This window comes from Streptomyces sp. NPDC059142 (genome assembly GCF_042755665.1).
Classification (GTDB): Bacteria; Actinomycetota; Actinomycetes; order Streptomycetales; family Streptomycetaceae; genus Streptomyces.
The window spans coordinates 22,984-66,525 of the sequence record NZ_JBHZDA010000006.1 but is presented as its reverse complement, the minus strand read 5'-3'; the positions used below and the strand labels follow the sequence as shown (position 1 = coordinate 66,525).

Annotated in this window: 39 protein-coding genes, 1 tRNA gene, 2 pseudogenes and 3 riboswitches; of the genes and pseudogenes, 19 read left to right on the top strand and 23 right to left on the bottom strand. The window is 71.5% G+C overall.

Features of this window, described 5'->3' with window-relative positions; genetic code table 11:
- Nucleotides 1-107: 107 nt before the first annotated feature.
- The 4 genes from ACFXPK_RS04480 to ACFXPK_RS04465 all read right to left on the bottom strand — a co-directional run bounded on the left by ACFXPK_RS04480 (nt 108) and on the right by ACFXPK_RS04465 (nt 4,054).
- Nucleotides 108-1,028, bottom strand: a complete 921-nt coding sequence (locus ACFXPK_RS04480; protein WP_385006969.1) for an AEC family transporter — start codon at nt 1,026-1,028, stop codon at nt 108-110.
- A gap of 145 nt (nt 1,029-1,173) precedes the next feature.
- Nucleotides 1,174-1,668: an STAS domain-containing protein gene (locus tag ACFXPK_RS04475; protein WP_385071528.1), complete on the bottom strand. Its 495-nt coding sequence runs from the start codon at nt 1,666-1,668 to the stop codon at nt 1,174-1,176.
- A gap of 64 nt (nt 1,669-1,732) precedes the next feature.
- Entirely contained in the window at nt 1,733-3,424 is a 1,692-nt protein-coding gene (locus tag ACFXPK_RS04470; RefSeq protein WP_385071525.1) for a PP2C family protein-serine/threonine phosphatase, read from the bottom strand.
- 216 nt (nt 3,425-3,640) lie between these two features.
- Nucleotides 3,641-4,054 carry an ATP-binding protein gene (locus tag ACFXPK_RS04465; protein WP_385071522.1) on the bottom strand — a complete coding sequence of 138 codons (414 nt, stop codon included), beginning with the start codon at nt 4,052-4,054 and terminating at the stop codon, nt 3,641-3,643.
- A 457-nt stretch (nt 4,055-4,511) separates the two neighbouring features.
- Here ACFXPK_RS04465 and ACFXPK_RS04460 point away from each other — a divergent pair, with 457 nt between their 5' ends.
- From ACFXPK_RS04460 to ACFXPK_RS04445, 4 genes are all read left to right on the top strand, one after another.
- Nucleotides 4,512-5,657, top strand: coding sequence for a PP2C family protein-serine/threonine phosphatase (locus ACFXPK_RS04460; protein ID WP_385071624.1), 1,146 nt, complete (start codon nt 4,512-4,514; stop codon nt 5,655-5,657).
- Complete coding sequence (locus ACFXPK_RS04455; RefSeq protein WP_385071519.1) at nt 5,654-7,327, top strand: ATP-binding protein; 1,674 nt, start codon at nt 5,654-5,656, stop codon at nt 7,325-7,327. Before ACFXPK_RS04460 ends, ACFXPK_RS04455 begins: the two co-directional genes overlap by 4 nt.
- Nucleotides 7,324-7,788 (top strand): response regulator, encoded by a 465-nt coding sequence (locus tag ACFXPK_RS04450; protein ID WP_384992842.1) that lies wholly within the window; start codon nt 7,324-7,326, stop codon nt 7,786-7,788. Before ACFXPK_RS04455 ends, ACFXPK_RS04450 begins: the two co-directional genes overlap by 4 nt.
- A 102-nt stretch (nt 7,789-7,890) precedes the next feature.
- The gene (locus ACFXPK_RS04445; RefSeq protein WP_384992840.1) at nt 7,891-8,358 is read left to right on the top strand and encodes an ATP-binding protein; all 468 of its coding nucleotides are present in this window, start codon (nt 7,891-7,893) and stop codon (nt 8,356-8,358) included.
- Nucleotides 8,359-8,398: 40 nt separating this feature from the next.
- Here the strand turns inward: ACFXPK_RS04445 and ACFXPK_RS04440 are convergent, their stop codons facing one another.
- Nucleotides 8,399-9,550 (bottom strand): PP2C family protein-serine/threonine phosphatase, encoded by a 1,152-nt coding sequence (locus tag ACFXPK_RS04440; protein ID WP_384992838.1) that lies wholly within the window; start codon nt 9,548-9,550, stop codon nt 8,399-8,401.
- Nucleotides 9,551-9,654: 104 nt separating this feature from the next.
- On the opposite strand from ACFXPK_RS04440, the gene ACFXPK_RS04435 reads away from it, so the two are divergent.
- The gene (locus tag ACFXPK_RS04435) at nt 9,655-10,164 is read left to right on the top strand and encodes a MarR family winged helix-turn-helix transcriptional regulator (RefSeq protein WP_384992835.1); all 510 of its coding nucleotides are present in this window, start codon (nt 9,655-9,657) and stop codon (nt 10,162-10,164) included.
- A 163-nt stretch (nt 10,165-10,327) separates the two neighbouring features.
- Nucleotides 10,328-10,723, top strand: coding sequence for an STAS domain-containing protein (locus ACFXPK_RS04430; protein ID WP_384992832.1), 396 nt, complete (start codon nt 10,328-10,330; stop codon nt 10,721-10,723).
- A gap of 121 nt (nt 10,724-10,844) precedes the next feature.
- Here ACFXPK_RS04430 and ACFXPK_RS04425 read toward each other — a convergent pair whose 3' ends face one another.
- Complete coding sequence (locus tag ACFXPK_RS04425; protein WP_385071514.1) at nt 10,845-12,101, bottom strand: phosphatidylserine/phosphatidylglycerophosphate/cardiolipin synthase family protein; 1,257 nt, start codon at nt 12,099-12,101, stop codon at nt 10,845-10,847.
- A 312-nt stretch (nt 12,102-12,413) separates the two neighbouring features.
- Here ACFXPK_RS04425 and ACFXPK_RS04420 point away from each other — a divergent pair, with 312 nt between their 5' ends.
- Together ACFXPK_RS04420 and ACFXPK_RS04415 are read left to right on the top strand one after the other, a co-directional pair.
- The gene (locus ACFXPK_RS04420) at nt 12,414-12,809 is read left to right on the top strand and encodes an ATP-binding protein (protein WP_384992826.1); all 396 of its coding nucleotides are present in this window, start codon (nt 12,414-12,416) and stop codon (nt 12,807-12,809) included.
- A 76-nt stretch (nt 12,810-12,885) separates the two neighbouring features.
- Entirely contained in the window at nt 12,886-13,377 is a 492-nt protein-coding gene (locus ACFXPK_RS04415; protein WP_385071511.1) for a hypothetical protein, read from the top strand.
- Nucleotides 13,378-13,421: 44 nt separating this feature from the next.
- On the opposite strand, the gene ACFXPK_RS04410 is transcribed toward ACFXPK_RS04415, so the two are convergent.
- Nucleotides 13,422-14,432, bottom strand: a complete 1,011-nt coding sequence (locus ACFXPK_RS04410; RefSeq protein ID WP_385071508.1) for an NADP-dependent oxidoreductase — start codon at nt 14,430-14,432, stop codon at nt 13,422-13,424.
- A 135-nt stretch (nt 14,433-14,567) separates the two neighbouring features.
- Here ACFXPK_RS04410 and ACFXPK_RS04405 point away from each other — a divergent pair, with 135 nt between their 5' ends.
- Both ACFXPK_RS04405 and ACFXPK_RS04400 read left to right on the top strand, forming a co-directional pair.
- Nucleotides 14,568-15,158: a TetR/AcrR family transcriptional regulator gene (locus ACFXPK_RS04405; RefSeq protein WP_385071506.1), complete on the top strand. Its 591-nt coding sequence runs from the start codon at nt 14,568-14,570 to the stop codon at nt 15,156-15,158.
- Nucleotides 15,159-15,270: 112 nt separating this feature from the next.
- Nucleotides 15,271-18,522, top strand: a complete 3,252-nt coding sequence (locus tag ACFXPK_RS04400; RefSeq protein ID WP_385071503.1) for a family 78 glycoside hydrolase catalytic domain — start codon at nt 15,271-15,273, stop codon at nt 18,520-18,522.
- Nucleotides 18,523-18,595: 73 nt separating this feature from the next.
- Here ACFXPK_RS04400 and cobF read toward each other — a convergent pair whose 3' ends face one another.
- Nucleotides 18,596-19,369, bottom strand: a complete 774-nt coding sequence (gene cobF, locus ACFXPK_RS04395) for a precorrin-6A synthase (deacetylating) (protein ID WP_384992814.1) — start codon at nt 19,367-19,369, stop codon at nt 18,596-18,598.
- 139 nt (nt 19,370-19,508) lie between these two features.
- On the opposite strand from cobF, the gene ACFXPK_RS04390 reads away from it, so the two are divergent.
- The 3 genes from ACFXPK_RS04390 to ACFXPK_RS04380 are packed head-to-tail and all read left to right on the top strand — an operon-like array spanning nt 19,509 to nt 22,350.
- Entirely contained in the window at nt 19,509-20,228 is a 720-nt protein-coding gene (locus ACFXPK_RS04390) for a (Fe-S)-binding protein (protein ID WP_385071500.1), read from the top strand.
- Nucleotides 20,225-21,709, top strand: coding sequence for a LutB/LldF family L-lactate oxidation iron-sulfur protein (locus tag ACFXPK_RS04385; protein ID WP_385071498.1), 1,485 nt, complete (start codon nt 20,225-20,227; stop codon nt 21,707-21,709). Before ACFXPK_RS04390 ends, ACFXPK_RS04385 begins: the two co-directional genes overlap by 4 nt.
- The gene (locus tag ACFXPK_RS04380) at nt 21,706-22,350 is read left to right on the top strand and encodes a lactate utilization protein C (RefSeq protein WP_385071495.1); all 645 of its coding nucleotides are present in this window, start codon (nt 21,706-21,708) and stop codon (nt 22,348-22,350) included. Before ACFXPK_RS04385 ends, ACFXPK_RS04380 begins: the two co-directional genes overlap by 4 nt.
- Nucleotides 22,351-22,386: 36 nt before the next feature.
- Here ACFXPK_RS04380 and ACFXPK_RS04375 read toward each other — a convergent pair whose 3' ends face one another.
- Entirely contained in the window at nt 22,387-22,860 is a 474-nt protein-coding gene (locus ACFXPK_RS04375) for a DUF309 domain-containing protein (protein ID WP_384992802.1), read from the bottom strand.
- A 106-nt stretch (nt 22,861-22,966) separates the two neighbouring features.
- Between ACFXPK_RS04375 and ACFXPK_RS04370 the strand changes: the two genes are divergently transcribed.
- Nucleotides 22,967-23,043: transfer RNA gene (locus ACFXPK_RS04370), tRNA-Pro, on the top strand.
- A gap of 456 nt (nt 23,044-23,499) precedes the next feature.
- Here ACFXPK_RS04370 and ACFXPK_RS04365 read toward each other — a convergent pair.
- The 3 genes from ACFXPK_RS04365 to ACFXPK_RS04355 all read right to left on the bottom strand — a co-directional run bounded on the left by ACFXPK_RS04365 (nt 23,500) and on the right by ACFXPK_RS04355 (nt 28,535).
- Nucleotides 23,500-25,968, bottom strand: coding sequence for an ATP-binding cassette domain-containing protein (locus ACFXPK_RS04365; protein ID WP_385071492.1), 2,469 nt, complete (start codon nt 25,966-25,968; stop codon nt 23,500-23,502).
- On the bottom strand, nt 25,965-26,912 hold the full coding sequence (locus tag ACFXPK_RS04360; RefSeq protein ID WP_385071489.1) for an ABC transporter permease: 948 nt from the start codon (nt 26,910-26,912) through the stop codon (nt 25,965-25,967). The genes ACFXPK_RS04365 and ACFXPK_RS04360 overlap by 4 nt, the downstream gene beginning before the upstream one ends.
- Nucleotides 26,913-27,008: 96 nt before the next feature.
- Entirely contained in the window at nt 27,009-28,535 is a 1,527-nt protein-coding gene (locus ACFXPK_RS04355; protein ID WP_385071486.1) for an ABC transporter substrate-binding protein, read from the bottom strand.
- 116 nt (nt 28,536-28,651) lie between these two features.
- Nucleotides 28,652-28,832: riboswitch (cobalamin riboswitch) on the bottom strand.
- Nucleotides 28,833-29,459: 627 nt separating this feature from the next.
- Nucleotides 29,460-29,647: riboswitch (cobalamin riboswitch) on the top strand.
- Nucleotides 29,648-29,829: 182 nt separating this feature from the next.
- Between ACFXPK_RS04355 and ACFXPK_RS04350 the strand changes: the two genes are divergently transcribed.
- The 5 genes and pseudogenes from ACFXPK_RS04350 to ACFXPK_RS04330 all read left to right on the top strand — a co-directional run bounded on the left by ACFXPK_RS04350 (nt 29,830) and on the right by ACFXPK_RS04330 (nt 35,244).
- Nucleotides 29,830-31,353, top strand: a complete 1,524-nt coding sequence (locus ACFXPK_RS04350; RefSeq protein ID WP_385071483.1) for a CoA-acylating methylmalonate-semialdehyde dehydrogenase — start codon at nt 29,830-29,832, stop codon at nt 31,351-31,353.
- Between the two features lie 5 nt (nt 31,354-31,358).
- Nucleotides 31,359-32,507, top strand: coding sequence for an acyl-CoA dehydrogenase family protein (locus ACFXPK_RS04345; RefSeq protein WP_385071480.1), 1,149 nt, complete (start codon nt 31,359-31,361; stop codon nt 32,505-32,507).
- On the top strand, nt 32,504-33,571 hold the full coding sequence (locus ACFXPK_RS04340) for an enoyl-CoA hydratase/isomerase family protein (RefSeq protein ID WP_385071478.1): 1,068 nt from the start codon (nt 32,504-32,506) through the stop codon (nt 33,569-33,571). The genes ACFXPK_RS04345 and ACFXPK_RS04340 overlap by 4 nt, the downstream gene beginning before the upstream one ends.
- A pseudogene (gene mmsB / locus ACFXPK_RS04335) lies at nt 33,568-34,453 on the top strand (3-hydroxyisobutyrate dehydrogenase). The gene ACFXPK_RS04340 and the pseudogene mmsB overlap by 4 nt, the downstream one beginning before the upstream one ends.
- Complete coding sequence (locus tag ACFXPK_RS04330; protein ID WP_385071476.1) at nt 34,450-35,244, top strand: enoyl-CoA hydratase; 795 nt, start codon at nt 34,450-34,452, stop codon at nt 35,242-35,244. Before mmsB ends, ACFXPK_RS04330 begins: the two are co-directional and overlap by 4 nt.
- 397 nt (nt 35,245-35,641) lie before the next feature.
- Here ACFXPK_RS04330 and folP read toward each other — a convergent pair whose 3' ends face one another.
- The 11 genes and pseudogenes from folP to ACFXPK_RS04275 form a co-directional block, all read right to left on the bottom strand.
- Nucleotides 35,642-36,493 (bottom strand): dihydropteroate synthase, encoded by an 852-nt coding sequence (folP, locus tag ACFXPK_RS04325; RefSeq protein ID WP_385071474.1) that lies wholly within the window; start codon nt 36,491-36,493, stop codon nt 35,642-35,644.
- Nucleotides 36,486-37,397, bottom strand: coding sequence for a methylenetetrahydrofolate reductase [NAD(P)H] (gene metF / locus ACFXPK_RS04320; protein ID WP_385071471.1), 912 nt, complete (start codon nt 37,395-37,397; stop codon nt 36,486-36,488). Before metF ends, folP begins: the two co-directional genes overlap by 8 nt.
- A gap of 327 nt (nt 37,398-37,724) precedes the next feature.
- Nucleotides 37,725-38,189 (bottom strand): annotated as a pseudogene (locus ACFXPK_RS04315) (hypothetical protein); the annotation flags it as partial.
- Between the two features lie 164 nt (nt 38,190-38,353).
- Nucleotides 38,354-38,557: riboswitch (cobalamin riboswitch) on the bottom strand.
- A gap of 422 nt (nt 38,558-38,979) precedes the next feature.
- A complete protein-coding gene (locus ACFXPK_RS04310; RefSeq protein ID WP_384992775.1) occupies nt 38,980-39,225 on the bottom strand; it encodes a hypothetical protein in 246 nt (81 codons plus the stop codon).
- Entirely contained in the window at nt 39,222-39,647 is a 426-nt protein-coding gene (locus tag ACFXPK_RS04305; protein WP_385071467.1) for a DUF1622 domain-containing protein, read from the bottom strand. Before ACFXPK_RS04305 ends, ACFXPK_RS04310 begins: the two co-directional genes overlap by 4 nt.
- Before the next feature lie 74 nt (nt 39,648-39,721).
- Nucleotides 39,722-40,129, bottom strand: a complete 408-nt coding sequence (locus ACFXPK_RS04300) for a tautomerase family protein (protein ID WP_385071464.1) — start codon at nt 40,127-40,129, stop codon at nt 39,722-39,724.
- Between the two features lie 26 nt (nt 40,130-40,155).
- Nucleotides 40,156-40,692, bottom strand: coding sequence for a hypothetical protein (locus tag ACFXPK_RS04295; protein WP_385071462.1), 537 nt, complete (start codon nt 40,690-40,692; stop codon nt 40,156-40,158).
- A 575-nt stretch (nt 40,693-41,267) separates the two neighbouring features.
- Nucleotides 41,268-41,534, bottom strand: coding sequence for a hypothetical protein (locus ACFXPK_RS04290; RefSeq protein ID WP_385071459.1), 267 nt, complete (start codon nt 41,532-41,534; stop codon nt 41,268-41,270).
- A gap of 641 nt (nt 41,535-42,175) precedes the next feature.
- Complete coding sequence (locus ACFXPK_RS04285; protein ID WP_385071456.1) at nt 42,176-42,397, bottom strand: GNAT family N-acetyltransferase; 222 nt, start codon at nt 42,395-42,397, stop codon at nt 42,176-42,178.
- Nucleotides 42,394-42,516, bottom strand: coding sequence for a hypothetical protein (locus ACFXPK_RS04280; protein WP_385071454.1), 123 nt, complete (start codon nt 42,514-42,516; stop codon nt 42,394-42,396). The genes ACFXPK_RS04285 and ACFXPK_RS04280 overlap by 4 nt, the downstream gene beginning before the upstream one ends.
- Nucleotides 42,517-42,744: 228 nt before the next feature.
- The gene (locus tag ACFXPK_RS04275) at nt 42,745-43,371 is read right to left on the bottom strand and encodes a TetR/AcrR family transcriptional regulator (RefSeq protein ID WP_385071451.1); all 627 of its coding nucleotides are present in this window, start codon (nt 43,369-43,371) and stop codon (nt 42,745-42,747) included.
- Nucleotides 43,372-43,542 lie beyond the last annotated feature (171 nt).

The following is a 43,542-nucleotide window of genomic DNA, read 5'->3' as shown; positions in this document are numbered from 1 at the left end:
CGCTGTGAGTCTTTCTCTCTGTGCTGGGGGGGTGTGTGTTTTGTGTGTGAGAGTCTGGCGCGGGTGGGCGCGCCGCTCGCGCGGGGCCCGGCCCCCCCCGGCGGGCCTCAGCCGAGGAGCGCCGCGATCACCACCAGGACCGGCACCGACAGCAGGGTGGAGAGCAGGATCGACTCCCGCGCCAGCCGCTCGGCGACCCGGTAGCGCGAGGCGTACGTGTAGAGGTTCTGCGCCGCGGGCAGCGCCGAGGTCACCACGACGTCGAGCAGCGCGGCCCCGTGCAGCCCGAACACCAGGGAGCCCAGCGCCCACGCGGCGGCGGGCTGTCCGACGGACTTCAGCGCGGCGGAGAGCAGCACGGGGTGACGGTCAGAGCCGCGCCCCGGCAGCGTCGAGCCGCACAGCGAGATCCCGAACGCCAGCAGGACGGCCGGGACGGACATGTTGCCGATCAGCAGCAGCGGATCGAGCACCGGACCCGGCACCGTCCACCCCAGGGCCGCGAAGGCCACCCCGCACAGCGAGCTGGCGCCGATCGGATTGCGCAGCGGTGTCGTCAGCCGCTGCCAGAGCGGCAGCTTCTCGCCCGGCTGCGAGAGATCGAGCACCGTCAGCGCGATCGGCGTCATCACCAACTGCTGGAAGAGCAGGACGGGCGCCACGAGCGAGGCGTCCCCGAGGACGTACACGGCGATGGGGATGCCGAGATTCCCCGCGTTGACATAGCTGGAGCAGAGCGCCCCGATCGTGGTCCGCCCGAGGTCCCAGCGGCGGATCAGCGCGACCGCCACGAAGGCCCCGGCCGCGACGGCCGTACTGATCGCCGTGATCAGCAGCCGGCTGGAGAGGACGACCGAGAGATCGGCCCGCGCGAGCGTGGTGAACAGCAGGGCGGGCGTGGCCACGTGGAAGGCCAGCTTGGTCAGGACCTCGCGGCCGTTGTCGCCGAGATATCTGCGCCGCCCGATCACATAGCCGACCCCGATGACCACGGCGATGACGGCGAAACCGGTCAGTACTCCCTGCACGGCATGTCCCCGTCATGGATCGGCGCGGACGACGGCGGTGGAGCACATAGATGGGTCATGCAGCCAACCCTCCCGAGGAACATCACTCCAGGTCAACGTGGGCTGCCTCACCCCGCTCCGGAGATTGTGGGAACGGTGGACGGTCTCAGCAGGGGCCGACGCCGGGACCGGTGCCGGGTCCCGCTCCCGGGCCGGTGCCGCCCGTCGGCCCGCGCCCTTCGCGGCCGTCCTCCTCACGCCCGTCCTCCTCGCGCCCGTCCCCTTCGCGCCCGCGCTCCTCGTGCCCGTGCCCGCGCCCGTCCCCCTCCGCCCCGTCCAGTTGGCCGCGGGTGCCGGTGAGGCGCAGCACCCGCTCCAGCGACGGCCGGCGCTCCGTCAGCACGAGACGCACACCGTCGGACTCGGCCAGACGCCGGATCACCAGCAGCGCCGACAGGCCCATGGAGTCGCACATCGTGAGCCCGCCGCAGTGCAGCTCCAGCCGCGCCACCCCCCGGTGGCTGCGGAGCAACTGCCGTACGGTGTCGATCACTTCGTACGACGTCTCGTAGTCCATCTCACCGTCGAGCCGCACCACGACGGTGTCGGCCGCCGGGGTGGTCACGACGACGGCCAGCGGATCCGGCGGGGTGGCGGTCATCCGGGCCGCCCGGGGGAGCCGACCGGCCGGCGGGCGGCGCGCGCACCGGGGGAGCGGGTACGGGTCATGCCGTGTACATGCCCGGTCCGTCTCCTCCCACCGCGTCGAGCCGGTCGGGGCGCGGCACGGTCACGGCGACGAGCGCCATGTCGTCGTGGCTCCCGGTCCCCACCCACTCGGCCGCGAGCGTCTGGACGCGCTCGACGACCGTCTCCGCCGGCAGACCCGCGCACTCGCCGAGGACCGACATCAGCCGCTCCTCGCCGAACATGCCGTCACCGCACGGCCCGCCCCTGGCCTCCGTGATCCCGTCGGAGTACAGCAGACAGGTCTCGCCCGGCCGCAGCACCGTACGGAAGGTCCGCGCGGACACCTCGGGCAGCGCCCCGATGAGGGTGCCGCTGGTCCGCGCCACCTCCACCGCGCCGTCGGACCGTACGATCAGCGGCGCGGGGTGGCCCCCGCTGGTCAGCCGCAGCTCCACGCCGTGCGCCCGGCGCGTCACCGAGGCGAGCACCAGCGTCGCGAACCGGGTGTGGTGCGAGGTGAGCAGGGCCCCGTTGAGGAGCGTCAGCAGCCGCTCGTGGTCGGGCTCCACCAGCCACAGGGCCTGGAGCGTGTGACGGATCTTGCCGGTCAGTACGGCCGCCTCCAGCCCCTTGCCGCACACGTCGCCCAGCACCGCCCGGGTCTCCCCGCCGCGGTGCTCCGCCGGGTAGAAGTCGTAGAAGTCACCGCCCACCCGCTGGTCGTCGCGGGAGGGACGGCAGCCCCCGGCGAACTCCACCCCGTCGTAGCGGTGCGGCCGGGGCGGCAGCAGATCGCGCATCAGCAGATCGGTGACGGAGGACTGCTCGGCGAGGAGCAGGGCGGCCGAGACGGCCGCACCCGCGCGGGCCGCGAAGATCCGGGCGAAGGTCTCCTCGTCCTCCGTGAACGGGTCACGGCCGGACCGGCGCAGCAGGATCAGCGCCCCCGCCGGAACCCCGTTGCCGGGCAGCGGGGTCACCACGGCCGAGCCGATCGAGCCGAACCCCTCGGGTGCCAGCCACGCCGGCGCGGCCCCCGGGGCGATCCGGTGCGAGGGCGCCGGGGGGAACCCCCGCAGCGCCTCGGCCAGACCGGGCACGTCCGCCGGGTCGGCCGTCAGCGTCGTACGGGTGACGGCGCCGCCCCGCGCGGCGCGGGCGACCGGCAGCCGGCGGCCCGTGCGGGGGCCGACCACGACCGCCGCGTCGGCGAGATGGGTGGCGGCGAGCAGCGCCGTGGTGTCCACGCAGGTACCGGCGTTACGGGAGGACAGCAGCCGGTCGGACGCCTCGGCGAGGAACGCGGTGCGCTCCCGTTCCGTGGCCAGGGCCCGCCGCGCGGCCCGGTGGTCCGTCTCGTCGCTGAGCCACCATGTCGTCAGACCGCCGGTGCCGGTCTCGGCGCAGCTCGCCCGGTACGCGCGCTCGCCCACCGCTCCGTACGCGACGCGCGCACGCCCCGCGTGTGCCTCGGCGAGCCAGTGCGGACCGCGGCGGGACAGCTCGCAGCCCGCCGTGAGACCGGGCAGCAGGGCGGCGGCAGCCGCGTTGGCCAGCCGGACCACGCCGGCCCGGTCGGCCACGATCACCGGGTGCGGGGAGGACTCCAGCGCCACGTCGCCCACGGCGGGGACGGCCGGGGAAGAGGTCTTCGGTGCATGCCTCACATAGTGGGACGCCGTGCCGCGGCACGAATCCCCTTCACCCTCTCGCTGCTTCGAGCGCATCGTCGTCGTGGGGAACCATCCCCTCCGGTACGCGGTGCGCCATCCCCGCCCGTACCGCCCGCCGGGGCCCGGGACGGCCGGACCTCGCGGGAGCATCAGCATCCCATGAACGGCCCCGGGAGAGCCGTGACCGGACCTGCCCGGACCCGGACCGGACCTGCCCGGACCGGACCTGCCCCGGAAACGGACCTGCCCCGGGACCCGCGCCCCGTTCCGTCAGTGCCGTACCAGCGCCCGGATGAGCTTGCCGCCGTCCCCGAGGAGCGTGACCGTCACGTCGGCCAGCCGCTGTACCAAGGGCCAGCCGTAGCCGCCCGGCAGCCACTCCTCGCGCCGCTGCTCCGGCGCGGGCAACCGCGAACTCGCGTCCTGGACCGCGATCTCCACCACCCCGATCCCCGCCGAGATCCGGAAGCCCGTCACCCCGCCCGCGTGCCGGATGGCGTTCGTCACCAGCTCCGACACCACCAGGAGCACATCGACCACCGCCTGCTCGGGCACGCCCGGCGCGTGCAGGTCCAGGAACGAACGCGCCAGCGCGCGCGCCTCGCTCGTACCCGCCGGGCGCGCGTCCAGCCACGACCGCGCCCCCGACACCGCGTTGTCCGCCCCGTCGTCCACCGTTGTCATGCCCGCACCCCCCGTACGCGGCTCTGGCCTTCCTGCTGATGAGTCCTGCCCGGCGCCGGCCCCGTGACACACCGCACACGGATCCCGCGCCCGGCGCAGAGCATCGCATGTTTCCCCCGGCGCGTGGACGGGTGTGCGGGAACCGGTGCGCGGGAACTCCCCCGTTCCGCCCCTCCGGTTTGGCGTAACTTCTGCGGGGGGAGCGTTCTCGCACCGCGTGCGGAACGACACTCCGGATGTCGATATGCTTCCCGCCGGGGTGACGCCGGGTGACCGGTGACACCGGGTGAGGAGGGGGTGGAGAGTGGTTGAGTTGCCCGTGGGCCTCTCGTCGCGTGCGGTACGCGGCGGCCGTACCGCCAAGGCCGTGGTCCCGCCCGCCCCGCGCGAAGGCGCCCCCGTAAGGGAGACCGCGCACGCCGTCGTCCGCGACTCCCGTTGGGCCGCCGACGCCGTCATGCTGCTCGTCGAGGACGACGCGGGGGACGCGCTGCTCGTCGAGGAGATGCTCGCCGACAGTGATCTCGGCTCCTCGCTCACGTGGTGCCAGACGCTCGCCGAGGGCCAGCGGTTCCTCGCCGACCGCACCGCCCCCGTCTGCGTCCTGCTCGACCTCCACCTCCCCGACGTCCACGGCCTCGACGCGGTCACCCGCATCCTGCGCACCGCCCCGGACGCCGCCATCGTCGTCCTCACGGGCATGGCCGAGAGCGGGACCGGCCTCTCGGCCGTGGCGACCGGAGCCCAGGACTACCTGGTCAAGGGCCGTATCGACCCGGAGGCGCTGAGCCGCGCCGTCCGCTACGCCCTCCAGCGCAAACAGGTCGAACAGGCATCCGCCGCCCTGCGCGCCAACGAACGGATGGCGCAGGAGAACGCCCGGCTGGAACGGGGCCTGCTGCCCGTGCCGCTGCTGCGCGGCGACGACTTCGAGGCCAGGGCCCGGTACGAACCGGGTCGCGTCCACGGCCTGCTCAGCGGCGACTTCTACGACGTCGTCCAGACCGAGGACGGCACCGTCCACGCGGTCATAGGCGACGTCTCCGGACACGGCGCCGCCGAGGCCGCCCTCGGGGTCTGTCTCCGCGTCGCCTGGCGCACCGCCGTCCTGTGCGGGACGCCCCCGCTGGACCGGGTACGGCTCCTGGAGGAGATCCTCGTCGCCGAACGGTCCGACCAGCACCTCTTCGCCACCGTCACCTCACTGGTCTTCCCGCCCGGCGGACGCGAGTTCCGCGTCGTACGCGCCGGCCACCCCGGTCTGCTCGTCCGCCACGGTGCCACCGTGCGCTGGGAGGAGCCCCAGGTCGGTATGGCCCTCGGGCTGCTGCCCGGCGCGGGCCGCTGGACCGAGACCACCATCCCGCTACCCCCCGGAGGCCATGTCGTGCTCTTCACCGACGGCCTCTTCGAAGGGCGTACGGGACCGACGGACCGGCTCGGCGAGGACGGGCTCCTGCGGCTGGCGCGGCTCCACGGCGAACTGCCCGCGCAGGCCTTCGTGGACGCGCTGGTCGACGGCGCCACCGAAGGGGCCGCGCCGTACGGCGGACTCGCGGACGACGTCGCCGTGCTCCACCTCGGCTGGGGTGGCGCCCGGTGACGCGGCCCCCGTCGCGGTGGCGCGCCGCGCGCGCCCGGCTCTCGGTCCAGGGATGGGTGCGGCTCATCCTGGCCTCCCTGATCCTCGTCGTCTGCGCCTGCACGGTTCTGGCCGGAGCGCTGCTGACCCGGACCAACGACCGCACCAACGAACTCGTCGACCGGATCCAGCCGGCCCGGTCCAACGCCTTCCAGCTCCAGCGGGCCCTGCTCGACCAGGAGACCGGGGTACGCGGCTTCGCGCTCACCGCCGACCCGTCGTTCCTCGCGCCCTACGACCAGGGCCGCGCCGACGAGCAGCGGTTCACCGCGCGGATGCGCGTCATCGTCGGGTCCGACCCGCAGGCCACCGCCGACCTCGACCGGCTCACCCGCGCCGCGCAGCAGTGGCGGAGCGACGAGGCCGAGCCGCTGATCGACTCCGTACGGACCATGGGCACCGTCACCGCGTCCGGGGAACGGCTCGCCGGGAACAAGGCCGCCTTCGACGAACTGCGCCGGCTCTTCACCGTCCAGCAGGGCCATCTCGAGACGGCCAGGGACCACGCGCGCGCCGAACTGAACGACGCCCGTGAGCTGCGCGACACCGTCTTCCTGGTGATCCTCGGCCTCTTCGTCGTGACGGTGGTGGGCCTCTCCGTCCTCCTGCACCGGATGGTCGGCCGGCCGCTCAACGCGCTGCGGGCCGCGACCGACGGCGTACGCGCCGGGGCGTTCGACCGGCGCATCGAGGTAGGGGGCCCCTCCGACCTGCGGGCCGTCGGCGCCGCCGTCGAGGACATGCGGCAGCGGCTGGTCGACGAGATCGCGGCGACCCGGCTGCGCGAGGACCTGCTCGCGGAACAGACCGAGGAGCTGCGCCGCTCGAACTCCGAGCTGGAGCAGTTCGCCTATGTGGCCTCGCACGACCTCCAGGAGCCGCTGCGCAAGGTCGCCTCGTTCTGCCAGTTGCTGGAGAAGCGGTACGGCGACCAGCTCGACGGCCGGGGCAAGCAGTACATCGACTTCGCCGTCGACGGTGCCAAGCGCATGCAGGTCCTCATCAACGACCTGCTGACCTTCTCCCGGGTGGGCCGGGTGAACGACGCCTGGCAGCCCGTCGAACTGGACCAGGTCCTGGACCGCGCGCTGGGCAATCTCGCGTTCGCCGTCGAGGAGTCGGGGATCACGGTCGTACGGGAGAACCCGCTGCCCCGGGTGAACGGCGACCCGACCACCCTCGCCATGCTCCTCCAGAACCTCGTCGGCAACGCGGTCAAGTTCCGCCGTCCCGACGGCCCCGGCCGGATCACCGTCGGATGCGTCGCCGAGGGCGAGGAGTGGCATCTCACCGTCACCGACAACGGGATCGGGGTCGCGCCCGAGTTCGCCGAGAAGGTCTTCGTCATCTTCCAGCGGCTGCACGCCAGGAACGAGTACGAGGGGACCGGCATCGGGCTCGCGCTCTGCCGTAAGATCGTCGAATTCCACGGAGGCCGGATCTGGTTGGAGTCCGTGCCCGAGGGCGGCACCCGTATCCACTTCACGATGCCCGTCGTCCCGGACGAGCCCGAGCCCGAATCTTCCGCCGGACCCTCCGCCTCCGCCTCCTCCTCCGCCGAGCCGACCGAGCCGCCCGACAGGGCGGTCGGCGGGCCCCGGCCACCCACCCCTCATGGAGCCGCCCTGTGAACTCGTCATCCCCGCGCGTCGAACCCATCGAGGTCCTGCTCGTCGAGGACGACGCGGGCGACGAGCTGATGACCCGCGAGGCGTTCGAGGACAACAAGATCCGCAACACCCTGCACGTGGTGCGCGACGGCGAGGAGGCCCTCGACTTCCTCTACCGGCGGGGGGTCCACGGGGACGCGCCCCGGCCGGATCTGGTCCTGCTCGACCTCAATCTGCCGAAGTACGACGGCCGCCAGGTCCTGGAGCAGATCAAGACCGACCCCGAGCTGGCGCTCATCCCCGTCGTCGTCCTCACCACCTCGTCGGCGGAGGAGGACATCCTGCGCAGTTACAAGCTGCACGCGAACGCCTACGTGACGAAACCGGTCGACCTCGACCAGTTCATCGCGGCCGTCCGCCAGATCGACGAGTTCTTCGTCACCGTGGTCCGGCTGCCCGGACGCATGCCCGGACAGGGGTGACACCTTTCACGCAACCGGTGGGCATACCGGCGGCGTGTGCGGGCATAAGGGGAACCGAGAAGGGGGTCCCCGATCGCCTCATCGGTGCGCGGGCAGGGAGCTATGAACGAACAGACCATCATCGGAACGGCCTTCACGGCCCTCGCCGACTCCGTACAGCCGCTGCGGCGGGCCGGGCAGTTCAGCGGCGAGCCCGGGTGCATCGCCGAGGCCCGGCTGCTGGCCGTGCGGTTCCTCCAGCAGCTTGAGGCCGAGTGGTTCGCCGCCCTCGGTGACCGGGCGACCGGCGATCTGCTGCTCGTCGTCAGCGAGCTGGTCACCAACGCCGAGCGGCACAGCCACGGACCGTATCTGCTGGAGCTGGAGGGCACGGACCAGCAGGTCCTGGTGACCGTGTACGACAGCAGCTCCACCCTGCCGCGCCGCTACCCGCGCGACCCCGCCCGGCTCGGCGGCCACGGGCTGGAGATCGTCCACGCCCTCGCCGACCGGCTCACCGCGGAGCGCGTCCCGGTCGGCAAGCGGGTCCAGGCCGTCTTCGACCTGACGTCCCGCCGGGTCCCCGCCTGACCCGCCCCGGCCGTACGGCGCGGTCCGGCCCCCCTCCGGATCAGCCCTCCCGGCCGAACCAGTCCAGACAGAGCACCAGCGCGTCGTCCGTCGACTCGGTCTCCCGGTAGGCCGCCAGCTCCCGCAGCACCGCGCGCGGCACCATTGCCGCCGGCAGCAGGCTCGTCGCGCTGATCGCCCGCGCCAGCGCCCGCTCCCCGTACGCCTCGCCCTGCGGCGAGACCGCCGCGTACACCCCGTCGCTGACGAAGAGCAGCCGGTCGCCGGGGAGCACCTGGAACGCCTGCGCGACGTAGTCCGACTCCTCGAACATGCCGAGCGGGAGCTGCGCGTCCAGCTCGACGCGCTCCACGGTCTTGCCGCGCTGCCGCCACAGCTCGGGCGACCCCGCGTCCACGGCCTCCACCCGCCCCGTCGCGAGCTCGAAACGGAGCAGCAGCGTCGACACGTACGAGGCGCCCCGGTGCTGCTCGTACAGCGCCTGGTCGGCCAGCGCCGCCTGGTCGGCGATGCCGATGCCCGCCCGGCGCGCGTTGCGCAGCGCGTTGACGGCGAGATTGGTCAGCAGGGACGCCTGGATGCCCTCGCCCATCCCGTTGGTCACCGCGAGCGTCAGCTCGGTCGCGTCGGCCGCCCAGTCGAAGTTGTCACCGTGGATCGCGTACGCGGGTTCGAGCTGCGCGCCGATCGCGTACTCCCGGGCGGTGCAGGCGCGGGCCGGGAGCAGCTCCCACTGCATCTCGGCCGCCAGGGTCAGCCGGCTCGCCCTGCGCGCCCGCTGGTAGAGGTCCGTGTCCCGCTCGGCCACCAGGATCTCGTGGCCCAGCAGATCGGCGACCTGGGTGAGATCGTCGACGGTCTCCGGGGTGGACAGACCGCTGGGCAGCCGGACCGTGAGGATGCCGAGCCGTTCGCCGCGCACCGTGACCGGGAGGTGGTGGTCCACCGCGTCGCGGTGCCTGACCTCCTGCTCACGCGGTTCCTGGCTGCCGAACGCGCGGCCCTCCGGGGTGTTGTGCAGCGACAGGCCCTCGGCGGCCGGCGCCAGGGGGTCGTCGACCGTACGGAGCACCGTGAGCGCGTAGTCCGCGAGGTACAGGGTGACGGAGGCCGCTCCGTACGCCGTCGCGAGCGCGCCGCGCAACGTGCCCACCAGGTCGTGCGGCGCCGCCGCGCGGACCGCTCTTTCCACATCCGCGAGTAGAGTCACTGTCGTTCAGCTTTCCTCGAAGGGCCGGTTCGGTCCGGGGTCGGTCCGGGCTGACAAAAGGCAACGCCGGATGAAAGGGTGGATCGATGTCCCGTTCCACCGGTCAGCCGCGCCGTCGCGAGCAGGTCGCCGAGGCCGCCTGTGCCGCCTCGGAACTGCTCGAAGTTCTGTGGGGGCGTGGCCAGGAGGCCGCCCCGTCGGGTCCGGTCCCGCCGTCCCAGCTACGGGCCCTTCTCGTCATCGAAGCCCACGAGGGCGTCAATCTGCGGACCCTGGGCGAGGCGCTCGGGTCGCGTCCCTCCTCCGTGAGCAGGCTCTGCGACCGGATGGAGGCCATGGGGCTGGTGACCCGCTGCCAGAGCCGTGCGAGCCGGCGCGAGGTCGAGCTGCGGCTGAGCCTGCGCGGCCACCAGGTGCTGGACGAGTACCGCGCCTTCCGCACCCGTGAGGTGGGGCTGGTGCTGGAGCGGATGGAGCCCTCGGACGTGCTGATGCTCGCGGCGGGGCTGGACGCCTTCCGTGCCGCGGCGAGCGGGGGTACGGCGGCGGAGACGGCCGAGACCCCGCTGCGCGGCCATGTGGCGGACAGCGCATAGCTTCATTGGGGCCCCCTTCCCGGCACCGACGCGTTACTCTCCGCGCAGAGCGCTTGTGCGGAAGCAGTGAACAGATTGTTGCGCACCGGAGAATGTTGTCAAATGGCAACGATCACTTCTATTGTTGTGCGACACCTGACCTCTAGGCCCACGAAGGATTCCTGTGCAACCTCATCACGGCGCGGGTCGGGCCTTGGGGCTGGCCACGAGCCGGAACGGCGACGCGGCCGTGGTCGCCGTCAGCGGTGATCTCGATCTGGAGAACATCGCCCCGCTCACCATCGCGCTGGCCGAGGCGGGCGAGACCGTCGCGGGCCCCGTCGTGGTGGATCTGTCCCGTGTCTCCTTCGCGGACTCCACCACGGTGAACGTGCTCCTCCAGGCCCATGGCGCGCTGGGCCCGAGGCTGCGGCTCGCGCAGCCCTCCTCCGCCGTCCAGCGTCTCTTCGAGGTCATCGGGCTGGAGCAGGCCCTGCCGGTGTACGGCACGATCGAGGCCGCGCTCGCCTCCGAGGGCCCGGCGCACGCACCCGGCGAGGGGACCGGCGCGGCGGGCTGACACCGCCCCGGCGGCCGGGCCTGCCCGGCCTTCGGCGGGAGCGGCGGCCCGGCCTTCCGAGGCGGCGCCCCGCATGTCTGCGGGAGCGGCGCCCCGGCCCGCGGAGGCGGCGGCGGTTCTCTCAGAGGTAGCGGCGGATGGGGGCGACCGCCCCCTCCAGCACACGCCGCCCCACGGAGCGCCGCTTCCACCGGCCCGGCTCGATCAGCCCGCTCACCCGCAGGTCCTCGTCGAAGTCGGCGTCCAGGACGGCGGTGAACTCCTCGTCGAGCACCGCGAGCATGACCTCCTCGTCATGGTCCAGGGAGCGCCGGTTGAAGTTGCTGGACCCGACGAGCGCCGCCGTCCCGTCCACGGTGATCACCTTGGCGTGCATCATCGTGGGTTGGTACTCCCAGATCCGTACCCCGCACGCCAGCAGTTCCTCGTAGTGGCTCTGCCCGGCCAGCGCGCACACCCGCTTGTCCGTGTGCGGCCCCGGCAGCAGGATCTCCACCTCCACCCCGCGCGCCGCCGCCCGGCAGAGCAGATCCACGAAGTACGGGTCGGGCGCGAAGTAGGCCGTGGCCAGCCGCAGCCGCTTCTGCGCCGACTCGATCACCACCCGCATCAGGGTCTGCATGTCCTGCCAGCCGAAGCTGGCGGAGCCGCGCACGATCTGCACGGCTGCGCCGCCGCGGGGCGGGTGGTCGACGAAGCGGTCCCGCTCGTCGAAGAGCGTGTCGTGGCACTCCGCCCAGTTCTGCGAGAACGCGGCGGCCATCCCGTCCACGGCCGGACCCCGTACCCGTACATGGGTGTCACGCCACTCGTGCTCGTTCCTGGCGTCGCCGCACCACTCCTCGGCGATCCCCACCCCGCCGGTGTACGCGGTCGACTCGTCCACCACCAGGACCTTCCGGTGGCAGCGGTGGTTCTGCTTGAGCGGGGTGATCCACAGCGGCTTGCGGAACCAGGCCACCGCGACCCCGGCGTCCGTCATCTCCTTCAGCAGCCCGCGTTCGATCAGCCGGCTGCCGAAACCGTCCAGCAGGAGCCGCACCCGTATCCCCGCGCGGGCCCGGTCGGCGAGCGCCCCGGCGAACTCCGCGGCGATGTCCCCGCGCCAGTAGACGAAGGTCATCATGTCGACGGTGTGCTCGGCGGCCCGGATACTGGCCAGCATCGCGGCGAAGATCTGGTCGCCGTTGCGCAGCCTGAGGAGCTCGTTGCCCTCGGTCGCGGCGATCCCGGTCAGCCGTTCGAGCCTGCGGCGCAGTGCCCGGGAGCCCTCGGCCGGGGTGGCCACGGCGGGTGCCGCCACGGCCGAGGCCGCGGCGGGTGCGTCCGGAGCGGGCACCGGGGCGGTGGGCTCCGGCGGCTCCTGGCAGACCGTCATCGGACCCTCGGTCCGGGGAGCGCGCGGGGTGGCGCGGGATGAGTCATGTGCACGGACGTGCCTTCCGTCGTCGGATGGTGGTGCGGGCGGCGCGCGTGGTGCGGCCCGCACACCGGGGCGCCGCCGTCCGCCGTGCTCGCGTATGCCCCGGCCGGTGCAGATCATGTGCCCCCATAGCGGACTTCCTGTGCGAGTCGGCGACAACAAGGTGCACTCCAACACTCTTCGAGTGTGATTGCTGGGGTAAACGACGGCAGGAGACAGCCGCACCCACAGACGAACGACGGGGTGAGTCCGATGCAACAACCGTCCATGAGCGACACCCAGCCCCACGACCATGTCGAATGGGCGCTGCGCCCGGAGCTGGCGGCCGAGGCGCGAGAGGCGGCCTACGGGTTTCTGGCCGGTCTCTCCCCGGAGCCCTCCGAGCACACCTCCCAGAATGTGGTCCTGCTGGTGTCCGAGCTGGTGACGAACGCGATCCGGCACGCGGGCGAGGTGACCTCTTTGCATCTGCGTGCGGACCGTCGCAGTCTGCAGATCGTGGTGCACGATCCGAACCCCGCCCCGCCGCAGGACCGCAGCCCCGACCTCACCGGCAGGACCGGCGGCTTCGGCTGGCCGATGATCCAGCGCCTGGCCGAGAAGGTCACCGTCCGTCCGCGCCCGGAGGGCGGCAAGAGCATCCGCGCCGTCCTCACGCGGTAGCGCGCGCGGGCGCGGGGAGCACACCCGGTTTTCCTGCCACCGGGGGTGCGCATCCTCCCGGGGACGAAGGAGTGGGATGCGCGGGACGAACGGCACCGGCACGGCTGTCACGGTACGCGGCGGGTGCGCGGTCCTGGCCGCGGCGGCGCTCTCGCTGACGGCGGGGTGCGACGGTGGTACGCCGCCTCCGGCGCCCGGCGGCGGGCCCGTCACGGCGACGGTCACGGTCCCCGCGCCGGCGGCGGCCGGCCGTACGGACCCCGGAGCCTGCGCGGACGCCGACTGCGAGGTGGAACTGGCGGCGGGGGACACCGTCCGCTTCGACCGCGGCGACGGGCCCGGCCGCTTCACGATCACCCGCGTGGACGGGGCGGACGCGAGCTGGGAGCTGCCGGGGTCGCGGCACTGCGGGGCGTCGGGCCCCGGGAACATCCGGGTGCGCGGGGACGACGGCGGCTGCGTGGGCACGGTCGGCGCGGGGACGACGCTCAGCGCCGAGGGCGTCACGGTGACCTTCGTCGGGATCGGGGTGTCGACCGTACGCGTACGCCTGACACCGGGCCCGTAGGCGGGGTACCGCCGAGGGCGGCGACATGGGGCCGCCGGAAGGGCTCAGACGGCCGTGAGCACGATCTTGCCCTGGATGTGCCCTCGGGCGGCGCGTTCGTGCGCGGCCCGGGCGTCCGTGAGCGCGAAGGTGCTGTCGATCGCGACCCGGACCGTGCCCGCGTCGAGCAGGCGTCCCAGCTCGGCGAGTTGCGCGCCGTTCGAGCGGACCTGGGTGCCCGTGACGGTGACGCCCAGCCTCGCGGTCTCCTCGTCGTCGAACTCGCCGAAGAACACGGGGAACTGGGAGCCGCCGCGCTTGAGTGTGCGCAGGAGCCGGCTGCTGTGGGGGCCGCCGACGGTGTCGAGGACGACATCGACGTCGCGTACGACCTCCTCGGGACGGCTCCTGGTGTAGTCGACGAACTCGTCGGCGCCGAGCGCCCTCAGGAACGACTCGTGCGCGCCGGACGCCACCGCGACGACCCGTGCCCCCTTCCATTTCGCGAGCTGGAGCGCGAAGTGCCCCACGCCGCCCGCGGCGCCGTTGACGAGCACCGTCGTGGAGGCGTCGAGCGGGACCGGGCGATGGGGCGCGGCCTGGAAGGGCGAGGGGTGATCGTGTCCCCGCTCGATCAGGAACTGCCACGCGGTGAGCCCGGCCATGGGCGCCCCGGCGGCGTGCACATGGCCGATGCCGGCCGGCTTGCGTGCGAGGTCCGACGCGGGCGCGGCCACGTACTCGGCATAGGCGTTGCCGCCGAAGCCGGGGAAGCGGAGGAGGCCGAAGACCTCGTCACCGACGGAGAGGCTGTCCACATCGGCGGCGACGGCCTCGACGACGCCCGACAGATCCGTTCCCGGGATCACGGGCAGGTCGAAGGCCGGCCTGGTCTCCGGAGGCAGGTTGGACATCCCGTCGCGCAGGTACCAGTCCGGGGGGTTGACGCCGACCGCGTGTACGCGGACGAGCACCTCGCCCGGTCCCGGCTCGGGAACCGGCACCTCCTCGTCGCGCAGAACCTCCGGGCCGCCGTGCTCGTGGATCCTGATCGCCCTCATCGTGTGTGCCGGCATCGTTCGCTCCTGTCCGTGTGCCCGCGCCGCGGGATAGACTTTCCGGATCAGTGGTCCAGATAAACGAACCACTGATCCGAATATATGGACCACTGATCCGGATAGTCAACCGATCCGGAGAGCCAAGGGGGCGAGATGCGGGCCGACGCCAGGAAGAACCGCGAACACCTGCTCGCGGTGGCGGGCGCCGCCATCGGCGAACAGGGTGTCGACGTGTCCCTGCGCGACATCGCGCGCCGGGCCGATGTCGGGCTCGCGACGCTGCTGCGCCACTTCCCGACCCGTGAGGCGCTGCTCGACGCCCTCCTCCGTACGAGCTTCGACGGGATGGCGGTGCGCGCGGCCGGCCTCGAAGCGTCCGGCGAGCCCGGAGAGGCCCTGGTCTCCTGGCTGCGTGACTGCGTCGTGTGGACGACCGACTACCGGGGGGTGACCGTGCTGATGGCGGCCGCCATCGAGGACCCCGGGTCCGCGCTCCACGCTTCGTGCGTCACCCTGCGCGCGGCCGGGGCGCGGCTTCTCGTCCGTGCCCAGGCCGCGGGTGTGGCGCGCGACGACATCGACGGCGCCGATCTGTTCGCGCTGGTGGCGGCGCTCGCCTGGCTCGGTGACCAGCCCTCGCTCGCGCCGCGCGCCGACCGCCTCTTCGGGGTCGTCGCGAGCGCGATCCTGACGGGCGCGGGCGGTGGCGACGTCGAGGGGGCGCCGCCCTCGGACCGTAGCTGAGCCCCCTCGCATCCCCCTCACCCCTCCCGCACCTCTTGTCGCGCGGACGGCTCGGCCCTACGATGCATAGCCGGGTCATGAAACGTTTCAATCCTGGGGGGACGCGATGGGCATGGGCTGGACACGCCGGGGTCTGCTGCACACCTCCGCGCTGGGGGCCGGGCTCCTCACCGGGGTGGCCATGGGCTCCCCGGCCGCCGCCGCCCCCGCGCCGGGCGGACTGGCCGGGCGGCTCCGTATCGTCTCCGCCACCGTCGAGTACGCCGAGCAGGTCCTCGGCACCGATGCCGCCGCCCCGCTGCTGTCCTGGGTGCTCGACGGCGGCCGGGGCGCGCGGCAGAGCGCGTACCGGATCCGGGCCGCGGCCGACCCCCGCGCCCTCGCGGCCGGCCGCGAACTCCTCTGGGACAGCGGGCGCGTGGCCTCGGACCGCACCGTCGCCGTGCCCTACGCGGGCCCCGCGCTGAAGCCCCGCACCCGCTGCCACTGGCAGGTCCGCGTCTGGGACGCCGAAGGGCGCGCCTCGGCGTGGAGCGCCCCCGGCTGGTGGGAGACCGCGCTCGGTACGGAGCCGTGGCACGCCCGGTGGATAGGCGCCGACCGGCCCGCCGCGCCGCCCGGCCTCGACGGCGCGTCCTGGATCTGGACGGCGGGGGCGACCACGGGCGGCGCCCCGGTCGGACCGCGCTGGTTCCGCGGCTCCCTCGGGGTTCCCGGGGGTGCGGAGATCACCCGGGCCACCCTCGTCGCCACCGCCGACGACGACTTCACCCTCCATCTGAACGGCCACCCCGTTCTGCATACCCCCGAGCAGGTGGACGTCTGGCGCACCGGCAGGGCCGCCGACGTCACCGCCGCCGTCCGCGAGGCGGCCGGCGGCACGGTCGTCCTCGCCGCGGTCGCCACCAACCGCGGCGGGGCCGCCGCCAATCCGGCCGGACTGCTCGGGCGGCTGCTGGTCGAGACCGCCGACGGCGCCACGCGTCAACTGACCACCGGAGAAGGCTGGCGCGCCACCGACACCGAGCAACCAGGCTGGGAACAGGCCGAGTTCGACGACACCGGCTGGACGGCCGCCACCGTGCTCGCGCCCTACGGCCAGGGACCGTGGGGGAGCGGGGTCTCCGTCGAAGTGCCGGAGACGCCCGCGCCCCTGCTGCGCCGCGCGTTCACCGTACGCAAACCCGTCAGCCGCGCCCGTCTCTACATCAGCGGACTGGCCTACTACGTCGCTGAGTTGAACGGGAAACGGGTCGGGACCCAGGTGCTCGACCCGGCCTTCACGGACTACGACGAGACCGTGCTGTACGCGGTGCACGATGTGACGGAGCTGCTGAAGCGCGGCGACAACGCGATCGGGGTCACCCTCGGCCGCGGCTTCTACGGCATGACCACCCCCAACGTGTGGAACTGGCACCGGCCCCCGTGGCACGGCGAACCACGGCTGCTGTGCCGGCTGGAGGCGGACCACCCCGACGGCTCCCGCACCACCGTCGTCTCCGACACCGACTGGCGCCTCACCGAGGGCCCCACCCTCACCAACTCCCTCTACGCGGGGGAGACCTACGACGCCCGGCTGGCCCCGGCCGACTGGACCCTGCCCGGCTTCGACGACAGCTCCTGGCGCCATCCGGCCGAGCAGACCGCGCCCCGGGGCACCCTGCGCGCCCAGCCGCACGACCCCATCGAGGTCGTCGCGACCCACACCCCCACCGCGATCACCGAACACGCCCCCGGGGTGTACGTCGTGGACATGGGCCGTACGACGGCGGGCTGGACCCGGCTGAGCGTACGGGCCCCGGCCGGCACCGTCGTCTCCCTGGTCCACGGCGAGAAACTGAAGGAGGACGGCTCCGTCCACGCCGAGACCGGGCATGTTCCCGGCCGCTTCCAGCGTGACGAGTACATCTGCGCGGGCGGGGGCGCCACCGAGGTGTGGGAACCGTCGTTCTCGTACAAAGGCTTCCGGTACGTACAGATCAGCGGGTTGCCGGCCCGTCCGCGCCCGGCCGACGCGGTGGCCAGGACCGTCCATACGGACGTGGCGGAGGTCAGCGGTTTCGACTGCTCCGAGCCGTTCTACGAACAGCTCGACCGGGCGATGCGCCGCACCCTGCTCAACAACCTGCACGGGATACCCACCGACACCCCGATGTACGAGAAGAACGGCTGGACCGGTGACGCCCATCTCGGCGCGCCCGTCATGGAGTACGCCTTCGGGGTGCACCGCTTCCTCACCAAGTGGCTCGGCGACCTGGCGGACAGCCAGAACCCCGACGGGCAACTGCCGGTGATCGTCCCCAGCGGCGGCTGGGGCTACGGCGACCTCGGCCCCTCGCCCGAGTGGACGACCGTATATCCGTTCCTGGTACGGGAGATGTACCGGATCTACGGCGACGACCGGGTGGCCCGGGAGCACTGGACGACCCTGACCCGCTATCTGGACTGGGAGTTGACGCGGCTGGTCGACGGACTCGCGATCACCGCGCTCGGCGACTACCTGCCGCCCGGCTACGGCGGCAACCCGCCCGAGGACACCCGGCTGACCGCGACCGCGTATCTGCACCGCGCCCTCGTCCAGACGGCCGAGATGGGCGAACTGCTGGGCCACGACGGGACGGCGGCGCGCTACCGGAGCGCGGCCGACGGTCTCAGGAGCGCCTTCAACGCGGCCTTCCTCGACCCCTCCGGCCACTACAGAACGGCGAAGGACCCCGGCTACCGCCAGACGTCCAACGCCCTCCCGCTGGCCTTCGGACTGGTCCCGGCCGGCGCCCGCGCATCGGTCGTCGACAGCCTCGTCGCGGACATCACCGCACGCGGCGACCACCTCAACACCGGGGCGCTCGGCACCAGCGTGCTGCTGCGCGTCCTGTGCGCCCACGGTCACCCCGAGGTGGCGCACGCCCTCGCCACCCAGCGCACCTACCCGAGCTGGGGCCACTGGTTCGACAACGGCGCCGACACCATGTGGGAGATGTGGCCCGTCGACTCACGCTCGCGCGACCACTACTTCCAGGGCACGGTCGTCCAGTGGCTGTACGAGAACGTGGCCGGGCTGCGCCCCGGGGACGCGGGCTACCGCACCTTCACCGTACGGCCCGACGGCCGGACCGGTGTCACCTGGGCCCGCACCTGGATCCGTACCGTCCGGGGCGAGGCGGCGGTGGCCTGGTCGGCGGTCGGCGGCGCGCTGCGGCTCTCCGTCCGCGTCCCCGTCGGCGCCACGGCGGAGATCCATGTACCGGCCGACCACCGCGACCAGGTCACGGCGCCCGGCGGCGCCGCGTATCTGCGGACGGAGCCGGGGTTCGTGGTCCACCGGGTGGGCCACGGCGCCTGGGACTTCGTGGGGCGCGCCTGATGGGAGCACTCCCCGGATGACGACGGCAGCGGCGCCCGCACCGGCGGTCTGCGCCCCGGCGCGCCGGGGCGGTTCACTCCCGGCGCAGCAGATACGTGTCCATGATCCAGCCCTTGCGGGCCCGCGCCGCGGACCGCAGCTCCCCGATCCGCTCCGCGACCTCGGAGAGCCGGCCGGAGACCAGGATCTCGTCCTCGGTGCCCACATAGGCGCCCCAGTGGATGACGGGGTCGAGGTCCAGATGGCGCAGATACGCCTGTTGCGCGTCGAGCATGACCACGACATCGTCCACCCCCTCCGGCCACCCCTCGGCGAGCCGCCGTCCCGTGGTGATCCCGAGGGGCCGGCCCACCCGCGTCAGCCCGATCCGGTGCCGCGCGGCCAGCGCGGAGACGCTGCTGATGCCGGGGATCACCTCGTGGTCGAACCGGACCGCGCCCCGTGCCAGGACCTCCTCCAGCACGGCGAGCGTCGAGTCGTACAGGGCCGGATCGCCCCAGACCAGGAACGCCCCGGTCCGCGCACCCTCCGGGCCCTCGTCCAGCTCCTCGGCGATCGCCCGTTCGAAGAGTTCGGCCCGGCGTCCGCGCCACGCGTCGACGGCCCCGGGGTAGCCGGCGCCGTCGGTGGTCCGGTCCCGCGCGGGATCGGGGATCTCGACCAGCCGGTGGCTGCGGCCGTCCGTGTGGCGGCGCAGGATCTCCTGGCGCAGGCCGACGGGACCGGCCCTCTCCCCTCCCTTGTCGAGCAGAAAGAACACATCCACCTGGCGCAGCGCCTTGACCGCGGAGACGGTCAGATGGTCGGGGTCGCCCGCCCCGACACCGATGACATAGATCTTCCTCACCCTGTGGAGTCTGCCGTACCGCGGCCGGGCCCGCAGGGGACGGCACCACAAGAGCGGACCCATTCATAGGATGTCTGAGAACCCATCACCCCGCGCGGGGGACTACCCCGCGGCGCCGGAGCCGACATATGCTCCGCCCATGCGCGCCGCCCTCTTCGTCACCTGCGTCAATGACGCCGTGTATCCGTCCACCGGCATCGCGACCGTACGCCTGCTCGAACGCCTCGGCGTCGACGTCGACTTTCCCGAGGCGCAGACCTGCTGCGGACAGCCGCAGTTCAACACCGGGTACCGGCGCGGGACGGAGCCGTTGGTACGGCGGATGACCAGCGCCTTCGAGGGATACGACTACGTGGTCACGCCGTCGGGTTCCTGCGCGGCGATGGTCCGCCACCACTACCCGAAGATCGGGGGCGAGCCCGCGGCGGCGCTGGCCGCGCGCACCTACGAGCTGACCGAGTTCCTGGTCGACGTGGTCGGCGTGACCGATGTCGGGGCGTACTTCCCCCACACCGTCACCTACCACCCCTCCTGTCACGGAGTGCGTCTGCTCGGCCTCGGGGAACGCCCCCGCAGACTGCTCGAAGCCGTCCGCGGACTGGAGCTGAGAGAGCTGCCGGGCGCGGCGGAGTGCTGCGGATTCGGCGGCACCTTCGCCGTGAAGAACTCCGATGTTTCCGCCGCGATGGGCCAGGACAAGGTCCACCACGCGGTCTCCACCGGAGCCGAGGTGCTCTGCGGCGCCGACAATTCCTGTCTGATGCACATCGACGGCATCGCGAGCCGCGAGGCCGCCCCGCTGCGATCCGTGCACCTCGCGGAGATCCTGGCGTCGACCGAAGAGGAGCCCTGGTCATGAGCGGTACGTATCTGGGGATGCCGGCCTTCCCGGTGGCCGCCAAGGAAGCCGTCGCCAACGAGACCCTGCGCGGCAATCTGCGCCATGCCACCCACACCATCCGCGACAAACGCGCCGTGGCCGTGGCGGAGCTGGCCGACTGGGACCTGCTCCGGGAGGCCGGCAAACGGATCAAGGACCACACCCTGCGCCATCTCGACCGCTACCTCCTCCAGTTGGAGGAGTCCGTCACGGCGGCCGGCGGCACCGTCCACTGGGCCGCCGACGCCGACGAGGCGAACCGGATCGTCGCGGACCTCGTCAAGGCCACCGGCGAGACCGAAGTCGTCAAGGTCAAGTCGATGGCCACCCAGGAGATCGGCCTCAACGAGGCGCTGGAAGCCGAAGGCATCTCCGCGTACGAGACCGACCTCGCCGAACTCATCGTGCAGCTCGGCGACGACCGCCCCTCCCACATCCTGGTCCCGGCGATCCACCGCAACCGCGGCGAGATCCGCGACATCTTCCGCGACCGGATGGCCGACTGGGGCAGGGCCGCCCCCGACGGTCTCTCCGACACCCCCGGCGAACTCGCCGAGGCGGCGAGGCTGCACCTGCGCGAGAAGTTCCTGCGCGCCAAGGTCGGCGTCTCCGGCGCCAACTTCATGGTCGCCGAGACCGGCACCCTCGTCGTCTTCGAGTCGGAGGGCAACGGACGCATGTGTCTGACCCTCCCCGAGACCCTGATCTCCGTGGTGGGCATCGAGAAGGTCGTGCCGAGCTGGCGGGACCTGGAGGTCTTCCTCCAGACACTGCCGCGCTCCTCCACGGCCGAGCGGATGAACCCGTACACCAGCATGTGGACGGGTACCCACGACACCGACGGGCCGAGCACCTTCCACCTCGTCCTGCTCGACAACGGCCGCACCGACACCCTGGCCGACGAGGTCGGCCGGCAGGCGCTGCGCTGCATCCGCTGCTCGGCCTGCCTCAACGTCTGCCCGGTGTACGAGCGGGCCGGGGGACACGCGTACGGCTCCGTCTACCCCGGCCCCATCGGCGCCATCCTCAGCCCCCAGCTCCGGGGCACCCGGAGCGAGATCGACGCCTCGCTGCCGTACGCCTCCTCCCTCTGCGGGGCGTGCTACGAGGTGTGCCCCGTGGCCATCGACATCCCCGAGGTCCTGGTCCACCTCCGTGAGCGGGTCGCGGACCAGGGCGGCAAGGGGCACCGGCTGGAGAAGGCGGCGATGAAGGCGGCGGGCTGGGTCTTCGACCACCCCCGCGTCCTCGCGGCGGGGGAGCGGATCGCGTCCGGGACCAGGGCGCTGCACCCCGCCAGACTCCCCGGAGCCGGGGCCTGGACTGAGGCGCGGGACCTGCCGCGGATGCCCGCCGAACCGTTCCGCGCCTGGTGGAAGCGCCACCGCGAGAACGGCGCCGGCCAGGCCGGGAACGACACCCCCGGCGCGCACGACAACCGTAAGGACAACGGGACATGACCAGCACCGCCCCCGGTTCGCGCGAACGGATCCTCGCCCGTATCCGCAGCGCCGTCGCCGACGCCCCCGACGCACCGCAGGCCCCCCGCGACTACCTCGACACCCACACCCCGGCGGACCGGATCACCGACCTGCTCGCCGAGAACCTGGCCGACTACCGCGCCCTCGTCCACCGCACCGACACCGCGGGGCTCCCCGCCCTCGTCGCCCGCCTCCTGGCCGACCGGGGCGCCCGTACCGTCCTCGTACCCCCACTGCTCCCGGACGCCTGGCTCTCCGCGACGCCCGCGACGGTGACCCGCGTCCAGGACGAACCCGGCACGAGCGCCGGGGCCCTCGACGCGGTCGACAGCGTCGTCACCGCCTGCGCCCTGGCCATCGCCGAGACGGGCACCCTCGTCCTCGACGCGGCACCGGACCAGGGGCGCCGCAGGATCACCCTCGTGCCCGACCACCACATCTGCGTGGTCCGCACCCTGGACCAGGTCGTCGCCTCCGTACCCCAGGCGATGCCGCGCCTGGACCCGACCCGCCCGCTCACCTGGATCTCGGGCCCGTCCGCCACCAGCGACATCGAACTCGACCGGGTCGAGGGCGTGCACGGCCCCCGCAGGCTCGAAGTCGTCCTGCTCACCGACTGACCGCGGCCGGGGGCCGGCGGGGCGGCCGGCGCCGGGTCACGTCAGCCGGGGCGCCTCCCGGGCGGCGTCCACCGGCCCGTCGCCCACCCGCCCCGCCAGCTCCCTGGCCCACGCCGTCAGCCCGTCCACGTCGATGCCGTGCGGCCTGCGGTCCTGACCGGCGTCGATGACCCCCGCCCCGCGCAACAGCAGCCGCGCGCCGCCCGCCGTGTTGCCCCGGGCGGCATGCGTCAGCCCGACCGCGAGCTGGGCCATGCCCCGCCACAGCGCCCGCTCCGCCTCGGGACCGGACTTCCACGCGTCCTCGAACACCTCGTGCGCGTGGAACGGCATCCCCGCGTCCAGCAGCCGCTGCGCCTCCCGCAGGGTCTCCCCGGGCGTACGCTCCACCCCCTCGGGCTGTCGCTCCACCCCGGGCGCCCCGTACGCCAGGGGCCGCCCCAAGCCGTCCCGCGGCCGCGCACTGCGCGCCCGCCCCTCGCTGTCCCGGTCCCGCCGCTCTTCCTTCATGTACCGATTGTCGCGCGGACGGGCCGCGTCCTTCCGCACCGCGAAGTGGGGTAATGTTCTCCGCGTGGCCAGCCACCGGGGAGATCCTCTCCGGAGGGCAGGACGCCGGGACGTGGCGCAGCTTGGTAGCGCACTTGACTGGGGGTCAAGGGGTCGCAGGTTCAAATCCTGTCGTCCCGACCAGCGTTTTCGCAGGTCGTAGGCGGTATCGGAAAAATCCGGTACCGCCTTTCGGTGTTTCTCGGCGACCAGTTGGGGACCACGGGGTCTGGCGACGCCGCGCTGCCGTCCGCTGGACGGCCAGGGTGAGGGGCGCGCGCCTGGAGGATGCCGGTCCCTTTCGCCGCTGCCGGGTGCCGAGCAGGCGGTAAGCCCGGTGACCATTGCCTCCGTGACGGAGGCACTTCGTATCCGACGGGTCGTCACAAACCTCACACCCTTATACGAGCCGACTGCTGTCGCATCCGGAGCGTGATCACAGCGTTGCTCAAGTCCGTCGAGCATCAGTCCGTTTCTGGTCGGCGGGTTGTCCGGGTACGTCGGGCCGGCGCGCGCCCGGTCCCACCATGTCCGGTCGTTCTCCTGGCACCGCACGGGGGCCGAAGGGGTCCGCGATCCGGCATCCTGTGAACGAGCGGGTCAGTTCGGCTCGCCCCGGAGCACGATGTGGTCCCCGAGGCTTTCCGGAACGGTGGGGCGCCGTTCGTGGACACGTCCGGCGGTCACGTGAAGCCGGCGATGCGCCACGGCGTCGAAGAGCGTGGTGTCATGGGTGACGAACAGCACGGCCATACCGTGCGCTTCGCTCTCCTCGACCAGAAGCCGTACGGTCGCGGCTGCGGTCGACGGGTCGAGTGCGGAGGTCACTTCGTCGCACACCAGCAGTGCGGGGCGCGCGGTCAGCGCGCGTACGAGGGCGGCCCGTTGGAGCTGGCCGCCGGACAGGCCCCCGGGGCGGCGGGCCAAGCTGCCGGGATCCAGACCCAGTCTGCGGACGAGCGATGACGCCTCGTCGTACGAGTCGGCGGGCGAGAGACCGCGCAGATGCCGGGCGGTCGCGGTGATCTGGCCGATCACCGGGCGGTACTCGTCGAAGGACGCCCGCGCGTCCTGGTGGACGTACTGGACGACGCGTAGCGCCTGGTGTCCTCTCCGCTCCACCTCTCCCGCCAGGACGACGCCGTCGCGTTCGACGCTCCCGGCGCCGACCGGTGTGAGGCCGGCCATGGCGCGCCCCAGCGTGGTCTTGCCCGCGCCCGACACACCGCTGACGACGGTACGGCTCTTCGGCGGGAAGGTGAGGCTGGTCGGGGTGAGCCGGGGGCGGGAGGGATCGACCCCGACGACGGCCAGGGAACGCGTGAGGACGGATGAGGGTACCGGGCGGCCGGGCGCCGTGGACGGGCGTGTCGTGGGTGAGGGGGCCACGGTCTTCTCGGCCCCCCGTGGGAACCGTTCGCTCGCGCCCCGGCGGACGACCCGTCCTCGCTCCAGCACGGCCGTCTCGTCGGCGAGCGCGTCCGCCACACGCGGGTCGTGGGTGATCAGCAGGAGTGCCGTACCACTGTTGAGCAGGTGGCGCAGGCGGCGGGTGAGCAGTGCGGTCGTCTCCTCGTCGAGACCGCTCGTGGGCTCGTCGAGGACGAGCAGCCGCGGGCGGGTCACCAGCGCGGTGGCCAGTGCCATGCGCTGCTGTTGTCCGCCCGACAGTTGATGAGGGTGGCGGCGTAGGAGCGGGCCGTCCTCCGGGAGTCCGGCGACACGCAGAGCATGCTGGACGTCCCGCGCGATGCCGGCGCGTCGTTGCCCCCGCCGTGTCCGACCGGGTGGCGTGCGCCGGGGATGGTTCAGCGCGGCGAGTTCCCGCAGCACCGCGCCGACGCGTCGGGTCGGGTCGAGTACGGAGGCGGGGTCCTGCGGAAGGTGGGCCACGGTTCCGGCGCGTGTGGCGCGCAGTTCGCCCGGTGGCAGGGCGAGGAGGTCGACGCCGTGCAGGAGCACGGTGCCGGTGAGGGTGATGCCGGGGTGTGCGAGGGCGAGGGCGGCCAGTCCCAGGGTGGTCTTGCCGCTCCCCGAGGGGCCGACGAGTGCCAGAGTACGGCCGGGCTGGAGATCGAGGTCCACCTGGTCCAGGAGCACCTCTCCCGCGAGGGTGCGGGCGGTGAGTCCACGACACGTCAGCACAGCGGGGGGACGGGTACGACGGTCTGCTGCCGGCTGCGGTCCGGCGGCCGCGGTCGGCGGCGGAATCGGTGGGGTTGGCCCCTGCTCGGGTGCGGGGGTGCGGTCGGACCGGCTCAGGAGGCGGTCCGTGGTGAGGTTTCCGCCGACTGCCAGCGCCGTCAGGAGCGCGGCCGGGACCAGGACGGCGAGCGGCTGGAGGAAGAGCGCGTCGGCGTTGCGGTCGACGAGGACGGCCCAGTCGGATGCGTCCGCGGGCAGACCGAGGCCGAGGAAGTTGGCGGAGGCCAGCAGCGAGAGGACCAGCCCGCTCCGGTTGCCCGCGTCGGTGATCAGAGGCCGGCTCACCCGCCTGAGCACATAGCGTCCGTGGATGTGGTGCCAGGGTGCGCCTTGCAGCCGCATGGCCTCCACGGCCGTACGGCAGCCCGGCGCCAGGGCTGCGGTCCGTACCAGGCGGGTGACGGCGGGAATCTGGACGAGGGCCGCGATTGCCACCAGAGTGGTGGCGTCCTGGTGGCCGGAAGCCGCCAGCGTCATCACCAGGAGGAGAGCGGGGAAAGCGAGCAGTACGTCCAGGCCGCGCATGACCGTTTCGTCGGCCCAGCGACGGTGGGTCCCGGCCGTGAAGAGGCCGAGCGGCAGGCCCACCGCGCAGGCGGTGAGGAGGGCCGCCAGGGTCATGGCCAGCACGGATCGTCCCCCGTCGAGGACGAGGGCGAACACGTCCCGGCCGAGGACATCGGTGCCCAGCAGGTGGCCTTCTCCGGCCGTTAGCAGTGGGGCCGCGTCCGGAGCGGTGGAGCCCGCGACAAAGGGACCGATGACGGCGAGAACGACGGGCAGTCCCAGCAGCACAAGGGCGAGCGAGTCCAGGCAGCGCGAGCCGATACTGCGTCGCGGTGCGGCCGGCGGGCGGGTGGTCACGCGCGTTCCTCCCGCTGGGGGGTCAGCCGGGCGACGGTCAGGTCGGCGAGAAGGTTCACGACCAGAGCCGTCGCGGCGAAGAGCAGGGCGTATCCCTGAACCGCCGGTATGTCGCGGTTCTGCACCGACTCGACGAAGCCCGTACCCAGTCCGCGGACGGTGAACAGCGACTCCACCACGACGGTGCCGCCGAGCAGTCCGTCCACGCAGCGCGCGAGTTGCTGCACCGACGGGGCGAGACACCCCGGCAGCACATGGCGGAGCACGATGGTGCGTTCGTGCAGGCCGAGAAGCCGCAGATGGCGGACGACGGGGCTGGTCATCCGGGTGGCGACACCGATGCGGACCTGCCGGGTCAGGTCGCAGAGCTGCCGTGCGACCAGGACGGCGACCGGCAGGACGAGGACCGTGGGGGCGGAGAGCACCTCGGTGCCGCCGAGGCCCGCGGCGGTGGCGGGCAGTAGCCCGAGTCCCGCGCTGAGCCAGGCCGTGAGGAGCAGGCCGAGCACGAACTCCGGTACGGAGTGCAGCGCGAGTACGCAGGCGTTGAGTGTCCGGTCGGCGAAGGATCCCTCGCGCAGCCCCGTCAGGACACCCAGAGCGAGGGCGAGGGGGATGAGCAGTGCCAGTGCCACGGCGGTCAGGACGGCCGTCGCGGCGAAACGGTCGCCGATCTCCTGGGTGACGGGGACGCCGGTGACGAGCGACTGCCCCAGGCGCATGTGGCACAGGTCGATGACCCAGTGGAGGAAGCGCGTGGTGACCGGCTCGTCGAGTCCCAGTTCGGTACGGGCCAGACGCTGCTGCTCGGGCGTGCCCTGCTCGCCGAGGACGGCGTCGACGGTGTCGCCCGGCAGGAGCGAGGTCAGGGCGAAGACCGCGACCAGGACCACTGCGCCCTGCGCGACGGCCGTGGCGGTCCTGATCAGCGCGTAGCGTGTCATCCCCGACGGCCGCCACGTCCGCGCCGGGCGGGGTGCTCCCTCGTACGTGGGCGTCATGCGACACGGTCCGTCGGACGTGTCGCACGGGGCGGGCCGTCAGGAAATGCGGACACGGTCGAAGCGCGCCCAGTCGCAGGAGTTGGGCGGCGCGGCCCGAAGCCCGGTGAGAGTGCCGCTGTGGCCGATGTTCCAGTCGCTGAAGGCCCACACGAGCTGGCCGCTGCGGTCCCTGGCGCGATGTTGCGCCCTGGCGAGAAGGTCGAGGCGCGTCTTCTCGTCGCGGGTGGCGGACGCCTGGGTGAGAAGCCTGTCGAAGGCCGGGTCGTCGTATCCGGTGAGGTTGTTGGGTGCGTCGGCGCGCAGCCGGGAGCGCAGGTGCGTGGTGACGGGCAGGGTGGCGGTACGGCTGTGAGCGGCGACGCCCTTGGTCTTGATCTCGCCGAAATACGTGGCGGCCGAGCGAACGTGCGGGGTGACCTTGAAACCGATGTCCTTCAGTTGGCCGGCGATGAGTGAGGATGCGTTGCCCCAGGTCGGGTCGGCATCGCTGGTCTCCAGGGCGATCGTCAGGCCGTTCGCGCCCGCTTCCTCGACCAGCGCGCGGGCCCGGTCGACGTCACGTTCCCGCGCGGGCAGGCCGGCTGGGTATCCGCGCAGTCCCTGCCCGAAGAGGTCGTTGCCCGCGGTGCCGTGTCCGGCGAGGGCGACTTCGACGAGCCGGTCCCGGTCGAGCCCGAGGGTGAACGCCCGGACGAGGCGTGGGTCGTCGAAGGGAGCCCGGTTGAGCCGGAGCAGGACGGCCTGCATGGTGCTCAGCCTCGTCCGCAGGACGCGCAGCCCGTCGCGGCCGGCCAGCCGCGTCGCCGAGGCCGCTGACAGATCGTGGGCGTAGTGCACCTGTCCGGACAACAGGGCGTTGAGCCGCGCCTGTTCGTCGTTGACCGGTACGAACTCCAGTTCCTCGATGTCCGGCCCGCCGTCCCAGTGGTCCGACCACGCGGTGAACAGGGTGCTGCCGCCCGGACGGAAGGAGCGGTAGCGGAAGGGACCCGAGCCGATGGGCCTGTCGAAGTCCTTGGTGTCCTTCGGGACGATCTCGGTGCCGGCAGCGCCAAGCGCCGCCGGGAACTCGAAGTCGGCCGCGGTGAGGACAAGGGTGAGGTCTCGGCCGGACGCCCGGCTCGCGCTGAAATCGACGCCGGCGAAGAGCTGTTGGGCCGATGCTCCGGTCGCCGGGTCGGCTATACGCCGATAGTTCCACAGAACGTCGGCCGCGGTGACGCGCCTGCCGTCGTGGAACCGGGCGTCCCGCAGACGTACGCGCCAGCGGCTGCCGGAGCTGTCGCTCTCCCAGCTCTCGGCGAGCCTCGCCTGGACCGACATGTCGTCCTTGTACGTCAGGACGCTGTCGTACAACGCCTTGGCGCGGGCCTGGTCGATGAAGAGCGGAGCTGTGTGCGGGTCCAGGGTCTCCTGCGACCCGCCCGCGCTGAAGGCGGCGCGCAGCCTGCGTCCCTGGGAGGAGCCGGGGGCGTTGCCGGGGGAGCAGCCCGCCAGAGCCGCTCCGGCGGCGAGCGCACCGGCCCCGGTCAGGAGCCGGCGGCGCGCAAGGGGAAACGTCATGGTGTGCCGAGCCTTCCACTGGGTTCCGGACACCGGAACAAGCAGAAAGACGCCCCGGTCGGCCGCCAGTTCGCGACGCGCATCACAGACCTCTTCCTGGGGAGTCCACGCCCCGGACAGTTGGTGAAGCGACGGGCCAGTCTCCTGGCTGCCGGATCGCCGCTCGCCCCGCCTTCCGGCCGGTGGGCCGTGGCATAGGGGGTCGCTCCCCGGTCACAGTGGCGGGACCGCGCCGGACTCGCACCGGCTTCCTGGTTCCCGTCGCTCAGGTGTACGCCGCGCATTATGCCTGACCATCGTGTCGGCCCGGAGTGCCCCATCCCGTATCGATCCTGATTACCCGTATATCGGAGTGGCTCTTACCCGGGCTGGCTTTTGGTGCTCGCCGCGATGACGGGGCGCGTAGGGCCTTCGCGGGCCCTGGGGGCGGGTGACCGCTTCCCGCACCCTCGGAGCCCTGCCCCTCCTCCGCAGGGCTCCGTTTCATCGAGGCCATGTGGAAAGTCGTGAACTGGCGGTACGTCGCCAAGCGTCAAGCGTCCGCCAAGGAGCGCGCCCACAGCCTCCTGCTCGGGCCCTGACGGTACAGAGCGTGTACAGATGTTCTGCTCGTGATCGTCTTCTCGCCCTTCACCAGCAGCGGGCGGGCACATCCAAGGGACCCCGGGATGCCACTGCGGCGCAGATGGGCCCAGCCGGGCAGGCGGGTGAGCAGGTCCGCCTCCCGCAGGGTGCGCTCCGGCGGAGAACCGCACGGCAGGACCAGCACCACGTCCGGCGGTGCTGACCACCTTCCGGCGTGATGCCCGCCGGGCTCGTCTCCGTGCCCCGGCGCGCTTCGCCGCGCCCCGTACGGACGCATCCGGAAACCCCTGACCAGCGGCGAAGGCGACAGGCGGTCTCGGAGGCTAGATTTACTAGGACGTCCAACTATATAGTCGCGGTGAAGGCCCGCGGTGCAGGGAAGCCGGTGTGATTCCGGCGCGGTCCCGCCACTGTGACCGGGGAGTACGCCGTCGAGCAGGACGCCACTGACGAGCTGGATGTCGGGAAGGCGGACGGCGCGCGCTGATCCGGGAGTCAGGATACCGGCCGTGGGATGTTCCGTGTTGTCCACGAGGATGGAGCTGACACGCATGGCACCGGTGTGTACCCACAACCCTGGTGAACCCGCCCTCTGACGGGACTCCGGCCATACGCGATCTCGCGCCCCCGGTATCCGTACGCCACCCGCGTGCGTGTGCGGTGACGGCGTGTGCCATCCCCGGATCCCTCCTGACGAGAGCAGGCAGTCATGGTCCGCGAGCACGAACGCGCCTCCGCGCGCGAGTTGACCCACTTCGTCGGCGGCAAACACACCCGGGGCACCTCGGGGTCCTACGGCGAGGTGTACGACCCCAACACCGGCGAGGTCCAGGCCCTGGTGCCCCTCGCGAACCGCACCGAGGCGGAGGCGGTCATCGCCGATTCCGCCAACGCGCAACCAGAGTGGGGCGAGTGGAACCCGCAGCGCCGCGCCCGGGTCCTGATGCGATTCCTCCAGCTCGTCGAGCAGGAGAAGGACGGACTGGCCCGGCTGCTGTCCGCCGAGCACGGAAAGACCATCGCGGACGCACACGGCGACATCCAACGCGGCCTGGAGGTAGTCGAGTTCGCCGCAGGTATCCCACATCTCCTCAAGGGTGAGTTCACCGACAACGCCGGCACCGGCATCGACGTCCACTCCCTGCGCTCCCCGCTCGGAGTGGTCGCGGGAATCACGCCGTTCAACTTCCCCGCGATGATCCCTCTGTGGAAGGCCGCCCCCGCCCTGGCCTGCGGCAACGCCTTCATCCTCAAGCCCTCCGAGCGGGATCCGTCCGTCCCGCTGCGGCTCGCCGAACTGTTCCTGGAGGCAGGGCTGCCGCCCGGTGTCCTCAACGTCGTCAACGGCGCCCGCGAGACCGTCGACACCCTTCTCGAAGACCCTCGCGTGGCAGCGCTCGGTTTCGTCGGCTCCACCCCGGTCGCCGCGCACGTCTATGCCACCGCGGCGGCTCACGGCAAGCGCGCCCAGTGCTTCGGTGGCGCCAAGAACCACATGATCGTGATGCCGGACGCCGACCTCGACCAGGCAGTGGACGCCCTGATCGGCGCGGGGTACGGATCGGCGGGCGAGCGGTGCATGGCGATCTCCGTCGCCGTCCCGGTCGGTGAGGACACCGCGGACGCGCTCGTGGCCCGGCTGAAGGAGCGCATCGGTTCGCTGCGGATCGGCCGCAGCGACGACCCCGGGGCCGACTTCGGTCCACTGGTCGGCCAGGACGCCGTCGACCGGGTCCGCTCGTATGTCGACCTCGGGGTCGAGGAGGGTGCGGAACTCGTCGTGGACGGAAGGGACTTCGTCCTGCCCGGTCATGAGAACGGCTTCTTCGCCGGCGCGTCGCTCTTCGACCGGGTCACCCCGGCCATGCGTATCTACCAGGAGGAGATCTTCGGCCCGGTCCTCACGGTCGTCCGGGCGGCGGACTACGAGGAGGCCCTGCGCCTGCCCAGCGAGCACCTCTACGGCAACGGTGTCGCGATCTTCACCCGGGACGGTGACACCGCACGCGACTTCACCCGGCGCGTGAACACCGGCATGGTCGGTGTCAACGTGCCCATCCCCGTGCCCGTCGCCTACCACACCTTCGGCGGCTGGAAGCGCTCCGGATTCGGCGACCTCAACCAGCACGGGCCGGACGCCATCCGCTTCTACACCCGGACGAAGACCGTCACCTCGCGCTGGCCCGCCGGCCTGCGGGAAGGCGCGAGCTTCACGATCCCCACGATGGGGTGAGCGACATGACCAGCACCCTGCTCACCGAGGACCAGCAGGCCCTCGTGGAGACCACGCTCGACTTCGCCCAGGACCACCTCGCCCCGCACGCCCTGGACTGGGACCGCGACAAGCACTTCCCCGTGGACGTGCTGCGCAAGGCGGCCGGACTCGGCCTCGGAGGCGTCTACGTCCGTGAGGAGTCCGGAGGAGCGGGCCTCAGCCGAGCCGACGCCGTCCTCGTGTTCGAGACCCTTGCCTCCGGTTGCCCGTCCATCGCGGGCTACCTCTCCATCCACAACATGGTCGCCTGGATGATCGACCACTACGGCGACGACACCCAACGCGAGCGGTGGCTGCCGCGCCTGTGCGCCATGGACGACCTGGCCAGCTACTGCCTGACCGAGCCGGGCGCCGGCTCGGACGCGGCAGCCCTGACCAGCCGCGCCGTACGGAAGGGCGACGGCTGGGTACTCACCGGCGTCAAGCAGTTCATCTCCGGTGCCGGAGCCTCCCAGCTGTACGTCGTGATGGCCCGCACCGGCGGTGAAGGTGCCGACGGGGTGTCCGCGTTCCTCGTCGACAAGGACGACACCGGCCTCTCCTTCGGGCCGAACGAACGGAAGATGGGCTGGAACGCCCAGCCGACTCGTCAGGTCGTTCTGGACGGCGTACGGCTGCCCGCCGGCCGCCTCCTCGGCCGCGAGGGCGAAGGCTTCCGTATCGCCATGAACGGCCTCAACGGAGGTCGGCTCGGCATCGCCGCCTGCTCCCTGGGCGGCGCCCGCAGCGCCCTCGACCGCAGCCTGGTCCACCTCGCCGACCGCGAGGCATTCGGCGCGCGGCTCCTGGACGCGCAGGCCCTGCGCTTCCGGCTCGCCGACATGGCGACGGAACTCGCCGCCGCTCGTGCCCTGGTCCAGCAGGCCGCACAGGCACTCGACCGGGGCGATCCGCAGGCGCCGTACCTGTGCGCGATGGCGAAGCGGTTCGCCACCGACACCGGCTACTCGGTCGCCGACCGTGCGCTGCAACTGCACGGCGGCTACGGCTACCTCAGCGAGTACGGCATCGAGAAGATCGTCCGTGACCTGCGGGTCCACCAGATCCTGGAAGGAACCAACGAGATCATGCGCGTCATCGTGGCCCGCGGTCTGACCGAGGCGTTCGGATGAGCGACGTCCTGCTGCGTACGCGCGGCCACGCCGCGCACATCACCCTCAACCGCCCGGAGGCCCTGAACTCCCTGACCCACGAGATGGTGCTCCGTATCGACGAGGCGCTCAGCGAGTGGGAGCACGACCCGGCCGTCGGGACCGTCGTCCTCACCGGCGCGGGGGAGCGTGGTCTGTGCGCCGGTGGCGACATCCGCGCCATCCACGACGACGCCCGGGACGGCGACGGAGCAGCCTCGGCCGGCTTCTGGCGTGACGAATACCGGCTCAACGCCCGGATCGCCCGCTACCCGAAACCGTACGTCGCCGTGATGGACGGGATCGTGATGGGCGGCGGCGTCGGTGTCTCCGCGCACGGCAGCGTCCGTGTCGTCACCGAGCGGTCCCGGATCGCCATGCCGGAGACCGGCATCGGCTTCGTCCCCGACGTCGGCGGCACCTACCTCCTCGCCCTCGCGCCCGGAGAGCTGGGCACCCGTCTCGCACTCACGGGGGCACCGATCGGCGCCACGGACGCTCTGCTGTGCGGGCTCGCCGACCACTACATGCCCTCGGACTCGCTCCGGTCCTTCGTCGACGACCTTGCCGAACTGCCGGTGCACGAGGCTCTCGGGCGTCACGTCCAGGACCCGCCGCCAGAGGAATCGGCCGCCCGCAGGGACTGGATCGACCGCTGCTTCTCCGCGGACACGGTCGAGGACATCGTCCAGCGGCTCCTCGCCCAGGAGGATCCGGCAGCCAAGGAGACCGCCGGGACCCTGCTCGGCAAGTCCCCGACCGCACTCAAAGTCACCCTGAGGGCTCTGCGCCGGGCCCGCCGGCTCGGCCCGCTGGAGCGGGTCCTCGACCAGGAGTACCGCGTCTCCTGCGCCTGTCTGCGCGGCCCCGACCTGGTGGAGGGAATCCGAGCCCAGGTCATCGACAAGGACCGCAACCCCCGCTGGACGCCGGCCACTCTCGCCGAGGTCGGCGACGCGGAGGTCGACCGCTTCTTCACCCCCCTCGGCGAGAGCGAACTCCGCCTCGCCGCCGGATCCGACACCACCGAGGAGGTGGTCTGGTGAGCAGGACCATCGCGTTCATCGGACTCGGACACATGGGCGGCCCCATGGCCGCCAACCTGACCAAGGCCGCTCGGCCACGACCTGGTCCCCGCGGCCGTGGAGGCCGCCACCCGGACCGGTGTCGAGCCCGTCACGTCCGTGGCGGAGGCCGTCGCCGTCGCCGACGTGGTCATCAGCATGCTTCCCGCCGGACGCCACGTCCTCGGCCTCTACGACGGCATCCTCACCGCCGCGCGACCCGGCACCCTCTTCGTCGACTGCTCCACCATCGACGTCGCCGATGCCCGCACCGCTCATGAACGGGCCCTCGCCGCGGGCCTGCGCGCCGTGGACGCGCCCGTCTCCGGCGGCGTGGTCGGGGCCGAGGCCGCCACCCTGACCTTCATGGCCGGTGGGGGCGAGGCCGAGTTCGCCGAGGCGCGACCCCTGCTGGAGGCCATGGGCAAGAAGGCCGTGCACTGCGGCGGGCCCGGGGCGGGACAGGCCGCGAAGATCTGCAACAACATGATCCTCGGCGTCTCCATGATCGCCGTCAGTGAAGCGTTCGTCCTCGGCGAAAGCCTCGGTCTGTCCCACCAGGCGCTGTACGAGGTGGCCTCGACGGCGTCCGGGCAGTGCTGGGCGCTCAGCGTCAACTGCCCCGTCCCCGGGCCGGTGCCGACGAGCCCCGCCAACCGTGAGTACCGGCCCGGGTTCGCCGCCTCCCTGATGGCCAAGGACCTCGGCCTTGCGGCGAACGCGGTCCGCGAGGGGAGTGTGCACGCGGAACTCGGCCTGCGAGCGGCAGAGTTGTACGCCGCCTACGCCGAACGGGCCGGTGACACGGAGGACTTCTCCGGCATCGTACGCACCATCAGGGACCGGAGCGGAGAAACCACATGAGCACCGAGCACGCGAGCACCACGTACCGGACCATCCTGGTCGAGCGCAGGGGCCGCACCGCCCTGCTCACCCTCAACAGGCCGAAGGCGCTCAACGCGCTCAACCTCCAGGTGATGAACGAGGTCGTCGCCGCGACCGAGGCTCTTGACCGGGACCCCGAGTGCGGTTGCATCGTGATCACCGGCTCGGCGAAGGCGTTCGCGGCCGGCGCCGACATCAAGGAGATGCAGCCACAGGGGTACATGGACATGTATCTCGCCGACTGGTTCGCGGCCTGGGACCGGCTCGGACAGCTACGGACCCCGACCGTCGCCGCCGTCTCCGGATACGCACTCGGCGGCGGCTGCGAGTTGGCCATGCTCTGCGACATCCTGCTCGCCGCCGACACCGCCGTCTTCGGCCAGCCCGAGATCAAACTCGGAGTGATCCCCGGCATCGGCGGCTCCCAGCGGCTGACCCGGGCGGTGGGCAAGGCCAAGGCGATGGATCTGTGCCTGACCGGGCGCACCATGGACGCCGCCGAGGCGGAGCGGTCCGGGCTGGTCTCGCGGATCGTCCCGGCCGACGAACTGGTCGAGGAGGCGCTGGCGGTCGCCGGGACGGTGGCGGATATGTCGCTTCCGATCGCGATGATGGCGAAGGAGGCGGTCGGGCGGGCCTTCGAGACCACGCTCGCCGAAGGCGTCCGATTCGAACGCCGCCTGTTCCACGCGGTGTTCGCCACCGCAGACCAGAAGGAGGGCATGGCAGCCTTCACCGACAAGCGGGCACCCACCTTCCGTCACCGCTGAACCACGCGGAACGCGCGTGGCTCCGGAACCGTTCCGGGGCCACGCACGGGACCCCGGAGATGGGGTATCTGCGCACCGTACGAGGCCCTGCGCCGTCACACCACCGTGCGCTCCACCGGGTACGGCACGTAAGTACGCCGGTCGGGAACGACCAGGCCGGCGGCTGACCACGACGACGCTCTCCTCGGCGTCGCCGCCCGCCGTGGTTTCTCCACCTCACGCACGGTGGCAGGGCTCGTACCCTGCCACCGTGCGGAAGTACCCGCGTCGCGGGTCAGTCATGCCGGTGTCCCAGCCGCCGAGGACCGGAACGGCCGGACACGGGATCAACAGCCGACAACGGGATCAACAGCCGCCACCGTCCGCCGAATTGCTGCCGTGGAATCCTCCGGCCGCGTCACCGGCCGCTCTCCTTGACGGCTTCCAGAGCTCCGAAGACCGTGAGGGCGTCGCGGAGCGCCGCGACATCGTGCGTGCGTATGAAGTCCGCGCCGCTACGCGCGGCGTACAGTTCCGCCGCCAGTGTGGCCGGACCGATTCCGGGAAGGCCGCTCCCGGTCAGCGCCCGCAGGAACGACTTGCGGGAAGGGGAGACGAGTACGGGTACGTCGAAGCGGGCCTTGAGCTGTTCGAGACCCGCAAGCGTCCTCAGCGACGGTTCAGGCGTGCTGCCCAGGAAGTGTCCCAGACCGGGGTCGATGACCAGCCTGTCGTGTGCGATGCCGGCCTTCTCCAAGGCGGCCAGACGCTCGTCGAAGAACTCCTCCATCGCTCTGGACACTTCGGCGGGATCGGTTCGCACTCTTGTGGCGGGGCCGAGGCGCTGTACGGAGTGCATGACGACGAGTCGGCACCCGGTGTCGGCGAGCTCCCCGTACTGAGCGGGATCGGCGAAGCCCTGGATGTCGTTGAGATAGGTGGCGCCCCGCGCAGCGGCGAACCGCTGTGTAGCGGACTGGTACGAGTCGACCGATACCGGGATGTCTTCGGTGACCAGCTGATCGATGACGTCGACCAGCCGCCTCATCTCCTCGTCCGCGGGCACCTGCTGGGCTCCCGGATGGCTCGCGGCAGGCCCGAGCTCGATGACGTCGGCCCCTTCCTCGCGCAAGCGGTGCGCGTGAGCCACCGCCGCCCGCGTGCTCAGGAACCTGTTCCCGTCCGAGAACGAATCCGTGGTGATGTTGACGATGCCGACCAGCGAGGGACGGCGGATTCCCACCGGCGAGGTATTCACGTGCTTATCCATGGAGGTCAAGGTTCTGGTAGATCTCCGTTGTCACCGTCGAGAAGTTCATGGTCATGAAGTGCAGTCCGGGAGCCCCTTCGGCGAGCAGTCGGCCGCACATCGCGATGGCGTGGTCGATTCCGAGTGCCCTGACCGCTCTGGGGTCGTTCTGGACCGCGAGCATGGACTCGGCGAGCCGGGCGGGGATGGCGGCGGTGGAGAGGGCGGGAATGCGTTGCAGTGAGCGGATGGTGGTGACCGGCATGATCTCCGGGATGATCGGTGTCTCGCATCCGGCCGCTGCCACCCGGTCACGGAACCGCAGATAGTCATCGACGTCGAAGAACATCTGGGTGATCGCGTAATCGGCTCCGGCCCGGCACTTGTCGATGAAGTGGCTGATGTCGCTGTCCCGGTCGGGGGAGCGGGGATGCATCTCGGGGAAGGCGGCGACGCCGACGCAGAAGTTTCCGGATTCCTTGATCAGGCCGACGAGTTCACTCGCGTACTGAATACCCCGCGGATGTCGTGTCCAGGGACCGAGCGGATCACCGGGCGGGTCTCCGCGCAGGGCAAGGATGTTCCGCACACCTTGGTCGGCGTAATGCCCGAGGATGTTCCGCAGTTCGGCGACGCTGTGGTCCACCGCGGTGAGGTGGGCGACCGGTGTGAGCGTGGTCTCCTGGGCGATCCGCCCCGTGACGTTCACGGTCCGGCCTCGTGTCGAACCACCGGCGCCGTACGTCACCGAGACGAAGGTGGGTGCCAACGCCTCCAGTTTACGGATCGCGGTCCACAATCCGGCTTCGGCCGCCGTGCTGCGCGGTGGCATGAATTCGAATGAGTAGGAGCGACCTCCTCGTGCAAGGAGGTCGCGAATGGACACTGCGCTGTCTCCCCTGGTGCTGGGGATACCGAGAGCCATGGGCTGCTGCTTTCTCTCAAGCCGGGAGCCGGACGTCGAGGCGGGTACACCCACCCCCGGCCGACCGGTACTGCGGTCAGGACGCGGTGAGTTCTTTCCGGACGGTGCGGGCGGCGGCGGCGGCCAGGTTCTCCGTGGAGGCCGTCGCCCGGGGCCGGGCGGACACCTTCAGGCCGCGGTCGGGAACGCACCGCAGACGGCCGCGGGGGTTGATTCCAGTCCGGTCCGCGGAATGTCTACGGCCTCCTCCGTGCTCAGGAGGCGCGGGGAGCGGATGTCGTGCAGGCCCGGACCGGCTTCGCACGGGGAGTCGTGCGCTACCCGTTCGGGGGTGACCCGCTCCTCGTATCCGGGGGTGTCGATCCGGCCGGCTCGCAGATGGGCGTGGGCCATGCGCAGATCGGTGAGGACCTCCGTGTGCACAGGCGCCAGCCGGTCCAGCAGCGTCAGTGGCTCGAAGTCGGCGGGCACACCGGGGGCGGGCTCGGAGAACGCGAGGTACGTGACGGGGCCGGCCAGGACGGAGCGGGCGCTCGGACCGAGGGCGAGGGCTTCCCCGAGCTCGGCGAACTGCTTGGTCGAGTCAGCGGTGACGACCGTGTGGGGCTCCAGTTCGGGCACCAGGAAGTGGTGATGGGCGTCGAACCGCTTGGTGAGCGCGATGTCGGCGTCGGCGGTGACAAAGCCCTTGCGGTGTTCCGCGACGGCCCGGTTCACTTCCCGGTTCGGTCCCCGGCGAGGGCAACCGTACGCAGTGGCCCGTGCTGCCGCGGCTGCGGACTTCGTTGTCACGGAAATCTCCTTCGCGAGATATCTCCCTTGAATCCCGGGACAGGACGCGAGCGCGAAGGAGTGACGAACCGGACGGACCCGACGCCGCACGGCGCAGCGTGATCATCCGTCTGATAGGTACGCCGACCCGCCCACGAGGCCACCGGGATATCCGTGCACGCATGGTTCGCGCACGGGCAACGGGCAGGTCTTCGGACTCGCGAGCACGCCTTCCCGCGGAAGACACCTACTGGCCGTCGCTTCCCAGGCCCGGTACGGCGGACCCAGTGCGTATGACGGCGGTCGTTCCCACTCACCGCTGCGGGGCAGTCCCGGAGTTCCACCGGGTTCCCTCTTACGACGCGTCTGCCTGGCGGGCAGGGCGAACCAGCTGCACCCGCCAGGCTAGAGCGTGGACGACCCCTTGGCCGAACGTGTTCACACTCCGGAACGTGATACGGAACACAGAATCCCGTCCGGTTCACAGGTCATCCCGTATCCACCGGACAGCTTCTCGGCCAAGCACTCCATCCGGCCGGGCAGGAATCTCTGCCCCCAGTTTCCGAGGCTCCCGCTCCTCCCGCACCCTGAGCTGCTCGGGAGCGAACGGCGGCCCTGCCGAGGTGCGCACCGCAGTGGCTCACCGGCCCGGGGAGACGTGGAACCCCCGCTGCACGCCTGCCGCCCCGTGGTGGCCGGCACCGGTGACCCGCGCTGAACGGTCCGTGCGCCTACCCGATCCAGGAGCTCAACGGGTAGTAGGCCGACCTGGGGTCTCCGCCGCGCGAGGCGAAGCGTGTCTGCCGAGCGGTTACCGCTTCGCTTCTGTGCGGAGGCTGGAGTTGACCATCAGCCGGACGCCGATGGTGGCTGCGGCGGTCGCCAGGACCGTCCAGGACGGCTGACCGGCGAGGCGGATCAGGCCGGCCGCTACGAGAAAGTCCGTGAGCACCGCTACGGCGGGCTGTGTCCGGCGCATCCGGGCAGCGGTGCACACGGCGCTGACCAGCCCGAAGGCCGTAACGACGACGGCGGCCTGGGCCAGCAGCACGGTCATGGGGCGGTCTCTGTGACGGTGGTGTCGTTTTTGGAGGTGAACCGCTCGATCTCACGGCGCTCGTGTTCGATCTCGCGGCCCAGGATGTAGTTCAGCACGGTTCTGATGGCCGCGATCGCTGCCAGCTGGCCGATCTCGGTGAACGAGGGCGCGATGGCCGTGCGGAGGATGTCGCCGGCGAGCTGGAACTCAAGTCCCAGGGCCAGGAAACGGCCGAGCGCCAGCCGGATCCGGTTGAAGCCGAAGGCAGCGGCCTCGGGCTTTCCCCGGTTGCGCGACCGGTGGATTCCGTACCGGAGGAACTGCACGAACGCCCAGACCGCGCCCACGAAGATGATCAGCGCGCCGGCGAACTCGACAAGACGTACGGCCAGGTCGACGGCTTCACGCAGGGTGGATTCCGGCAGCAGATCCGCGTACACAGCAGCATTGTCGGCCTGGGAGGGCGCCGTTGCCCGCGCGCCACCCCGGTAGCGCGGCGGTGATCCTGGATGGGTCAGTGTCCGGGGACGGCGAGGTCGCCCTCGACGTACTGGGCGCGGCCGTCGGCGAAGGACCAGTCCTCGGGACCGTTCTCGAAGGAGCTGACGAACAGGTCCTTGCCGTCGACGCCGGCTGCGGCGAGCCGCTGGGCGAGCGTGCGGTACAGGCGCTGTTTGTCCCGGGTGGTGCTGCCGTGCTGGGTGAAGATATGGACGATGACGGCGCCGGAGGTGGTGCGCTCGAAGCCGAGCCCGGCGTCCAGGGCGATGATCTCGGTGGGGTCGTGCTGGGTGATGATCTGGAAGCGGTCCCGCTCGGGGATCTTCAGGACGTCGATGAGGGGCTGCTGGACGGCGTCGGCGATGGCCCGGGTGTTCTCGGTGCTACGGCCGCGGATCATGCCGATCCGTACGAGGGGCATGGCGAATTCCTTCGGATGATGGGTGGTCAGGGCTTGAGGGGGAGCCAGGTGTCGTGGTCGGCGATGCGCAGGACGCTGGTGAGGCCGGCGTCGTCGGAGGCATGCTCGACGGGGCCGCGGCCTTCGGCGAAGTGGGCCCAGCCGGAGGAGCGGGCGGGGATGTTGACGGGACGCCGAGGATCACGGCCGCGGCGGCGCGGACGCTGTCGAGGCTGACCGGGCGTTCGCGGGACGCGGGCGGCGCCGGCGTGCAGGACGGTCGCGTCGATGCACGGGGTACGGAGGGAGGCGGTGCCGCCGCTGAGGTGGACGGTGGGCGGCCCGTCTCCGGCGAGGGTGAAGCCGACGACCTGGCAGTCGACCTCGCCGTCCGGGTCGCGTTCGTGCTCCTCGGGGCCATGGACGGCGGGCACGGCGGTGACGGACGGTTCGCTGCCGTCGGGGCGGGTGAGAGTGCGGGTGTCGCCGGCGGCCAGGCCCTTGACAGGGGCGCGCCGCGCCGGGTCAGCGGCTGGCGAGCTCTGAGAAGATCTCCACCAGTTCGGGCCGGTCGAGCGGGACATGGGGTGCGGCCACGTCCTGGAGCGCGGTCCTCACCACGGCCCGTCTTCGCCACCAGCAGCAGGACCGAGGCCGACACGACGGGTGGGACGGCCGGCTCACGCAGATCCAGGTGCGCCCCCGGTTGACCAGCAACCCGCGTCGTACGCCGCGCGCGGCCAAAGGGTCCGATCTGGCGCACGCGAGGAGGTCATCGTCGTGGGCGCGTCAGGCCTTGTCGATCCCTTGTAAGGCTTCGGTGCTGACGAGGCGATGGGAGACGGCACCGCTTTCGTCACCAGCCGGAAACACGTTGCGTGCGGCCGGGACCTGGCACCCTCAACCCGAGATGCTCCAGGAACCTTAGAGGATCTCGGATAGTGCGGTCGCGATCCAAAATACTCCAACCAAGATTCCACCTGCCCCCACAAGGCGGAGGGTGTTAACTGTGGCCATGCCTGTGTATGTGAATCTGGAGAAGAAGTCAAAGCTTCGACTTGTGAAATTCCGGAAGTCGCCCAAAAGGCAGACTCCGAAACATATGACGCAGATACCGACGATGATTGGAAACAACGGGAAATCTCTCTGTAGCGTGGCTTCAGCGGCTACTGAGCCATTTACCGCTCCGAGCGTAGTTCATGCCGGAGCTCACTTCGAATCCTGCCTCGTGGATGTCGCCCCACTCGCTGTCGTCGCGGATCGCGGCGTCGTAGCGGAAGGGGGCGACGGCATAGCCGGACGTGCCCGTGTAGTACGCGGCGGACGGGGCCGCGTGCGGCGTTGCCGGGTTGGCTGCCACCGCAACTCCGGTTCCCGCGACCGCGGGTACGGAAAGCACCGCGACGGTCCTGATGCGACTGTGCATGTTGTGCATCATTCACTCGTTTTCTCGGGTGGGAAAACTTTCCCCCCCTTTACGGCGCTCGAAGAACATATGGAACAGATCCTGGAGACACTTACCGCCCTAACGGGAGCGCGGCGTGTAGGATGGCGACCGCGCACGCGCCGAAATATCTCCGTACGCGCCGGGGTGAATATGTGATTCCTTTTATGGAATAAGTCGGAATCCTTCCTGTGTGGATTTCGGAAGAATTCGACATGGGCTGCACTTCCGTCAAGTGTGGGCCGGCCCTCCGGGTACCCCTCGCGCCGATAGGACGGCTGCGCCCCTTTCCTCGTCCTCCCGCCCTACGCCTGGGTCCCTGCCGCAACGCCGCGGTGGTGGCGCGGGTCCGTGGATGCGGGCGATCCGGCGACGGTCACGGCGCTGCGGAGACCGGGCCGCAGCGGGACGTTCCGCGTCGGGCCCTCAGTGACGGGGCGGCCCCGAAGCCTCGCGCAGACCGCCCGGATTCCCGTCGCTGTCCACCGCATCGTCCTCGCCGAGGGCCCACGACCGCCGCTGCATCCGCACCGTCGCCACTGATCTTGCCCAGCAACATCCCGGCCCTTCGGCGTCAGCGGGCTCGACGCCGCCACCTCTACGAAGCCACGCTACGGACAAACTCAGTGAGAGGTGCCCACCGTAGGGATGAGGAGCGACGGCCCGGCGAACTTCACGGCCGGCGCGTCCATCACGATTGCGTCGCACGCCTGGCCGAGCCAGTACCCGGCCTGGCGGATCGCCCCGACGCGCTGGAAGCCGGCCTTCTCGTACGCGCGAACCGCGCCCGCGTTCGGCGCGAGGACCTTCAGTCGGACCATGTGCAGGTTCGTCACGTTCGTCACGTGGAAGGCGTGGTCGAGGGTGAGCCGGGTCTCGGCGGTGCGCAGGCCCCGGCCGGCTCGTCGCCGGTGAGGTCGTAGACGGTGAAGCGGATGTTTCCGCCCCACAGTTGGTCGGCCATGCCCTCGGTGCAAGCCTCCGGAGACTCGGGGGCCTGACGTACGTATCCGACCAGGCGTGCGGGGTCCTGCTCCCAGTGCCAGTACGTTTCGACGAGGTCGGCGCGGTAGGGGCCGAGCCCGCAGGGCGCTGAGGCCGCGGAGTCAGGCCTCCGATGCGCGGAGACAAGCGTTCCGGTGAACGTGGGCGAACGCTGGTTCTCGGTATCGGGGGCGCGGGTGCCGGGCCGTCAGTCGATGGATGCCCGGGATGTGTCGAGGGGGGAGCGGTGCTGAGCCAGGATTCCCTCGACGATTCCCATCAGGCGGTCCCCCGCTCGATCGATGCTTCCGTTGTGGGTGCTGACCTGCGCGCCTTCCAGTACGAAGGTGATCGCGGCCGCGGCCTGCTCGGGGTCGCGCAGCCCGGCCTCGGTGCACATGCCGACCAGTCTGCGTGTTTGGTGAGCCTTGTGCTTCTCGATCACTTGTCGCGCGGGGTGGGAGCGGTCGGGCAACTCGGCGATGGAGTTGATGAACGGGCAGCCCCGGTGCGAGATCGACGGCAATCCCTCGGCGATGAAGCGGGCCAGACCAAGGATCTGCTCCCGGGGGCGCCCCGGGTGTTCGGCCTCGACCCGGTCGAAGGCCGCCTGGTAGTCGGCGGCGACGATCCGCAGCCACTCCGCGACCAGCGCGTCCTTGGTTTCGAAGTGCCGGTAGATCGCCATTTTGGTGGTCTCGGCCCGCTCGGCGATCGTCTGGACGCCCACCCGCCGGATTCCCTCGCTCTGGAAGAGTTCTTCCGCGGCGTCGAGGATGCGCTCGCGAGGCGGCAGCTTGGCCACCCTGCTTGGTCTGCCGACGCTTGCTGCCATGACTGCTCCGTGACGTCCGGTCCGTTGTGGGGCCACCTGATTCTCCCTGCTACGGCACCATCCAGTCCCGGGGGGGTGCCGTCGGCGGGGGTGGGGGAGGTAGTGTTTTCGGTTGTGAAGGGGAGGCCGTGGTTTTTTATCGCTAGAGTGTTGTATGTGTGTTAGGGGGCG

What these genes read in the sequence shown, in the direction of transcription:
- ACFXPK_RS04385 (WP_385071498.1), top strand. Translation starts at nt 20,225, where the DNA reads ATGAGCGGTACGTATCTGGGGATGCCGGCCTTCCCGGTGGCCGCCAAG.
- ACFXPK_RS04340 (WP_385071478.1), top strand. Translation starts at nt 32,504, where the DNA reads ATGAGCGACGTCCTGCTGCGTACGCGCGGCCACGCCGCGCACATCACC.
- folP (WP_385071474.1), bottom strand. Translation starts at nt 36,493, where the DNA reads ATGGATAAGCACGTGAATACCTCGCCGGTGGGAATCCGCCGTCCCTCG.
- ACFXPK_RS04295 (WP_385071462.1), bottom strand. Translation starts at nt 40,692, where the DNA reads ATGTCCCGCTCGACCGGCCCGAACTGGTGGAGATCTTCTCAGAGCTCG.
- ACFXPK_RS04280 (WP_385071454.1), bottom strand. Translation starts at nt 42,516, where the DNA reads ATGGCCGACCAACTGTGGGGCGGAAACATCCGCTTCACCGTCTACGAC.
- ACFXPK_RS04375 (WP_384992802.1), bottom strand. Translation starts at nt 22,860, where the DNA reads ATGAAGGAAGAGCGGCGGGACCGGGACAGCGAGGGGCGGGCGCGCAGT.
- ACFXPK_RS04410 (WP_385071508.1), bottom strand. Translation starts at nt 14,432, where the DNA reads ATGCCGGCACACACGATGAGGGCGATCAGGATCCACGAGCACGGCGGC.
- ACFXPK_RS04275 (WP_385071451.1), bottom strand. Translation starts at nt 43,371, where the DNA reads ATGGCAGCAAGCGTCGGCAGACCAAGCAGGGTGGCCAAGCTGCCGCCT.
- ACFXPK_RS04380 (WP_385071495.1), top strand. Translation starts at nt 21,706, where the DNA reads ATGACCAGCACCGCCCCCGGTTCGCGCGAACGGATCCTCGCCCGTATC.
- ACFXPK_RS04400 (WP_385071503.1), top strand. Translation starts at nt 15,271, where the DNA reads ATGGGCTGGACACGCCGGGGTCTGCTGCACACCTCCGCGCTGGGGGCC.
- ACFXPK_RS04415 (WP_385071511.1), top strand. Translation starts at nt 12,886, where the DNA reads ATGCGCGGGACGAACGGCACCGGCACGGCTGTCACGGTACGCGGCGGG.
- ACFXPK_RS04470 (WP_385071525.1), bottom strand. Translation starts at nt 3,424, where the DNA reads ATGCGCTCGAAGCAGCGAGAGGGTGAAGGGGATTCGTGCCGCGGCACG.
- ACFXPK_RS04350 (WP_385071483.1), top strand. Translation starts at nt 29,830, where the DNA reads ATGGTCCGCGAGCACGAACGCGCCTCCGCGCGCGAGTTGACCCACTTC.
- ACFXPK_RS04420 (WP_384992826.1), top strand. Translation starts at nt 12,414, where the DNA reads ATGAGCGACACCCAGCCCCACGACCATGTCGAATGGGCGCTGCGCCCG.
- ACFXPK_RS04360 (WP_385071489.1), bottom strand. Translation starts at nt 26,912, where the DNA reads ATGACACGCTACGCGCTGATCAGGACCGCCACGGCCGTCGCGCAGGGC.
- ACFXPK_RS04310 (WP_384992775.1), bottom strand. Translation starts at nt 39,225, where the DNA reads ATGACCGTGCTGCTGGCCCAGGCCGCCGTCGTCGTTACGGCCTTCGGG.
- ACFXPK_RS04435 (WP_384992835.1), top strand. Translation starts at nt 9,655, where the DNA reads ATGTCCCGTTCCACCGGTCAGCCGCGCCGTCGCGAGCAGGTCGCCGAG.
- ACFXPK_RS04345 (WP_385071480.1), top strand. Translation starts at nt 31,359, where the DNA reads ATGACCAGCACCCTGCTCACCGAGGACCAGCAGGCCCTCGTGGAGACC.
- ACFXPK_RS04425 (WP_385071514.1), bottom strand. Translation starts at nt 12,101, where the DNA reads ATGACGGTCTGCCAGGAGCCGCCGGAGCCCACCGCCCCGGTGCCCGCT.
- ACFXPK_RS04300 (WP_385071464.1), bottom strand. Translation starts at nt 40,129, where the DNA reads ATGCCCCTCGTACGGATCGGCATGATCCGCGGCCGTAGCACCGAGAAC.
- ACFXPK_RS04460 (WP_385071624.1), top strand. Translation starts at nt 4,512, where the DNA reads ATGCTGCTCGTCGAGGACGACGCGGGGGACGCGCTGCTCGTCGAGGAG.
- ACFXPK_RS04475 (WP_385071528.1), bottom strand. Translation starts at nt 1,668, where the DNA reads ATGACCGCCACCCCGCCGGATCCGCTGGCCGTCGTCGTGACCACCCCG.
- ACFXPK_RS04330 (WP_385071476.1), top strand. Translation starts at nt 34,450, where the DNA reads ATGAGCACCGAGCACGCGAGCACCACGTACCGGACCATCCTGGTCGAG.
- ACFXPK_RS04405 (WP_385071506.1), top strand. Translation starts at nt 14,568, where the DNA reads ATGCGGGCCGACGCCAGGAAGAACCGCGAACACCTGCTCGCGGTGGCG.
- ACFXPK_RS04390 (WP_385071500.1), top strand. Translation starts at nt 19,509, where the DNA reads ATGCGCGCCGCCCTCTTCGTCACCTGCGTCAATGACGCCGTGTATCCG.
- ACFXPK_RS04445 (WP_384992840.1), top strand. Translation starts at nt 7,891, where the DNA reads ATGAACGAACAGACCATCATCGGAACGGCCTTCACGGCCCTCGCCGAC.
- ACFXPK_RS04355 (WP_385071486.1), bottom strand. Translation starts at nt 28,535, where the DNA reads ATGACGTTTCCCCTTGCGCGCCGCCGGCTCCTGACCGGGGCCGGTGCG.
- metF (WP_385071471.1), bottom strand. Translation starts at nt 37,397, where the DNA reads ATGGCTCTCGGTATCCCCAGCACCAGGGGAGACAGCGCAGTGTCCATT.
- ACFXPK_RS04465 (WP_385071522.1), bottom strand. Translation starts at nt 4,054, where the DNA reads ATGACAACGGTGGACGACGGGGCGGACAACGCGGTGTCGGGGGCGCGG.
- ACFXPK_RS04290 (WP_385071459.1), bottom strand. Translation starts at nt 41,534, where the DNA reads ATGCACAGTCGCATCAGGACCGTCGCGGTGCTTTCCGTACCCGCGGTC.